43 protein-coding genes (1 of these 43 running past the window's edge) are annotated in these 57,671 nt (G+C 69.4%); 21 read left to right on the forward strand and 22 right to left on the reverse strand.

From position 1 onward, the window contains the following. The first annotated feature begins 305 nt into the window (after positions 1–305). From WC326_13570 to WC326_13590, 5 genes are all read left to right on the forward strand, one after another. On the forward strand, positions 306–1,409 hold the full coding sequence (locus tag WC326_13570; GenBank protein MFA7332093.1) for a hypothetical protein: 1,104 nt from the start codon (positions 306–308) through the stop codon (positions 1,407–1,409). 16 nt (positions 1,410–1,425) lie between these two features. Further along, positions 1,426–1,857, forward strand: coding sequence for a nuclear transport factor 2 family protein (locus WC326_13575; protein MFA7332094.1), 432 nt, complete (start codon positions 1,426–1,428; stop codon positions 1,855–1,857). A 223-nt stretch (positions 1,858–2,080) separates the two neighbouring features. Next, the gene (locus tag WC326_13580; GenBank protein MFA7332095.1) at positions 2,081–6,328 is read left to right on the forward strand and encodes a hypothetical protein; all 4,248 of its coding nucleotides are present in this window, start codon (positions 2,081–2,083) and stop codon (positions 6,326–6,328) included. Between the two features lie 146 nt (positions 6,329–6,474). Continuing rightward, a complete protein-coding gene (locus tag WC326_13585) occupies positions 6,475–6,786 on the forward strand; it encodes a hypothetical protein (protein ID MFA7332096.1) in 312 nt (103 codons plus the stop codon). Further along, the gene (locus WC326_13590) at positions 6,783–7,175 is read left to right on the forward strand and encodes a DUF1232 domain-containing protein (GenBank protein ID MFA7332097.1); all 393 of its coding nucleotides are present in this window, start codon (positions 6,783–6,785) and stop codon (positions 7,173–7,175) included. Before WC326_13585 ends, WC326_13590 begins: the two co-directional genes overlap by 4 nt. A 72-nt stretch (positions 7,176–7,247) precedes the next feature. Here the strand turns inward: WC326_13590 and ndk are convergent, their stop codons facing one another. The 4 genes from ndk to arcC all read right to left on the reverse strand — a co-directional run bounded on the left by ndk (position 7,248) and on the right by arcC (position 10,821). Then, positions 7,248–7,676, reverse strand: a complete 429-nt coding sequence (gene ndk, locus WC326_13595; protein MFA7332098.1) for a nucleoside-diphosphate kinase — start codon at positions 7,674–7,676, stop codon at positions 7,248–7,250. A gap of 70 nt (positions 7,677–7,746) precedes the next feature. Further along, entirely contained in the window at positions 7,747–8,616 is an 870-nt protein-coding gene (gene sucD / locus WC326_13600) for a succinate--CoA ligase subunit alpha (protein ID MFA7332099.1), read from the reverse strand. An 11-nt stretch (positions 8,617–8,627) separates the two neighbouring features. Then, positions 8,628–9,806 (reverse strand): ADP-forming succinate--CoA ligase subunit beta, encoded by a 1,179-nt coding sequence (gene sucC / locus WC326_13605; protein MFA7332100.1) that lies wholly within the window; start codon positions 9,804–9,806, stop codon positions 8,628–8,630. A 73-nt stretch (positions 9,807–9,879) separates the two neighbouring features. Next, positions 9,880–10,821 (reverse strand): carbamate kinase, encoded by a 942-nt coding sequence (arcC, locus tag WC326_13610; GenBank protein ID MFA7332101.1) that lies wholly within the window; start codon positions 10,819–10,821, stop codon positions 9,880–9,882. Between the two features lie 268 nt (positions 10,822–11,089). Between arcC and WC326_13615 the strand changes: the two genes are divergently transcribed. Then, positions 11,090–12,967 (forward strand): PAS domain-containing protein, encoded by a 1,878-nt coding sequence (locus WC326_13615; GenBank protein MFA7332102.1) that lies wholly within the window; start codon positions 11,090–11,092, stop codon positions 12,965–12,967. Positions 12,968–13,010: 43 nt separating this feature from the next. On the opposite strand, the gene WC326_13620 is transcribed toward WC326_13615, so the two are convergent. The 6 genes from WC326_13620 to WC326_13645 form a co-directional block, all read right to left on the reverse strand. Then, positions 13,011–13,682 carry a cbb3-type cytochrome c oxidase subunit I gene (locus WC326_13620; GenBank protein ID MFA7332103.1) on the reverse strand — a complete coding sequence of 224 codons (672 nt, stop codon included), beginning with the start codon at positions 13,680–13,682 and terminating at the stop codon, positions 13,011–13,013. Beyond that, complete coding sequence (locus tag WC326_13625; GenBank protein ID MFA7332104.1) at positions 13,672–14,352, reverse strand: hypothetical protein; 681 nt, start codon at positions 14,350–14,352, stop codon at positions 13,672–13,674. The genes WC326_13620 and WC326_13625 overlap by 11 nt, the downstream gene beginning before the upstream one ends. Before the next feature lie 149 nt (positions 14,353–14,501). Continuing rightward, positions 14,502–16,622: an adenylate/guanylate cyclase domain-containing protein gene (locus WC326_13630; protein MFA7332105.1), complete on the reverse strand. Its 2,121-nt coding sequence runs from the start codon at positions 16,620–16,622 to the stop codon at positions 14,502–14,504. Beyond that, the gene (locus WC326_13635) at positions 16,615–17,370 is read right to left on the reverse strand and encodes a FecR family protein (GenBank protein ID MFA7332106.1); all 756 of its coding nucleotides are present in this window, start codon (positions 17,368–17,370) and stop codon (positions 16,615–16,617) included. The genes WC326_13630 and WC326_13635 overlap by 8 nt, the downstream gene beginning before the upstream one ends. 80 nt (positions 17,371–17,450) lie before the next feature. Further along, positions 17,451–19,148: an N-6 DNA methylase gene (locus WC326_13640; GenBank protein ID MFA7332107.1), complete on the reverse strand. Its 1,698-nt coding sequence runs from the start codon at positions 19,146–19,148 to the stop codon at positions 17,451–17,453. Between the two features lie 113 nt (positions 19,149–19,261). Then, a complete protein-coding gene (locus WC326_13645; protein ID MFA7332108.1) occupies positions 19,262–19,630 on the reverse strand; it encodes a response regulator in 369 nt (122 codons plus the stop codon). Between the two features lie 396 nt (positions 19,631–20,026). On the opposite strand from WC326_13645, the gene WC326_13650 reads away from it, so the two are divergent. The 3 genes from WC326_13650 (at position 20,027) to WC326_13660 (ending at position 25,497) form a co-directional block, all read left to right on the forward strand. Next, the gene (locus WC326_13650) at positions 20,027–21,748 is read left to right on the forward strand and encodes a DEAD/DEAH box helicase (protein MFA7332109.1); all 1,722 of its coding nucleotides are present in this window, start codon (positions 20,027–20,029) and stop codon (positions 21,746–21,748) included. Positions 21,749–21,931: 183 nt separating this feature from the next. Continuing rightward, on the forward strand, positions 21,932–24,391 hold the full coding sequence (locus WC326_13655) for a UvrD-helicase domain-containing protein (protein MFA7332110.1): 2,460 nt from the start codon (positions 21,932–21,934) through the stop codon (positions 24,389–24,391). Beyond that, entirely contained in the window at positions 24,388–25,497 is a 1,110-nt protein-coding gene (locus WC326_13660; GenBank protein MFA7332111.1) for a geranylgeranyl reductase family protein, read from the forward strand. Before WC326_13655 ends, WC326_13660 begins: the two co-directional genes overlap by 4 nt. A gap of 13 nt (positions 25,498–25,510) precedes the next feature. Here WC326_13660 and WC326_13665 read toward each other — a convergent pair whose 3' ends face one another. From WC326_13665 to WC326_13690, 6 genes are all read right to left on the reverse strand, one after another. Further along, positions 25,511–26,434 carry an AraC family transcriptional regulator gene (locus WC326_13665; GenBank protein MFA7332112.1) on the reverse strand — a complete coding sequence of 308 codons (924 nt, stop codon included), beginning with the start codon at positions 26,432–26,434 and terminating at the stop codon, positions 25,511–25,513. 548 nt (positions 26,435–26,982) lie between these two features. Continuing rightward, a complete protein-coding gene (locus WC326_13670) occupies positions 26,983–27,699 on the reverse strand; it encodes a hypothetical protein (protein ID MFA7332113.1) in 717 nt (238 codons plus the stop codon). A gap of 160 nt (positions 27,700–27,859) precedes the next feature. Beyond that, positions 27,860–28,072 (reverse strand): DUF2283 domain-containing protein, encoded by a 213-nt coding sequence (locus tag WC326_13675; protein ID MFA7332114.1) that lies wholly within the window; start codon positions 28,070–28,072, stop codon positions 27,860–27,862. Then, positions 28,069–28,317, reverse strand: a complete 249-nt coding sequence (locus WC326_13680; GenBank protein MFA7332115.1) for a DUF4258 domain-containing protein — start codon at positions 28,315–28,317, stop codon at positions 28,069–28,071. The genes WC326_13675 and WC326_13680 overlap by 4 nt, the downstream gene beginning before the upstream one ends. A gap of 1 nt (position 28,318) precedes the next feature. After that, a complete protein-coding gene (locus WC326_13685) occupies positions 28,319–29,815 on the reverse strand; it encodes an MFS transporter (GenBank protein MFA7332116.1) in 1,497 nt (498 codons plus the stop codon). Positions 29,816–29,848: 33 nt separating this feature from the next. Then, a complete protein-coding gene (locus WC326_13690; protein ID MFA7332117.1) occupies positions 29,849–31,360 on the reverse strand; it encodes a bifunctional UDP-sugar hydrolase/5'-nucleotidase in 1,512 nt (503 codons plus the stop codon). Positions 31,361–31,548: 188 nt separating this feature from the next. On the opposite strand from WC326_13690, the gene WC326_13695 reads away from it, so the two are divergent. Further along, a complete protein-coding gene (locus tag WC326_13695; GenBank protein ID MFA7332118.1) occupies positions 31,549–31,929 on the forward strand; it encodes a GxxExxY protein in 381 nt (126 codons plus the stop codon). 54 nt (positions 31,930–31,983) lie between these two features. Here WC326_13695 and WC326_13700 read toward each other — a convergent pair whose 3' ends face one another. Continuing rightward, a complete protein-coding gene (locus WC326_13700; protein MFA7332119.1) occupies positions 31,984–33,039 on the reverse strand; it encodes a mechanosensitive ion channel family protein in 1,056 nt (351 codons plus the stop codon). Positions 33,040–33,266: 227 nt separating this feature from the next. On the opposite strand from WC326_13700, the gene WC326_13705 reads away from it, so the two are divergent. The 7 genes from WC326_13705 to WC326_13735 all read left to right on the forward strand — a co-directional run bounded on the left by WC326_13705 (position 33,267) and on the right by WC326_13735 (position 43,081). Continuing rightward, entirely contained in the window at positions 33,267–34,481 is a 1,215-nt protein-coding gene (locus tag WC326_13705; GenBank protein MFA7332120.1) for a flagellar assembly protein T N-terminal domain-containing protein, read from the forward strand. Further along, positions 34,478–35,212, forward strand: coding sequence for a hypothetical protein (locus WC326_13710; GenBank protein MFA7332121.1), 735 nt, complete (start codon positions 34,478–34,480; stop codon positions 35,210–35,212). The genes WC326_13705 and WC326_13710 overlap by 4 nt, the downstream gene beginning before the upstream one ends. Before the next feature lie 66 nt (positions 35,213–35,278). After that, a complete protein-coding gene (locus WC326_13715) occupies positions 35,279–37,453 on the forward strand; it encodes a hypothetical protein (GenBank protein MFA7332122.1) in 2,175 nt (724 codons plus the stop codon). Then, positions 37,450–38,241 (forward strand): enoyl-CoA hydratase/isomerase family protein, encoded by a 792-nt coding sequence (locus WC326_13720; GenBank protein ID MFA7332123.1) that lies wholly within the window; start codon positions 37,450–37,452, stop codon positions 38,239–38,241. The genes WC326_13715 and WC326_13720 overlap by 4 nt, the downstream gene beginning before the upstream one ends. A 66-nt stretch (positions 38,242–38,307) precedes the next feature. Then, positions 38,308–38,739 carry a PGPGW domain-containing protein gene (locus tag WC326_13725; protein MFA7332124.1) on the forward strand — a complete coding sequence of 144 codons (432 nt, stop codon included), beginning with the start codon at positions 38,308–38,310 and terminating at the stop codon, positions 38,737–38,739. 14 nt (positions 38,740–38,753) lie between these two features. Next, complete coding sequence (locus tag WC326_13730) at positions 38,754–39,935, forward strand: cellulase family glycosylhydrolase (protein MFA7332125.1); 1,182 nt, start codon at positions 38,754–38,756, stop codon at positions 39,933–39,935. A 305-nt stretch (positions 39,936–40,240) separates the two neighbouring features. Further along, positions 40,241–43,081, forward strand: coding sequence for a S8 family serine peptidase (locus WC326_13735; protein MFA7332126.1), 2,841 nt, complete (start codon positions 40,241–40,243; stop codon positions 43,079–43,081). A gap of 76 nt (positions 43,082–43,157) precedes the next feature. Here WC326_13735 and WC326_13740 read toward each other — a convergent pair whose 3' ends face one another. The 5 genes from WC326_13740 to WC326_13760 form a co-directional block, all read right to left on the reverse strand. Then, on the reverse strand, positions 43,158–44,840 hold the full coding sequence (locus tag WC326_13740) for a right-handed parallel beta-helix repeat-containing protein (protein ID MFA7332127.1): 1,683 nt from the start codon (positions 44,838–44,840) through the stop codon (positions 43,158–43,160). Positions 44,841–44,870: 30 nt separating this feature from the next. Further along, positions 44,871–47,057, reverse strand: a complete 2,187-nt coding sequence (locus WC326_13745) for a T9SS type A sorting domain-containing protein (protein MFA7332128.1) — start codon at positions 47,055–47,057, stop codon at positions 44,871–44,873. 30 nt (positions 47,058–47,087) lie between these two features. Further along, entirely contained in the window at positions 47,088–49,265 is a 2,178-nt protein-coding gene (locus tag WC326_13750) for a T9SS type A sorting domain-containing protein (protein MFA7332129.1), read from the reverse strand. A 22-nt stretch (positions 49,266–49,287) separates the two neighbouring features. Continuing rightward, positions 49,288–51,444 carry a T9SS type A sorting domain-containing protein gene (locus WC326_13755; GenBank protein ID MFA7332130.1) on the reverse strand — a complete coding sequence of 719 codons (2,157 nt, stop codon included), beginning with the start codon at positions 51,442–51,444 and terminating at the stop codon, positions 49,288–49,290. Positions 51,445–51,799: 355 nt separating this feature from the next. Further along, complete coding sequence (locus WC326_13760; GenBank protein MFA7332131.1) at positions 51,800–52,321, reverse strand: SRPBCC family protein; 522 nt, start codon at positions 52,319–52,321, stop codon at positions 51,800–51,802. Between the two features lie 492 nt (positions 52,322–52,813). On the opposite strand from WC326_13760, the gene nuoE reads away from it, so the two are divergent. From nuoE to hydG, 4 genes are all read left to right on the forward strand, one after another. Continuing rightward, entirely contained in the window at positions 52,814–53,389 is a 576-nt protein-coding gene (gene nuoE, locus WC326_13765) for an NADH-quinone oxidoreductase subunit NuoE (GenBank protein MFA7332132.1), read from the forward strand. Next, on the forward strand, positions 53,386–54,570 hold the full coding sequence (locus tag WC326_13770; GenBank protein ID MFA7332133.1) for an NADH-ubiquinone oxidoreductase-F iron-sulfur binding region domain-containing protein: 1,185 nt from the start codon (positions 53,386–53,388) through the stop codon (positions 54,568–54,570). The genes nuoE and WC326_13770 overlap by 4 nt, the downstream gene beginning before the upstream one ends. A gap of 14 nt (positions 54,571–54,584) precedes the next feature. After that, positions 54,585–56,516, forward strand: coding sequence for an NADH-dependent [FeFe] hydrogenase, group A6 (locus tag WC326_13775; protein ID MFA7332134.1), 1,932 nt, complete (start codon positions 54,585–54,587; stop codon positions 56,514–56,516). A 134-nt stretch (positions 56,517–56,650) separates the two neighbouring features. Beyond that, positions 56,651–57,671, forward strand: partial view of a [FeFe] hydrogenase H-cluster radical SAM maturase HydG gene (hydG, locus tag WC326_13780; protein MFA7332135.1) — the 5' portion only. Its footprint extends 458 nt past the window's final position; the window shows 1,021 of its 1,479 coding nt (coding positions 1–1,021); it begins with the start codon at positions 56,651–56,653; its stop codon lies beyond the right edge, outside the window.

Here is a 57,671-nt window from a genome sequence, read left to right on the forward strand (position 1 = left end):
GAGAAGTTAAGCCCGTCCGCGCCCATGGTACTGCAGGGGTAACCCTGTGGGAGAGTAGGTCGTCGCCTGTTCTTTCTTACCAAAAGCCCGCCACAAGCGGGCTTTTGTGTGTCCGGACCATTCCCACTTTTGCTTGGCAAGTGCTAGCCTGTGCCGGACTGACTGATTGCTGCGTGGCCCGATCCCCGCTCGCGGGGCATGGTCAGGAGAGAGGCGGGATCCCGTTGAACCTGCCCTTTTCCGGCGGCTTCCGGGCCGCTTGCCTATCATGGCTGATGACGTGATTCAATCCAGACTGGAATCCCATGCGCATCCATCTACATCACATCATACCGATTCTGGCGCTGCTGGGCCTTGCTTCTACGGCCTCGGCCAATCCCCAGTTGTGGCAGATCGGCGGCTTTCCCCTGCCCATGCTGGACGCCCTGGATGGGGTGGATGGCCCGACGGATGCGGGCAACCCGGCGCGACAATCCGCCGGCCCTTGGGAACTGGGGCTCAATTGGCAGTTCCAGACCGGCGATCCCCGCCACACCACGGTGAAGCCCGTCCCGCGGACGGCAACGTATCTGCCCAAGAGCGCCGGCCTGCGCGGCGGCTGGCACGAGCTGCGCTGGCGCGCGGGTTTCCAGCAGTTGTACAATTCCCATGAAGAGACGCCGGACAGCACCGGGGCCTGGCAGGACTACGACGCCCGTCTCGAAGCGCTGGGGGTTCAGCTGGCCCTGCCCCTCCAGCTGCAAGCCATAGGCTTGCCCAACGTCGTGGTGGGGGCCGGTTGGCAACAGTACCGTCTGGTGGTGGATCAGCTCCAGTCCTGGCAATCCGCCTCCGGCAGCAACGTGACGGATTACCAGTTGGATGTGGAGCGCAAGTTGCTGGCGGATGGGTTGGAGCTGGGCCTGGACATGGTCTATCATGAAGCCCGCCTGGGGCTGGCCTGGCGCCAGGAGACCGTCTGGAATCACTGGGACGCCGAGCCGCTGAACCCGGACTCCACCCAGTTGGTGCAGGTCTGGGGCGTGCTGCCGGAACAGTGGACCCTGCGGCTGGATCTGGCGGCGCGGCCGGGTTGGCGCGTGTCCAGCCAGCTCCAGTGGACCGAGTGGAGCGCCACCCAGCTCTACCTGAAGGACCAGCTGGACGTGGGCGTGGCGGTTCACGGCGAACTGCCCCGCTGGCGCACGCGCACCCACCTGGGGTTCACTACTTCGCGCACGGGCTCCAGCCAGGTGGAAGCCTGGGGCGACAAGCGCAGCACGTGGTTCCTGCTGGCCGGGGTGGAACAGGACTTCCCCCACGGCGTCACGGCTTCGCTCAAACTGGCCGACAGCCACTTGGGCAGCGGCGCCTATCGCAAGCAGACGGTGGTGCAACTGGAGCTCCGGGCGTCCCTTCCCCGGCGCTAAGGTGCGGGAGGCAGACATGGCAAGCGAACCCGGCGCGGAGCGCCATCCCCAGTGGGAGCGGGTGGAGGCGGTGATCCGCGCCAGCATCGCCTGGGCGGACGACAAGGACCTGGCCCTGCTCTACGATTCCCTGGTTCCGGACGCCCGCCTCTTTCTCTTCCACCCCGACGACGAGAGCACCATCGCAGGCTTTCCGGCCTTCCAGGAAATGGCCGAGCGCGTCTTCCTGAACCCGGCCTTCCGGGCCACGGGCTTCTGCATCCGCGAATTGCGCATCGATTTCTCCCCGGCCGGCGACGTGGCTTGGTTCTCCGCCCGGCTGGACGATCACGGCGAGTGGGACGGCCGCCCCATCGGTTGGGAGAACGCGCGCTGGACGGGCGTGCTGGTCCAGCAGGCCGGCCAGTGGAAGATCATCCAGATGCACTTTTCCCTGCCCACCGGCTGAGCCTCCTTCGAGTTTCGCCCGTCTCGCGACATTCCGAACAACAACCGAACAAAGCTGGAAACTCTGTGATGCAGTTCACATCCCGGAGGTGTGCAGCTTTGGCTGGGCGACTTGTTAATTTCTTGCCTTTAGCTTAAGCTGGGCCCCTTCTGAACCGATCTTCAGAATCCGCGCCCTCCGGGGCGTGCCGGGACAGGACGCAGGTACAGCTTCAGGAGCACGCATGCAGGCAGGACGCACGATGTTCACGTGGGCGGCGGCACTGGCCCTGGGATTGACCAGTGGCGCGGCGCGGGGGCAGGAGATCACCGAGCCGTTGACTGCTGGTGAACGCCAGGCGCTGATCGATTTCTACACCGCGCTGGACGGCGACAACTGGGTCAACCATTCGGGCTGGAAGGATGCCCAGGGGGAGTTCAGCCCGCCGGGCACCGAGGATACCTGGTACGGGGTGGACCTGGGCTGGGTGGGCGAAAGCATGCCGGGCGAGCCGCCCTCCGTGACCCACCTGGCCATGAGCGACAACCACCTGAGCGGCCCCATCGACGAACTGCTGGAGCCCTTCACCAACCTGGTTAGCGTCACCTTCCTGCGGGAACCCGGCCTGACGGGGCAGCTCCCCAACCTGCTGGGGCATCCGTACTTGGTCAACCTGGCTTTCGTGGAGTGTGGACTCAGCGGCGGCCTGCCCACCACGGCGGAGGGCCACGTCGCCCTGCCCCTGCACTTGCAGGGGCTGGATCTGCGCGGCTGTGCCCTGTCGCTGGATTGGAGCCAGCTGCTGACCATGGTGTGCCGGGATGACCTGCAAACCCTGGATCTGCAGGACATCCCCCTGGGCGGCACCCTGCCCGACTTGCGGGCGGAGTTCCCCTCCCTGTGGAGGCTGGACCTGCAAAACACGGGCATAGCCGGACCGCTGCCCGCCCAGCTGCCGGAGCACATCACCCAGTTGGATCTGTCCGCAAACGCCCTGCTGGGGCCCATTCCCCCTGCCTGGGGCGAGGCGGAGGACTTGCAGATCCTCTGGCTGCAGGGCAACCGGCTCTCCGGCGAGCTGCCCCTTTCCTTGCTGAACCTGACGAACCTGGCCCCGTCCGGCGGGCTGAACTTCAACTTCAACGCGCTGGAGACGAACGACAACGGGTTGTGGTCCTTCCTCGTGGACAAGTGCGGACCTGTCACCCTGCCCGACGGCACCTTCCTGGGCGACTGGCGCGAACGCCAGACCACGCGGCCCGCGCAGGTGACCGCCTGGCCCACGGGTGACGGCCACTTGCGCGTCAGCTGGACCGACGCCCCCAACGCCTGGCAGGACGGATTCTACCGCATCGAACAGAGCCCTGACGGCGAGAGCTGGACCCCGCTGGCGGAAACCCAGGACCGCTCCCAGACCGAGCTGCTCGTGACCTTCGACGAGCGCCGCCTGCGCCACCACTTCCGGGTCGCCACGGTATCACGGCCCTTCAGCCAGAACGCCAACGAAGTGGCCAGTCTGCCGCGTGCCGGCGTCTACAGCCACGCGCTGTTCTACGACGACTTCGAGGAGCCCCAGGCCTGGAGCCTGAGCGGCGACTTCGCCATCGGCGCGCCGCTGCCGGGCAACGGGGCCGCACAGGCCTGGTCGGGAACGGCCGTGCTGGGAAGCAACCTGGCCGGCGCCCACGCGGACAACCAGGGGCCGGCCGAGGCCGAGGCGATCACGCCGTCCTTCTCCTGCGCGGGGAAGTCCCACGTCAAGCTCGCCTTCCGTTCCTGTTCCCAGTTCGACGGCTTCAGCGGCGACCTGGGCAGCGTGGACGTGTCGGTGGGCGGCGGCCCGTGGCAGAATCTGGAAGTGCTGAATCACTTCGCCGAGGATGGCTGGGACCGCCATTGGGTGGATCTCTCGCCCTACGTGGACAACCAGTCCCAGGTGCGCGTGCGCTTCGCCTACACCAGCGACGGCAGCTTCGGCCTGGACGGCTGGAACCTGGACGAGGTGGCGGTGGTGGCGCGTCCCACCGTGTCCGGCATCTTCACCGTGGATCCCGCCGGCACGCTGGGCTCCAACTTCGCCACGCTGGACGACGCCTTCGCCTACTTCAACTCTGTGGACCTGGCCGGCCCGGTGGTGGTGGAAGTGGTCGCGGGCGCCGAGTTCGAGGAGGACCTGGAACCGCTGTTCGTGAAGGGCAGCCAGGATCGTTCGCTGACCTTCCTGCGCTCCGGGGCGGGGGCCAACCCGCTGCTGCGCTCCGCCGGCGGCGCGGGCTACCACGATGCTGTGCTGAAACTGCGCGGCGCGGACTGGGTGGCCTTCGAGGGAATCGACGTGGAGGCCGGCGAACAGGTGGAGCACGCCGTGCAGCTGCTCAACCGCGCCGGTGACGACGGCTGCGCCCATGTGTCCCTGCGCGACCTCGCTGTCCGCGGCGGACGCCTGGCGGGCGTGTTCAGCGGAACCATGTTCCAGCCGCTGGCCGACAGCGGCGCCAACAGCCACCTCTCCCTGGAGCGGTTGACGGTGGATGGTTCCGCCACCGCCGTGCTGCTGGACAACAACTGGAGCAACGAGCACATGGACGTGGACAACCTCATCCGCGACTGCGTGCTGGGAACCGCGGCGGAAGGCCTGGGCAGTCTGGAGGAGTTGGGCAGCGGTGTGCGCGTCCAGGGGCAAAACGGCCTGCGGGTGGAGGGTTGCGAGGTTGCCCACGTGCGGGGCTTCATGGCCACTGGCCTGGACCTGCTGGGGGCGAATCTCCACGTCGCGGGCAACCGGATCCACAGCCTGGACGGCGGCTGGCGCGTGACGGGCATCCGCGCCCAGGGCGCCAAGCTCTACAACAACATGGTCGCGTTGGCGGACAGCAGCACGGGCGCCGAAATCATCGGCATCGCGCTGGAGGACGGGTACAACTCCTTCTGCGACTTCAACAGCGTGCGCGTTGAAGGCGGCGCGCAATCGACGACGGATTGCCTGCACCTGCCCGAGTCCGCTCCGGCGCGCGTCTCCAACAACATCCTGGTCAACCTGACGCCCGACCAGGAGGCGGGCTGGCACCACGCCGCCATCTCCGTGGTCGGCACGCCCTACTTCACCAGCTCGGGCTCCGTCTGCGACGCCAACCTGTTCCACGTGCCCTCGGCGACGGGGGGCGGCGTGGGCTTCGACCGCTACATCCAGCAGCCGCTGGTCGACCTGGCGGCCTGGCGCTCCACCTCGGGCGAGGACCAGATCAGCCACGTGGGGGATCCGCGCTTCGCCTCGGAGACGGATTTGCACCTGCGCAACGACCAGCCCACGCCGGCGGAGGCCGCGGGTCTGTGGCTGCAGGGAGTGGAAAACTACCCCTGGCTGGCCGCCGACCTGGACGGCGAGCCGCGCAACCCCGCGCAGCCGGACATCGGCGCCGACGAGGGCGACTTCGCAATCCCCTCGGAGCTGCCGTGGGAGCCGTACGCCTTGTCGCCCCAGCCGGGCGAAAGCGCCGTGGACCTGCGTCCCGAACTGAAGATCAGCTGGAGCTGGGACAACACCCACCCCGTCCTGTGGACCGAGTTCTACCTGGGCACCGACTCCAGCGCGGTGGCCGCCTGCAACGCGAGCGTGCGCGTGCTGGCCGACGGCACGGCGCAGTCCCGCTGGACGCCGGCCACGCCGCTCAGCGAGACCACGCGCTACTTCTGGCAGGCGCGCACCGGCAACTGGAGCGGCTCCACGCCGGGCGGAGTCTGGTCCTTCACCACCGCGGGCGTGGTGGCCCAGTTCCCCTTCTGCGAGTCCTTCGACGAGTCGGTACCGCCCGCCGGCTGGACCAGCCGCCTGAACCAGGCCTTCGACGGAGGGCTGAACGGCGCGAACCTGCAGCCCACCTGGGGCATGGGATGGTCCCTGACCACGGATCCCTCCTTTGTGCAGGAAGGAAACGGCGCCGCCTACATCAGCAGCTGGATGATGCCGGCCTACTACTGGCTGCTGACGCCCGCGCTGCGCCTGCCTGAGGGCGGCGAACTGAGCTTCCGCCTGCGCTTCGAGCACAGCGAAGGCCAGCCCACGGCCCTGCACCTGCTCTGCGACGACGGCTCCGGCTGGAGCCTGCTGCGCAGCTGGGACGGCCCGGAGGACGCCTGTGACCTGGCCGTGACACAAACCGTGTCCCTGCCCGGGGGGGCCAATCAGCGGCTGGCCTTCGTCTACGACGCCAGCGCCCAGGGCACGCCCGTGGCCGTGGACGCGCTCTGCGTGACGGCGGGCTCCTTCGCCCACCAGTCGCCCGAGCTGACCATCAAGCTGCTGCCCGACGGCCAGGCGCGGCTGGACTGGACGGCCGTGCCCGGCGCGCTGGGCTACCGCGTCTACACCACGACGGATCTGACGGAGCCCGTGGACTGGAGTCCCCTGTTCGACGTGCCCGCCGCCAGCCCCACGCTGGATGTGCCGACGGTGTCCGCCAAACGCTTCTACCAGGTGCGCGCGCTGGACTGATCTGCCTCAACAGCAGAGCCCATGGCGCCCGGGCGGAATTCCGTCCGGGCGTTTCCTTGGGTCGGCCAGGCGCGGGCGCCGCGCGGGGGATTCGGGCGCAGTCCTATCTTGGCGCCCAGTTCCAGTCAGGCCAGCCGGGAGGAATCATGCTGCGCTGCCCCGCTTGTCACACGACGACCCAGCCCCTGCGCCATCTGCTGGTGACGGCGCGCCGGCCCTACCGCTGCAGCGGCTGCGGAGCCGAGTACATCCACGCGGGACTCGATCTGTCGCGCTTCGCGCTCTTCTTCGTGGTCTGGCTGCTGGTCTACCAGGTGCTGCAGCTGCTGGCCTGGCCGCTGCCCCTGCGGCTGGCGGCGGTGGCCGGGGCCGCCGTGCTGGTGATCTGGCTGCTGCTGCCCCTGCGTCCGCTGCACGCGGAATCCGAGCCCGAGGCGGGGCCGGAGGAGGAGGTGTGAGTCGTGCCGGTCGGCGCAGGCCGCTGCGGGACGCCCTCGCGGCGCGGTTGCGGCGCGAGGCCCTCACCATCTGGTACGTGGCCCGGGATCCGCGCACGCCAAAGATCGCCCGCTGGGTGGCCCTGGCGACGGCTGTTTACGCCCTCAGCCCTCTCGACCTCATCCCCGATTCCATTCCCGTTCTGGGTCTGCTGGACGACCTCCTGCTGTTGCCTTTCGGGCTCTGGCTGGCCCTGCGGCTGACCCCGCCCGAGGTCGTGGCGGATTGCCGGCGCCGCGCGGCGGAGTCCTCTGATCGTCCGACCATCGGGATGGTGAGTCGCTGGATCTTGCTCGGCTGGGCCGTGGGTCTGGCGCTCTTCGTCTGGCTGGCGCTGTCCTTCTTCTGACCTTGCGCCGGCGGCATGAAAAAGGCCCGACTCCTGCGGGAGCCGGGCCTTGGCGTCTCACGGATTCGCAGCCTACTTGCGCAGGCGCAGGAACTCCCGCTCAAAGAAGAAGAAGCCGGTTTCCACCAAGCCGTTCTCCGGGCTGTCGCTGCCGTGCACGGCATTCTCGCCGATGGACTCGGCGTAGAGCTTGCGGATGGTGCCCTCGGCGGCCTCCTTGGGATTGGTGGCGCCGATGATCCCGCGCATGCGGGCCACCGCGTTCTCGCCCTCGATGGCGATCACCACCACCGGCCCGCGGGTCATGTACTCCACCAGCTCGCCGTAGAAGGGGCGCTCCTTGTGGATGGCGTAGAAGTGCTTGGCGTCCTCGGGGCTGAGCTTGACCTTGCGCAGGGCGATCATGTCCAGGCCCGGCTGCTTCTCCAGGATGGAGAGGATGTCGCCGATGTGGCCTTTTTCCACCGCATCGGGCTTGATGATCATCAGGGTGCGTTCCATCTCAATCCTCGCTACTGTGGCGCGCGCTGCGCCGGGTTGTTGGTTATCCGTGTCTCACGCGAACCCGCCGCTACTGCAGTAGCTCGGCCATCATGGCGCCGATGTCCGCCGGGTTTTGGGCCACGTGGATGCCCGCGGCCTTGAGCGCGGCCATCTTCTCGGAAGCCGTGCCCTTGCCGCCGCTGATGATCGCGCCGGCGTGGCCCATCCGCCGGCCGGGCGGGGCCGTCTGCCCGGCGATGAAGCTCACCACCGGAATCTTGATGTGCTCGGCGATGTAGGCCGCGGCCTCTTCCTCCGCGCTGCCGCCGATCTCGCCGATCATCACGATGCCCTTGGTGTCGGGGTCGTTCTTGAAGTGCTTCAGGATGTCCGTGAAGGTGCTGCCGATGATCGGGTCGCCGCCGATGCCCACGCACGTGCTCTGCCCGATGCCCCGCGCGCCCAATTGGCCCACGGCCTCGTAGGTCAGGGTGCCGCTGCGGCTGATCACGCCCACGTGGCCGGGCGAGTGGATGAAGCCCGGCAGGATGCCCAGCTTGGCTTGGCCCGGCGTGATCAGGCCCGGGCAGTTGGGGCCGATCATCACCGTGCCGGAGGCGTTCAGGGCCTCCTTGACGGGGATCATGTCGCGCACGGGAATGCCCTCCGTGATGGTCACCAGCAGGCGGATGCCCGCCTCGACGGCCTCCAGGATGGCGTCCGCCGCGAAGGGCGGCGGCACGAAGATGATGCTGGTGTCGGCGCCCGTCTCGCGCACGGCGTCGCGCACGGTGTCGAAGACCGGCCGGCCCAGGTGCTGCGTGCCGCCCTTGCCCGGAGTCACGCCGCCCACCACGGTGGTGCCGTAGTCGATCATCTGCTCGGCGTGGAAGGAGCCCTCGCCGCCCGTGAAGCCCTGCACGATGACCTTGTTGGCTTTCGTCAGAAGGATGCTCATCTCAGGTCTCCTCAGTTGCCGCGCGCGGCGTTGACCACCTTCACGGCGGCGTCCTGCAGGTCGTGGGCCACGATCAGGTCGATGCCGCTGGTGCGCAGCATCTCGGCGGCCTCCTCGTGGTTGGTGCCGGCCAGCCGGACCACCACGGGCACCTTGAGCCCCACCTTTTTGACGGCTTCGATGACGCCGCCCGCCACGCGGTCGCAGCGCACGATGCCGCCGAAGATGTTCACCAGGATGGCCTTGACGTTGGGGTCGGAGAGGATGATGTGGAAGCCCGCCTCCACTCGCTGGGCGTTGGCGCCTCCGCCCACGTCCAGGAAGTTGGCCGGCTCGCCGCCCACGTGCTTGATGATGTCCATGGTGCCCATGGCCAGCCCGGCCCCGTTCACCATGCAGCCCACCTCGCCGTCAAGCTTGATGTAGTTGAGGTCCCACTTGGCGGCCTCGATCTCGTTGGGATCCTCCTCGGCCAGGTCGCGCAGCTCCTGATAGTCCTTGTGGCGGAAGAGCGCGTTGTCGTCGAAGTTGACCTTGGCGTCCAGGGCCAGCACGCCGCCGTCCTGGGTGGAGACCAGCGGGTTGATCTCGAAGAGGCTGGCGTCCGTGGCCTCGTAGGCCCGGGCCAGGGCCAGGAAGGTCTTCACGGCGGCCTTGTGCGCCTCGCCGGCGAGGCCCAGCCCGAAGGCCAGCCGCCGGGCCTGGAAGGCCTGGAAGCCCGTGCGCGGGTCGATGGCCTCCTTCAGGATCTTCTCCGGCGTGTGTTCGGCCACCTTCTCGATCTCCATCCCGCCCTCGGTGGACACCATGAAGGTCACGCGGCTGGTCTGGCGGTCCAGCACCAGGCCGGCGTAGTACTCGTGCTCGATGGCGCAGCCCTGCTCGATCCACAGGCGCCGCACTTTTTGGCCGGCGGGGCCCGTCTGATGTGTCACCAGCTGCATGCCCATGATCTGGACCGCGTGCTCCTGGCACTCCGCCCGGCTGCGCGCCAGCTTGACGCCGCCGCCCTTGCCGCGCCCGCCGGCGTGGATCTGGGCCTTGACCACCACCACCGGACGCTGGAGCGCGTCCCAGGCGCGGCCTGCGGCCTCGCGCACATCCTCGCCCTCCAGGATGGCCATGCCGCTGGGCACGGGCACGCCGAAGCGCTTGAGGATTTCCTTCCCCTGGTACTCGTGAATCTTCATGTGAACCCCTGTCGATGTATCACCCGGCGCGCGCCGGGTCCCTTGCCGATCCAACGATGCTGTCGATTGTCTCTTAGCGCGTGATGAAGGTGCCGCCGCGGCCGTGCAGCGCGTCCTCCACGCCGCTGAAGTCGGTGATCACGCAGCGCTCGCCGCCGCCCTCGATGAACTGGATCGCCGACTCGATCTTCGGTCCCATGCTGCCGGCCGGAAACTGGCCCTCGGCCAGGCCCCGCCGCGCCTCGGCCACGCTCAGCGTGTCCAGCTCCCGCTGGGTGGGCTGCCCGAAGTCCACGGACACCCGGCGCACGCCGGTCAGGATCATCAGCTCCCGCGCGCCCAGCTGGTTGGCCAGCAGGGCCGAGCAGCGGTCCTTGTCGATCACCGCGTCGACACCCTCCAGGTGGCCCTTCTCGTCCAGGTAGCAGGGGATGCCGCCGCCGCCGCCGGCGATGACGATCACGCCCGCGTCCACGAGCTGCTTCAGCACGCGGATGTTGACGATTTCCAGCGGGCGCGGGCTGCCCACCACGCGGCGCCAGCCGCGGCCGGAATCCTCGCGCAGCGTCCAGCCGTATTCCTGGCGGAATTGCATGGCTTCGGCCACCGTGAAGAACTGCCCCACGTATTTGGTGGGCTCCAGCAGGGCGGGGTCCTTGGGGTCCACCAGCACCTGGGTCAGCAGGGTGGCCACCGGCCGCTCGAGCTGATGATCGTGCAGATAGTTCTGCAGGCTCTGCTCGATCATGTAGCCGATGGAACCCTGGGTGTCCGCCACCAGCACGCCCAGCGGCGTCTCCGGCACGACGCTGAGCGAGAGCTCCACCCGGCGCAGCAGCTTGCCCACCTGCGGACCGTTGCCATGGGTGATCACCAGCCGCACGCCGGCTTCGAAGAGCGGCTTTAGCGCCTGGAGGCTGGCGCGGGTATTGGCGAATTCGTCGTAGATGGTGTCGCTGGAGCGGGTGGAAATGGCATTTCCGCCCAGTGCGATGACCAGGGTGCGTTCGCTCATGGTTTCCTTGGACTTGGTTGGCTTCAATATAGTGCAGGAGCCGTCCGGAATGAAGGGCCAGCCCGGCCCGAACCGTCGCGGAAAGTCTTGTGGAACGGCGATTTCCGCTCAATCTTTGGTCAAGATCCGCCGATGTATTCAGGGCATTGGAAGGGGGGGAAACCTGCCATGCACTGGATCGAAGCCCGAACCCTCATCCGCCTTGAGCGCCGCCGCCGGGTGCGCCCGGGCCGCCCGGAGTCCGTCCCCGCAGCGCGGGAGGCGCGGCATGTGGCGTGAGATACCGCGCCGCTTCCGGCGCCGGCTGGCCTACAAGGTCTTCCTGCCTTCCCTGCTGGCGGCGGGCCTGGCCACCACGCTGGGCGCCACACTGCTCCAGCGCCGGCTGCTCGCGGATCACCGGCAGGACCTGCATCAGCACGGTCAATCCCTGGTGCAGATCCTGGCCAGCGGGGTGGAGAACCTGAGCCGGCGCAGCGATCTCGAGCGTTTCCTGGGCGTGGCCGGCACCGACCGGTTGGTGCAGGGAATCTGGCTGGTGAACGGGGAACCGCCGCAGGTGGTGGCCTCCAGCCATCCCGGGGAGGACGGCCTGTCGCTGGCTGAGCTGATACGGCGCCGGCCGGTCCTGGCGGAAGGCGGCGACCTCTCCGCCGGACGCCCGGTGCAAGGCGGCCTGCTCTTCCGGCGCCCCCTCGGCCTCACCCGGGCCCTCAAGGCGCAGGGTCTGGAATCCAGCCACCTGCTGGTCCTGGTGGACCGGCGCCCGATGGAGCAGCGTCGCACGAGTCTGTCGGGGCAGTTCCTGTTGGCCCGGGGCGGCGTGCTGGTCCTGCTGCTGTTCAGCCTGGGGATCGTGATCCATCGGCAGGTGCTGCGGCCGCTCTCCAGCCTGGAGGACCAGATCCGCGAGGTGGAGAACGGCGCCCCGCCGGAGCAGATCGAGTTGTCCAGCGAGGACGAGGTGGGTCGCTTGGCCCAAACCGTACGCCGGGCGCTGAGCGACGTGCGGGTCGAGCGCTCGCGCTTCCACCTGCTGGCCGAGCGCAATCCCGGGGTGATCTACCGCTGCCGCAACGACGACAGCTGGACCATGGAGTACATGTCCCGGGCGGCCCTGGAACTGACGGGGCACCCGCCCGAGGACTTCATCCGCAATGCCCGCCTGGAGTACGAGTCCGTGATCCACGCGGAGGACCGGGACAAGGTCCGGGAGGGCGTGGCGCGCGGCCTGGCCGGGGATCGCAGCTGGGACATCGAGTACCGCGTGGTCCACGTCGACGGCAGCCACCGGACGGTGCGCGAGCAGGGCCGTGGCCACGTGGATCCCGACACGGGCGAGTGGGTGCTGGACGGGATCATCCTGGACCAGTCCCAGCGTCGCCAGGAGGAGCGGCTCACCCGGCGGCTGACGGAGCTGGAGCAGGTGCGCCAGGCCGGTCTGCTCACCATGGCCGGCAGCGTGGCCCATCACTTCAACAACCTGCTCACCGGGCTGTTGGGCAGCCTGGAACTGGCGCAGTTGAAGCTCGATCCGACCAGCGAAGTCAGCCAGGAACTGCAGCACTGCCAACAGATCGGGCAGCGGGCCGCCGCCCTCAGCCGCCTGATGCTGCTCTACGTGGGCGAGGGTGCGCGCGAGCTGCGGCCCCTGCTGCTGGGCCCCTTCGTTCAGGGCCACTTGGCGGGCCGCCGCCGCGCCGGCCGCTTCTGCCCGGTGCCGGAACACGAGGGAACGCCGGACCACGGCCGCTTGGCGGGACACGAGGAACTGCTGGGCGAGTTGCTGGACCGGCTGCTGGAGAATGCGGAGGAGGCTTCCCCGGACCAGCGGGAACAGATCCGCCTGCGCGTGGGAACCCGGCTCTTCCGCGAGGACGACCTGCCCGGGCCGCGGCTGCCGCTGGAGCCCGATCCGGCCGGGAACCCCTTCCTCGAGATCGTCGATCAGGGCGAGGGCATGGACCCGGAGGTGCTGGAGCGGGCCTTTGATCCCTTCTTCACCACGCGCTTCACCGGACGCGGCCTTGGCCTGGCCGCGGTGACGGGCATCGTCCGCCTGCACCGGGGCGGTCTCTATTGCGTCAGCGCCCCCGGCGCGGGCACGCGCGTCCTCGTGCTCTTCCCGCGTCACACAAGTGGCTAGCCGCTTGGTTTGGGCGCCTTGGAATGGCCGCCTGCGGCAGCTTTTACAGTCGCTTGCGCAGCTCTCCCAGCAGCAATTCCGGATCGATGTCGTGGACGGCCGCGGCCTGGATCACGCTCTCCGTGCTCTGGCCCGGACAGGAGAAACAGCCGTCGCCGAAGAACAGGCGGATGGTCTCCTCGAGCTGCGGATGGCGCGCCAGCACCTCGCCGATGGTCTCATGTCCGGTCAAAGTGGCGTGCGGAGTGCTGACCGTGGATGGGGCGGCCGGCGGCGTTGAAGCCTTGGACGGAAGCGGCGCCTTGGCCAGCGCGGCTTCTTTGGCGGCCAGCCGCTCCCCCAGAGGCGCCGCGCCCAGCAGGGTGGCGCCCAGGTTCAGGACGAAGAGCAGCACGCCCAGGGCTGAGATCACGGCGAAGAGCGGCCGGAACTCCAGCGCGCCGAAGACCAGGCCCAGCAGGCCCAGGTTGGAAATCCAGAAGTGGGCGCCCACCAGGCGCGGCCAGCGCAATGTGGTGCCGTTGAAGCGCGGCAGGATGAAGTAGCCCACGCCGTAGACCATCATGGCCATGAATCCGAGCAACAGCAGGTGCAGGTGGGCGAAGCGCAGCAGGGCGTAGTTGCCCAGCTGGAGCGTCATGGCCACGCCCAGCGAGACCCCCAGCAGCAGCCAGACCAGGCTGGCCAGGATGAAGGACTTTGTGTCACGATCCATGCACGGCCTCCCGGGCCACCAGGCTGAGTCGGTCGTCGAAGAGCCGGCGCCCTCCCTGGCTGACCTCGGCGCGCACCAGCCGCGCGGCGGGCAACGCGGAGACGAGTCCGGCCATCCAGGCCTCGTGCCCGGCCAGGGCCAGCTCCTCCGCCAGCCCGGCCGCGCGCCAGAGTTCCGCGTGGAAGAGCAGGTCCCGGCGCACGATGAAGGCGCGCTCCCCCGCCGCCAGCACCTCGCTCACCCGGTCGCAGGGCAGGCTGGTGAGCAGCACGCGATCCACGGCCTGGAGCAGCCGGCGGGCATCCTCGCCCAGGGCCGGCTCGGCCTCCAGCAGCGCCTCGCCCACCCGCAGACCGTGACCGCGCAGGAAGGCCAGCAGCTGGGCCCGTCGCTCGGGACGGTCGGCCAGCAGCGCCCACAGTTGGCCCTCCGAGCGCAGCAGGCCTTCCAGTTGCTCCTGCAGCCAGCCGTGGATGGGCAGGGCGCCGATCAGCTCGCCCAGTTCGCCCTGGGGCAGGTCGTGGCGCAGGGTCCAGGCGGATTCGAACTCCGCGCGCTGGCCCGGGCTCATCCGCTCCCGGGCGAAGGCCGCCAGCTCCTCCTGCCGCCCGGCCACCCGGCCCAGGCGCTCGTGCATCACGTGATGGATGGGTCCCAGAAACGCGCTCATGCGATGTCCTTCTATCTATTGCTACACGACTGTAGTAGTAAAAAGTGAAATTGGATAAGAATATCCAAATCTAACTCGGCCTCTAGCCCGGAGGAGCCGGGCGCTGGCTGCCCAGCGCGGTGCGATCGCTGTCGTGCGGGGGTGGGAGGCTACTTGCGGTCCATCTGCCAGACTCCGTCCCAGCCGGTCCGCGGGCTGGCCGCCAGCAGGTCGCAGCGTGCCAGCAGGGCCCGGGCGGGGGCGTCGTCGGGGAAGCGCTCCAGGTGGGCGCGCATGGCCGCGGCCCCGGCGCTGAAGTCGCCCGTGGCGTACAAGGCCCGGGCCGCCTCGAAACTGTGACACAACTCCCCGCGCTCCGGGCCGGGCGCGAACAGTTCGTGCAGTTCCACCGGCGTCTGCTTGCCCATCACGCGCACGTGGTCCAGCAGGCGCTGGCCGAAACCCGGACCCGCGGCGGCCAGGATGTCCGGCGAGACCAGGATCCGGCAACCGTAGGATTTGGTGAGGCTCTCCAGCCGGCTGGCCAGGTTCATGGCGTCGCCGATGGCTGTGAAATCGAAGCGCAGATCGGAGCCGAAATTCCCCACCAGCACCGGTCCGCAGTGGACGCCGATCCCGATCTCCAGCTCTTCGAAGGCCGTGCCGGCGAATTCCACGCGCAGCGAGGCCAGGCGCTCCTGCATGGCCAGGGCGGCCAGCAGGGCGCGGCGGGCGTGGTCCTCCTGTTCCACCGGAGCGCCGAACAGCGCCACGATGGCGTCGCCGATGTACTTGTCCAGGGTGCCGCCCTGCTCGAGAATCAGCTGGCTCATGACGGTGAGGTAGCGGTTCAACAGGCCGCCCAGCTCCGCCGGCGGCACGCGCTCGCTCATGCTGGTGAAGGCCCGGATGTCGCAGAACAGCAGGCTGAGGGTGCGTCGTTCGCCGCCCAGGCAGAGGCGCTCCGGATGGCGGAGCAGCTCCTGCAGCACCTCCTCCGAGACGTAGCGCGAGAAGGCGCCAGCCAGCCAACGGCGCTGGCGCTCCTCGCCCAGCAGGCGCTGTACCAGCGCCCCGCCGCCGGCCAGCAGGCCCGCGCTGGCGGGCAGGGCCACGGGCAGCAGGAGTCCCCAGCCGACCAGGGCGACCAGGCTGACGGCCCAGAGCAGGCCGGCGGTGGCCACGAGCAGCAGGAGGCCCAGCCAGGCGCGACGCTGGGTGAAGGCCAGGGCCGAGGGCAGGGCGGCCAGCAGCAGCATGAGGCCGAGGCCCCTCCAACCCGTGGCGCGCAGGGGATCCCCGGCCAGCAGGTTGGAGAGGGCGGTGGCCTGGATCTCCACGCCCGGGTAGGCCGCCTGCAGGGGCACGGGCTTGAGGTCCGCCAGACCCGCCAGCGAGGATCCCACCAGCACGATTTTGTCCTGCAGGAAGCCCGGGGGCAGGCGTCCCTCCAGCACGTCGTAGAAGGAGACGGTGCGGAAGCTGCGCCAGGGCCCGCGGTAGCGCAGGAGCAGGTTGCCCCGCCCGTCGTGGGGCAGGTTGCGGCGGCCGGCGCCGCCGGGGTCGGCGAGCGTGAGGGTGCGCGGCCCGGCCTGGACTTCCAGGCCGCTCCAGCCCAGGGCGGGAATGGCCGCGGCCAGCGCCAGGGAAGGCCAGACCTGGGCGCCGAAGGAGGCCAGCAGCGGAGCGCGCCGGATCACTCCGTCCGGATCCGGCCGGGCGTTGACGAAGCCCCAGCGGGTGACGGCCTGCAGACCTGGCAGCCCGCTTTCCAACCGCTCCTGAGGCCAGAGGACGCAGCTGTCGCCGGCGAAGCTCAGGGCCGTGCCGGCCAGCCCGGCGGGCGCCGTGTGCATGGCATAGAGGAAGGCCGCGCTGTCCGCCACGCTGAAACCCGCGCCGGCCACCACGCGCCCGGAGGCCCGCAGCGCGGCCAGCAACTGGGCGTCAGCGCCGGAGTCCGGGCCCGCGTCCAGCAGCAGATCGAAGACCACGGCCCGCACGCCGCCGGCGTGGAGGCCGGTCACGAGTTCGGCCAGCCGGGCGCGCGACCAGTTGTGGAAGCGTCCCAGCTTGTCGATGCTGCGGGCGTCGATGTCGACGATGAGGATCTGGTCGTCGCCGGCGGCGGGCTTCCAGGGCAGGGAGCGTATCCGCAGGTCGGTCAGGCGGGATTCCAGGCTGTCGAACAGGCCGCGGATCGGTGTCCAGCCGGCCAGCAGCAGGCCCAGCAGGACGGCCGCCAGGCCGGCGGCGCCCGCCTTCAGCAGGCGTGTGCGGAGCTCACTCATGCAGGGCCGCGTCCCGGGCTAGATTCCAGCGCACCCAGTCGTCCAGCCGGTCCTGTTCGGCGTCGAAGCTCTCCAGCGCGTAGCGTCCGTCGGGCCGCAGCACGAAGCGCATGCCTTGTGTCACGCGCACCCACTCGTCCAGCGTGATCTCGTAGGGTCCGGGCACCGGACGCGGCCCGCCGGCGGGTCGGGGTTCGCCCGTGGGCGCCGCCGGCGCGGCCTGGCCCGTGTCGGACCCGACGGCCTGGTCGGCGCCGCCCATATCCACGCGGCCCTCGTAGACCCACATGGCCAGGCTGGAATCCACGCCGGCCTCGGCGCGGAAGATCGTCCCGCGCACGGCCATCACGGCGGTGGGGCTGCGCAGTTCCAGACCCTCGTCGCCCAGGTTGCGCAGGCGGGTCCAGAGTTGGCCGAAGAGCAGCTGCAGGCCGCCCTCGGCCGCCTCGCCCTTGCGCTTCAGGTCCGCCAGCCGCAATTGGCTGCGCTCGCCCAGCCGCACCACGCTGCTGCCCAACTGCAGTTCGGCGCGACTCTCCGGGCCGGTGCGGAGCTCCTGCTCGGCGCGCAGGGACTGGTTCAGCCGGGCCGGTGCCCAAGGCCCCGCGCCCGTGCGGCAACGCACGTCCCCGATGAAGAAGCCCAGCTTGGCCACTTCGGGCGAGGCGGATTTCGCCGGGGCTGCGGCGGCGCTTCCCAACAGAAGGAACAGCAGCAGCGGCCGGAGGAGGAATGGAAGCGTGCGCATGTGTGGTATCCCAGCTGGGGTGTGAGTGCGTGAAAGCTAGCCGAGCACGCCGGAACATGCCAGCATGAACGCGCCCCGGCTCAGCATTCCGGGGCGGCTCCAGCGGCGGCGGGGAGCCAGCGGGCGGCCAGTTCGTCCAGCTGGCGCAGCCCCTCTCCGGCCTGATCCAGACGGCCGGCGTCGGCCAGCTCCGCCAACAGCCGGCCCAGCCGCCGCAGTTGCTCCGCGTCCGCCGCCTGACCGGGTTGATCCAGCCGCGGCGGCCCCGGCAGCGAGCGCACCAGCTCCCGGTTCAGGCTGAGTTGGCCGTTCATGCGCAGGGGGTCGTGCCAGGTGTGGACCCAGGCCTGCACGGGTCCCGAATTGAGCCAGGCCGCCAGGGCCCGCGCCTCCGCCTGATCCCGGCAGAAGACCTGCATCACGTTGACCACGCCCAGGGCCGCGCCGGGCGCCACGGCCAGGGCCTCCAGCCGGCGGCTCAAGTTGGCCAGCAGCACGCGCGGCTGACGGGCCTGGTTCCTCCGCCCGGGCGACAGGTCCGCCAGCCGGACCACGGGCCGCTGCCGGCGCGCGCCGCGAAAGCGCACGGCCGTGTCGGCCCAGGTGTGGCGGAAGGGCTCGAGCGCGCCCGAACTGAGCAGGCGCACTTCCGCGGGTTCCGGCACCAGACCGGGACATTCGCGCACCTCCAGCCGGTAGAATTCGTCCGCACTCAGGCTGGCCCGCACTTCATGCTGTTCTCCCAGCGGCCGGGTCAGGGCGTGCAGACGGCGCAGCCCAGGCGGCTGCAGCAGCGGCCCCCAGCCTTCCGCGGCCAATTCCGTCACCAGGGCCGGCGGGCAGGCGTGCCGCTCCACCACGTCCAGTCGGCGCTCCAGCCGCTCCACCTGCAGGGCCCCGCCCGCCCCGTCCGCGCGCAGCTCCACCACCAGCAGCAGGGCTTCGAAGTCCGCCCGGGGAAAGAGCCGCAGGCCCGGCGCGTGCTGCAGGCGCAAGAGCCGGGTGCGCTGCGCCAGCCAGAGTCGGAGGGCCTGGCCGTAGCGGCTGGCCAGCCAGGTGTTGGGCAACAGCAGGCCCAGCTGACCGCCCGGCCGCAGGAACTCCAGGCCGCGCTCCACGAAGGGCACGTAAAGATCGAAGGGGCCGCGGGTGGTGGCGAAGCGCGCGCGCAGCTCCGCCCGGCGGGCGCTCCAGGCGGGATCGCGGCGCTCCACGCCGTTGCGGAAGGGCGGATTGAGGATCACGCGGTCGAAGCCGCCGCGCCAGTCGGCGGGCAGCGCGCTCCAGTCGGCCAGGGCGTCGCCCACCCGCCAGGCGCAGCCGGGGGTCAGCCGACCGCCCAGCGCGGCCGCGGCGGGATCCAGCTCCAGGGCCTGGCAGGCGGTGGCCCGGACACCCGCAGCCGCGGCGGCCTGCAGGAAGATGCCCGCCCCGGCGGCGGGGTCCAGCCAGCGTTGGTCCGCGGCGGGTTCCAGCAGCTCCACCAGCCGCCGGGCCAGGGGCCAGGGAGTGAACACCTGGCCGTCCCGCGCGGCCAGCGGATTCCGCCGCTTCTGCAGCTCCTGGAAAACCTCTCCTGCCAGCCCGGGCTGCCCGCGCCAGGGCGCCAGTTCCAGCCCGCCGGGCGCTGGCGGCGCGCTCCCGTCCAACTCGGCGGCCAGGGCCTGGTCCAGCAGCTCGTCCAGCTGCCTCGGGTGTGCGGGCGTCGCTCCCGGATCGGGGAGCAGGCGGGCGCAGGCCCGCGTCAGGTAGCTGGGAAGGGAAGGGCGGAGCGGCATGCCCGAAGGTAGGAAGCCGCGCGGGCGGAAAGCACCGAGCCCGGCGTGGGCCGGGCTCGGTTATCGACAGAAAGGGTCCACGTTTGCCTTGCGGCAAAAGAGGATGGGAAGGGTCAGGCGAGGAGCGCGCGGACCTTCTCCTGCAGGACGGCAGGATCCACGGGCTTTTGGACGAAATCGTTCACGGGCAGCAGGTCGTTGTCCGTGCCGAACTGCATGCCGCTCACGCGGCTCACGCTGGTCAGCATGATGATCGGGGTCTTGATTCCCCGTGCGCGCAGGGTCTGGGCCAGGGCGAAGCCGTCGTCGGGCTCGTCCATCATCACGTCCAGGATCATCAACTCCGGCTTGTTCTCCAGGGCGGACTGCAGGCCTTCCTGGTAGTTGTAGGCGGCCAACACGTCGTGGCCATCCAGCTCCAGCATTACGCGGCTGGCCTCGATGATGTCGATATCGTCATCCACGATCAGAATGCGTGCCATGCGGTGTCTCCTTTGCCGGAACGCGCCGGGCGCGTCCCTCTTCCATGCTTGCGGACCAAAGATAGTGCATGTTGAAAAATTCACAACAACCAAAGCCGGAAATTCACTTGCCAAAGCTGAAGAAGTGGCCGCGAGCCCGCTCCGGCCGCTGGGCGGTTCCAGCGCCGGATCGGTCGCCCTGTCAAAGGAAAACCGGCCGTCGGGTTTGACAGCCAAGCAGTTGCTACCTTTTGCCTGCCCTGCCAAAGCCGGCGCGCGGGAACGCGCGGATCCAACACCGGCCAAGCGGAGCGGGGCAGCATCCTGCGATCCCGAACCACGCCGCTCCCGCTCGTCAGCTTCCTGCGGTTGTCCGGATGCGCCTGGGACCCGCAGGACCCTACTAAAGAGAGCCGCATGTCGGATACGACTGACACGGGGAAGACCCCGGAAGCCCTGCCCGAATCATCCCAGACCGTCCATTTCAGCTTCGATGAACTGCCGGAGCAATACCGCCGCAAAGTCACCGCCCTGGGCTGGAGCAAGCCCATGGACGTGCAGGAGAAGGCCATCCCCCTGATTCGCCGGGGCATGGACCTCATCGTTCAGAGCCGCACGGGCAGCGGCAAGACCGGCGCCTTCCTGATTCCCCTCCTGCTGGACATCGACGAGAGCCGCGCGGAGTGCCAGGCCCTGATCCTGGTGCCCACCCGCGAACTGGCCATCCAGGTCCACGCCGAGCTGGAGCGCCTGACCGAAGGCCTCACCATGCGCAACGCGCTGCTCTATGGCGGCGTGGGCTATGGCAAGCAGCTGAAGGACCTCGAGAACAAGGCCCAGATCGTGATCGGCACGCCGGGCCGCGTGCTGGACCACCTGGACCGCGGCACCTTCTCCGCCGCCGCCGTGCGCTACCTGGTGCTGGACGAGGCCGACGAGATGCTCTCCATGGGCTTCTACCCGGCCATGCGCAAGGTGCGCCGCTGGCTGCCCGTCAAGCGCCAGAGCCTGATGTTCAGCGCCACCATGCCCCGCGCCGTGCTCAACCTCTCCAAGGAGTTCCTCCACCACCCGGAGTTCCTCACGCTGAGCGGCGACAACGTGGGCGTGGAGACCCTGACCCACGAGTACTACACCGTGGAGCCGATGGAGAAGGACCGCTCGCTGGTGCGCATCCTGGAGATGGAGAACCCGGCCAACGCGCTGATCTTCTGCAACCGCAAGAGCGACGTGGAATACCTGTTCCAGTTCCTGCAGAACGCCGGCTACGACGTGGACCGCATCAGCGGGGACCTGAGCCAGAGCGCGCGGGAGAAGGTGATGGGCCTGATCCGCCAGCACAAGGTGCGCTTCCTGATCGCCACCGACGTAGCTGCGCGCGGCATCGACATCCAGGACCTGGACATCGTGTTCCAGTACGACGTGCCCCAGGACCTGGAGATCTACGTCCACCGGGCGGGCCGCACGGCGCGCGCGGGCAAGAGCGGGCGTTGTATCACGCTGGTCACCTACCGCGACGAGCTGCCGCTCCGGGAGATTCAGACCAAGTTCCGCATCCTGCTGCAGAAGAAGGATCTGCCCGATCTGGAGCAGGTGAGCCAGCGCGTCTGCGAGCGCACCACCGTGCTGCTGGAGGAGCAGCTGCGCGACGCCGGCAGCGTGATGAACGAGCGCATCGACCGCTTCACGCCGCTGGTCGAGGAGCTGTCCCAGAGCGAGGAGGGTCGGCGCCTGCTGGCCCTGCAGCTGGACGACTTCTACCACCGCAGCCTGCACCTGCCGCCCAAGCTGCCCGAGGAGAAGATCCGCTTCGACGAGATGCAGGACGACCCCAACCGTCCGCGCCGCAGCGAGCGCGAGCGCGAACGCGAACCGCGCCGGGAGCGGGAGCCGCGCCGCGACGACCGTCGGGAACGCGAACCGCGCCGGGACGAGCGTCCCGCCCCCAGCGAGGCCGTGGCCGCCCCCGCCCTGGAGACCGCTGCGCCGCTGGAAGAGGGAGCGGCCAGCCCGGCTGGGCCGGTGAGCGAGGGTCCGCGCAAGCGTCCCCGCCGCCGTCGTCGCGGAGGGGCCGCCGAGGGCGCGGCAGGTGCGGAATCCGCCGCCGGCACGCCGGCCGCACCGGACGACGCGGCCTGAGCGTGTCCAGCCCGCGCGCCGGATCTCCCGGCGACCGCTGAGGGCCGCCCCGGCTGCCGGGGCGGCTGGACGGCCGGCGCGATTCCCCGCCGGTTAGCGCCGGGCCGGCTGGCATCCCGCGCCGCGGGCGCCCATCTTGACGGGTGGCGAAGCAGGCAGCGGTCACGGGACGGGAAGGCAGCCATGAGGCCGGAAGCGGAACAGACCCTCACCGACGAGCAGCAGGCCGTGGTCCAGGCCCTGAAAGGCCCGCTGCTGGTCCTGGCCCCCGTGGGCAGCGGCAAGACGCTGGTAATGGCGCGCCGGCTGGCCGCCGCGCTGGAGTCGGGCCTGGAACCTGAGCGCTGCCTCTGTCTCACCTTCACCAACCGGGCCGCCCGCGAACTGCGCCTGCGCAGCGCCGGCCTCGGCCCGGGCGCCGCCCGCACGGCGGTCTTCACCTTCCATGGATTCTGCTCCCACCTGCTGCGGCGCGAGGCCGCGGCGGCCGGTCTGCCCGGCGAGTTCACCGTGCTGGACGACCTGGACAGCCGCGAGCTGCTGGCGCGCTGCCATCCCCGGCGGGGCGAGCTGCAGGCGGAGGCGGAGCGCGAGGCGGCGGGCCTGTATCACGACTGGGGCCGGCGGCTGAGCGCCCTGGAGCCGGAGCAGTGTCGGCCAGGCTTCGTGGCCGCCGCGGCCCTGGAAGGCCTGGACGCCGGCCGGCGCGCCTGGCTGTCCGCCTATCTGACCCAACTCAAATCCCGCGCCGCGCTGGACTTTCCCCTGCTCGTGCACCAGGCCCGCAGCCTGCTGGCCGGCGACGCCGCGCTGCGCGCGCGTTGGGAGGCCCAGTACGGCTGGATCCAGGTGGACGAGGTGCAGGACACGCACATGTCCGAGTGGAGCCTGCTGGAGGCACTGGCCCGCCCCCACGGCAACCTGGCCTTCTTCGGCGACCTGGACCAGACCATCTACGGCTGGCGCGGCTCGCAGCCCGACCGCCTGCTGGCGGCCTTCGAGCGCGCGTTCGGCCAGCCGCGCGTCTTTCAGCTGGGGCTGAACCACCGCGGCACGCGGGCGATCCTCGAACTGGCCGGCCAGGTGGCCGCCGGACTGCCCGATCGCCACACGCGCCTGCAGCCCGCTCCCCACCTGCCCCAGGGCGAGCCCGTCCGCTGGCTGCTGGCCGACGATCCGGAGGACTGCGCCCGGCGCGTGGCCCGCGAAGTGCTGGCGCGCGGCGGTCCCGGCACGCGGCCCGCGGTGCTGGCCCGCAGCAACGGGGTCTGCCGGCTGGTGGCCCGGGAGATCGAACGGGCGGGCGGCACGGCCCTGCTCGAGGAGGACCTGCGCCTCTCCCGGCGGCCGGAAGTGCGAGCCCTGCTGGCGCCGCTGCGGCTGGTGGCAAACGAGTCCGACCTGGACGCCCTGGGGCGCTGGCTGCGCTGGGGTGGCCTGGAGCCTGAGCTGCGGCAGGCCGTGGAGCGCGTGCAGCCCCATGCCGCGGAGGCCCACCTGGCCCTGACGGACCTCGTGCGCGGCGGCACGCTGGCGGCCGGGGATCCCTTCGCCGACCTGCTGGAGAGCTGGGAGCGGCACCATCACGTGGTCCTGGACGTGGAAACCAGCGGGCTGGATCCGGAGCAGGACGAGGTGCTGGAGATCGCCTGCCAGCGCTGGTCGCGCGACGTGGAGCTGGACCGCTTGCACCTGCTGCTCAAACCCACCCGGCCGCTGGGCGCCTCCGCGGCCGTGCACGGACTGGACGCCGAGCTGCTGCGCCGCGAGGGGCGGGATCCCGCGCGGGCCTTCGCCGAGCTGGTGGAGTTCATCGGCCCCTCGCTGGTGGTGGGCCACAACATCCGCTTCGACATCTCGCTCCTGCAGGGCCACGCCCGCCGATTGGGCATCCAATTGCCGGACTGGCCCACGGCGGACACGCTGGCGCTGGCCCGCCGCGTCCTGCGCACGGGGAGCATGCGGCTGGGCGACCTGGCCGCCCGGCTCCAATTGCGCCACGAGCCCACCCACCGCGCCATGGACGACGTGAGCGCCACGGCGCACCTGCTGGAGGTCCTGGTGGCGCCCGTGCTGGAGAGCCGGGAAGATCGGCGGGACTTGGTGGCCGGCGCGGCGGAGGCCTTCCGTCCCTGGGCCGCGCGGCTGGACAAGCTGCGGGCCCTGGCCCAGACCCTGCGTCCGCCCGAACTGCTGGAGTTCAGCTCCGGCCAGAACTGGTTCCAACGGGGCCTGCCCGGCGGCCAGCCCACACCAGCATTACGCCGGCTGCAGCGTTGGTTCCAGCGCCAGGACACGGAAGAGTGCGCCGGACGACAGCCCCGCTCGGCCCTGGCCCATCTGCTGGAGCAGGCGGCCCTGGCCCGTCCCGCCGACCTGTTGGAGGACGAGGGTGTACCCGTGCTGACCATCCACGCGGCCAAAGGCATGGAGTTCGATTTGATTTGGCTGACCGGGCTCTGCCAGGGCGTGCTGCCGGACTTCCGCAACCAGCGCGGCGCCGGATTGACCGAGGAACGGCGTGTCTGCTACGTGGGGATCACGCGCGCCCGGCGCGAGCTCTGCTGTTGCGCTTGGCGCCTGGACGAGCGCGGCCGGCCCGCGGGCTGGTCGGAGTTCGTCCAGGGGGCGGCCCCCGCGTGAGGCGCGATGTCGACGTGGTGGTGGCCGGCGCCGGTCCGGCGGGAGCCACGGTCGCCCTGCTGCTGGCGCGGGCGGGCGTGGAGACCCTCCTGCTGGAGAAGCGCGAGTTTCCCCGGGACAAACTCTGCGGCGGCTTCCTGGCCGCGCGCACCCTGTGCCTGCTGGAGGAGCTGCACGGCTCCGCCTGGCCGGCCGACCTCATCCACCAAGGCGAGGATCGTTTTCAGATCTGGCACGCCGGCCGCCTGTTGACGGATCGCCGGCTGGGCGACCGGATGGCCTTCGTGCAGCGCCTGGAATTCGACGAATTCCTGGCTCGCCAGGCGGTCCGGGCCGGGGCCGAGTTGTGGGAGCGGGCCGAACTGCGCGACGTGGCCCCCACGGCGGATGGCCGGGCCGTGGAGCTGCGGCTGGCCGACGGCCGGGATTTGAGCGCGCGCTGGCTGGTGGGGGCCGACGGCGTGTTCTCCCGCGTCCGGCAGCACGTGGACCCGGACTGGAGGCCGGGCGTCGCGGCGCTGGAACTGCAGATCCCTTGCGACGCCGAGTTGCCGCCGCGGCTGGATTTCGGACTCTTTCCCTGGGGCTACGGCTGGCGCTTTCCCAAGCGCGGCGTGCAGACCGTGGGCGTCTGCGGCGCCAGCGGGAGGACGGGCTCCCTCGCGCCCGCGTTGCGCGCCTATCTCGCTCAACTGGGGCTCGAGGCCGGTCCGGGGTTGGCAGGCTGGCCGCTGCCGGACCGCCCCGCCCGTCTCTGCCGCGGGCGGATTCTGCTGACGGGCGACGCCGCCGGTCTCTGCGAACCCATCTCGGGCGAAGGGATCTACTTCGCGCTGCGCTCCGGCGAGCGCGCTGCCCGGGCCCTGCTGGCCGCCCGGCTGGTCACGGCCCACCACGCGGAGGAACACCTGCGCGCCGGCTACCAGGCCGGCACCCGGCACCTGCGCCGGCAACTGCTGGCCTCGCGCCTGTTCCGACCGCTCTTCCATCGACCCGGAGTGCAGGAACGCTTGCTCCGGACTTTCGCCAATCTGCCCGAGCTGAACCAGGTGGAGTGGCCGGACATCCTGCGCCACGCCGCCCGCGAGCTGCTCCGCCCGCGCTGAGTCCGGCCCTGGCTCAGGTCCGGTCGGCCACGTCCAGCCGCCGCACCGGACGTCCCTCGATGTAACCCCGCTCGCCGCGCGGCTCCAGCTGGAAGCGCGGCCCGGCCTCGTCGTCCCAGGCGAAGCCGAAGGCCTCCGGCCGATAGGCCTGGATCTCCGCGCTCAGCGCGGCAATCGCTTCCCCGAATTCCTCGTCGGGAAAGGGCGGACCCTGGAAGACCATCCACAAGCTGGCGGGCAGCTCGATGCACTCGAAGCCGTCTGGCAGCGGCCCGGAATAGTCCCGCGGGACCTCCACGCCCTGGACATAGGTGGAGGTGCCGGGCGGGCGCAGGGCCTCGGGCAGCCAGAGCCCCATCGGCTCGTGCAGCGCGTCGGGAAGCGCACCCAGCTGCTCCCACACGCCGCATCCCACCTCGTCGCAATACTGGAAGTAGTGGGTGGCCCGCACGCCGCGCTTGAGGATCAGCCGGCGGGCTGGCCGCTCCACCACCTGGACGAACACGGTCTGGGTACGTCGGGAATCCTGCATCGTTCCTCCTCCCACTGGGGTGATTTCGTAGACGCCGCGCATCCGCTCCGGCATAAAGGTCAGCACGGGGGGCCGCTCCCGCCGGTACTGCCGCGGCGAGAGGCCGAAGTGCCGGGTGAAGGCGCGGGTGAAGCCCTCGTGCGAATCGAAAACGAAGTCGAAGGCCACGTCGATGACCCGGTCGCGCGTGGCCCCCAGGCTGTGCGCGGCGGCGCTGAGCCGGCGCAGCCGCAGATAGGCGAAGGGCGACAGTCCGGTCTGCTCCCGGAACAGCCGCGAGGCGTGCCACGGGGAGCAGCCGGCGCAGCGGGCCAGGGCCTGCAGCGTGACGGGCTCGTTCAGGTGGGCCTCGATGTGGGCCTGCATCCGGCGGACGGCTGCGGGTCTGGCTTCCGGCGTGGACATGGCGCCTCCTCCTGCCCCCAAGATGGAGGATCCAGCGATCCAGGTCTTGACCATGATTGCTCGCTCGGCCGGTGCCAGGCTGGATTGTCCTTGGGCTGGGTTGCGTGCGATACAGCCAAGGATCAGCTCTAGCGCGAAGACTCACAGGCTCAAAGGCGTGCTGACTGTGGGGATGAGCACGCCCTCATCCCATTGCGCCCCGGCCATGGGATCCCCCGGTCAAGCCGGGGATGACGATGAGGGTGCGTGAGGTGAAGCCCGCAGGGCTGAACCAGAAACTGGGTGAAGCGCGAAGCGCGAACCAACTACCAGCGGACCGGGAAGAGCCTGCCTCGGCCGTCTGTCTGACGGCGGCCGTGAGGCCGCCTAGTTACGGCCGCTGAAAAAAGCGCCTCTTTGGCTCCACCTTTCTGGCGCCAGCAGAAAGGTGGAATACATGGCGCCCGGCCAGGCCGGTGCCAGGCCGGTGCCAGAGCACTGTCCATCACCCACGACAACGGCCGGCCCCGGGAGGGACCGGCCGTGGAGAGGTCAGGCTGGTGGGACGCTCAGGCTTTGGGAATGGCCCAGAGGTGCTGCAACGTGCGCTCCAGCTCGGGGCCCAGCAGCGCCGGGTCGCCGGTCTTCTCGGGCATGTTCTCGAAGGCCGTGTAGGGGATCTTGAAGTTGCGCACCTGCACGTACTGCGGATCCGCGGCCTCGATGGCCTCCCAGTCGTTGGTCTTGTAGTAGAACTCCATCTTTTCGTCCGGCAGGCTGTGATACAGGATGGAATCCTCCTGGCCCGGCCGAGCGCGCTTGCGGTTCTTGCGCAGGCTTTCCTCGAAGGGCACCTTGATGTACATGATGCGCGAGCGGCTCAGCAGCTCGTCGGAGAGATAACCGAAGGCTTCGCGGAAGCCGTTCTCCCCGCCGCGGGCGAACTCGATCAGCGCCGTGTGCGTGTCGTGATAGTTCGGGTTGTAGGCCAGCTTCTTGGCGTATTCCAGGTTGATCCGCTCCAGGAACATGTTCCAGACGAAGTGCTCGTTGAAGTAGTACTTCTCGTCGCTGAACTTGCGCGGCATGCCGTGCTTGCTGTAGATGTTGTCAATCTCGAAGCACTCCCAGACGAACACGAAGTCGTCGATCTCCTCGAAAGGGCCGACGTGGAAACGCGCCGCGCGCTCGGCGTCCGGGGTCTTCTTCAGGTAGTCGATCACCTCGCTCTTGCCCGCTGCGGGCCGGCCGATGATGATCAGGTTCTCGAACAGATTCGCGGCCATGTCGGCTCCTATGGATGTGTTTTTTCGAAGCAAACCACAGAGTCACAGAGACACAGAGAGATTAAAGTCTGGTTGAAGAACTCATTTCAGATTGCCTTGGCTGTGTCTCCGTGTCTCTGTGTTACAGATCCCCACGCGGGTGGCCTGGTCTTATAGGCGGCTAGGCCACACGAGGAGTGGATTCAAACAGCAGGCGTCCCACATCAAGCTGGGGAGCCCGCTTTGAAAGCTGCAAGACCTCGATTCCCACCAGCTGGCCTTGATCGTCGTAGTCCACCACAATGCCCGGAGAAATCTCTTCCGAGCGGGTTGCTTTGCCTTCGCTCAAATCGAGATAGAGCGCATCCGCCTGTTGGTCCACGGTAAGTCTCATATCTGTCTCCTTCTGCGATCCAGAAACGCAGTCACCAGTCGGATCGGCTGCGTTGTGTTATTGACGATCACCCGCAACACACGCTCTTCCGCCTCCTGGATGCGGATCAACCGATGCTCCAGTGATGGATCCAGTGCGTCAGGTTCCCGCCAATCCGGCTGGTGAAGGGCGCGTTGGATCCACTCTTCGGGAATTCCGCGCTTGGCGATTGTCAGGCGCGCGTGCTGGGTCCATTCGAAATCCATCTCAATGCCCGCCGCCCTTCTTGGCCTCCGGATAGGCGCTCCAGACCCGGCTGGCCAGATAGAGGCCCAGGGCCGCCACCGGGATCATGGCCAGCGGCCAGGGCCGCCAGTTGACGGGATCCGTGGCCGGGCCGATGAGCGTGCCCGCCTCGTCCAGCTGCTGCTGGGGCAGGATGGCCGCGTAGGTGAAGCTCATCACCGCCGTGCCCAGATAGACGAAGCCGTCGATGATCCCCACCGCCACGCCCACGTTGCGCGTGCCGCCGAAGTCCATGCTGGCCGTGCCCGAGAGCATGCCGTGTACGCCGATCACGGCCATGGACATCACGATTACCAAGAGGCCCACCGCCGGCGAGACGTAGGCGAAGGCCAGCACGGCCGCGCCCAGCAGCATTACGCCGTAGAGCAGCACGGCCACCGGCCCGCGCCGGCTCTTGAAGACGTGGTCGGAGATCACGCCTGCCACCACGCCGCCCAGGATGCCCGCGATGCAGAGCAAGAGGCCCCAGTTCTCGTAGACGAAGCCGTCCTTCAGGTGCAGGACGCTATCCGTCTGCTTGGCGAAGGTGCGGAACCACTGCATGATCGCTTGGCGCAGGAAGCCCGAGCAGAACTCGATCAGCGCGATGGTCATCACCACCGGGTTGCGCAGCATCAGCGCGAAGACCTTGGCCGCGCCCAGGGGCGGCCCCGTGTCGTTGCTGGAGGCGTCGCCCGTGTTGAAGTCGCGCTGGCCGGCCTCGCCGGGGGTATCCCGCACGTAGATCGTATCCAGCACCCAGAAAATGCCCAGCAGGATGGCCGGGACGAAGAAGACCCAGGGCAGGCCGCGGGTGGGATCCAGCTCCGTGGCCAGCCCCTTCAGGATCATCGTGCTCCAGTCGAAGGCGAAGTAGATGCCCAGACTGATCAGGATGCCGAAGATGGCGCCGAAGACGCCGCGCTCGCGCACGTGGAACCAGGCCGCGTTGACCTTGACGATGGCCACGGCGCCGAAGCTCTGGAAGTACATGTTGAGGCCGTAGAGCCCGGCGAAGAGCAGCACGAAATTCCCGGCGATCCACTGGTGGCCCGGGCCCTGGTGCAGCAGGCTGAGCGAGGCCAGACCCATCAGCACGTTGGCCACCAGGGCGCCCGCCGCGCCCATCAGGATGGAGAAGCGGCCGCCCAGCTTGTCCGTCAGCGGCCCGTTGATGATGAAGGAGAAGCCGTAGATGATGGTGCCCACGCCGAAGATCAGCCCGAAGTCCGCGTTGCCCATCATGGCCGAGCCGTCGGAGCCCACGATGTCGCCGAAGGCGCCCTTGCTCACCTCCAGGTTGTAGCGTCCCATGTAGAGGAAGGCGTAGGTGAGACCCAGGGGCAGCCAGTTGAGAACGCGTCGGCGGCGGTAGCCGTCCGTGTGCCCCACGTCGATCTTGGGCAGCCGGCTCAGGACCACCACCACGGCGGCCAGGAGCAGCAGGATCGGCAGCAGGTTGTTCAGCCAGGCAGGCATGGTTCCTCGCTCAGTTGGGGATGGGGTTCGGGTTCAGGGGCGATGGGTGAAGCGGCCGCCCGCCGGCGCCTCCAGCTCGGGATGGGCCGCGATCCACTCCGCCACGGCCGTGAACAGCGTGCCCGAGCGGCTCTCGTGCGCGGCGGGCTCGAAGCCCATGTACTTGGCGCCCAGCCCCAGCACGTAGTCCACCGTCGCCACCGTGTAGACGGCCCCGGGGTCCAGCGGCTGGCCGGCCACCGTGGGCTCCAGGATCTCCACGCCCGCCGCGCCCTCGCGGTAGGCGCAGCGGATCCCGGCCAGCTGCAGGATGCCCTGTTCTTCGTGGAGGCTGGCCTTGGCATTGGTGCGCAGCAGGGTCAGCAGCTCCGCGCCCGTGGCGCGGAAGAGCACGATGGTGTTGGCGAAGGGCAGGATCTGCTTGATGTCCAGCCGTGACACCGGCCCGGACTTCAAGTCCGCGCGCAGGCCGCCCGAGTTCAGCAGCGCCACGTCGGCACCCGTGATCCCCAGCAGCAGGTCGCTCATCAGGTCGCCCAGGGCGCTCTCTTTGTAGTAGTTGCGACCGAAGTCCGTCGCCGCGTGGCCGATCACCACGGCGTACTCGGCGTCGATGCGCTCCTCGTGGGTTTTCACCAGCGCCGCCAGTTCGGGATCGGGGTTCTTCACGTCGCGCTGGAAGAGCGGGATCAGCCGTCCCTCGTGCGCCGTCACCCGGTCGTCCTCCACGGTCAGGTCGAGGCGCCCCAGGTCGCGGGCCGAGCTGCCCGCCTGGGCCACCAGCACGCCGTTCACCAGCTGGGGCGTCTTCAGGCGCGTGTGCGAGTGGCCGCCGATGATCACGTCCGCGCCCGTCAGCTGGGTGGCCAGCAGGCTGTCCTCGCGCCAGCCCTGATGGGTCAGCAGGACGATCAGGTCGGTCTGCGGGTCCAGCTCGGCGATGGCCTCCCGCGCGGTTTCGGCCACCGGCCGCACCTCGATGCCGCGCATCATCTCGCGGCTGACTTCCTGGGCCAGATCGTCCAGGATCAGACCCACCACGCCGATTTTCAGCCCGCCGCGCTCCAGCACGAGCCAGGGTGCCGGGGCCAGCAGCTCGCCGTCGCGGCGCAGATTGGCGGAGACCACCGGGAAGCTGGCCAGCCCGATCAGCTTGGGCAGCGTCTCCACGCCGTTGTCGAAATCGTGGTTGCCGATGGTGGCGGCGTCGAAGCCCACGCGGTTCATCATTTGAATGAAGGCGCCACCCTTCACGCCCTCGGCCTCCACCTCCGAGAGGGGCGTGCCGGTGAGCCAGTCGCCGGCGTCCAGCACCAGCGTGGCGGACGCGCCGGCCTTTTCCCGGGCCACGGCCTCCTGCAGGGCCACCATGCCGCCGGTCAGGGGCTTGGGATCCTCCTTGACCCACTCCGCCGGTTCGGGCAGGTAGTGGGTGTGCATGTCGTTGACGTGGAGGATGGTCAGCTGCCGAGGTTGGGCGCAGGCCGAGAGGGCCGCGCAGGAGCAGAGCAGGACCAGGGTGGATCGCAGGCTGGAAGGGCTCATGTGCGGCTCCGGTTGTTGAAATGGGCTGACAATATAGGGACTCGGTCAGCCCCATGATGTGGGTTCCGTTAGGTCAAGCTCTGTCCAGCCAAGTGGACGAGCGGAGCCAAAGAATCCGAATTCCATCTCAATACAGAGACACGGAGGCACAGTGCTGAGTTGTGGGATCATGGTCCAAAGGGAATGGCATGATCGATTCTGAACTCAACCTCATCTCGGGCCTCATCGTGCGTTCTGCCTTCCAAGTGCATCGGAATCTCGGCCCGGGCTTATTGGAAAAAATCTACGAGGTCTGCCTGCTGCACGAGATCCGCAAACGCGGATTGCAGGTGGAGAGTCAGGTCTGGCTTCCCGTCGAATACGATGGGCTTCGATTGGACGCCGCGCTGCGACTCGATGTCGTGGTCGAGGGCCGGGTGTTGATTGAATTGAAGACGGTTGAGCGAGTGCTACCCGTCCATGAAGCTCAGATCCTCTCTTACCTACGTATCTCCGGATTGAAGATCGGCTTGCTGCTCAACTTCAAGACCCAATTGATGAAGGAAGGGATACGCAGGTTTATCCTCTGAACCAAGTGCATTGATTGAAAGCTGTGTCTCTGCGTCTCTGTGGTCGGTTCCATATCAGCGTGGCTGTTCGAGCTGCACCGTGCGAGTGGGGAAGGCAAACTCCACGCCCCGCGCGGCGGCCAGGCGCAGGATGGCCAGGTTGATCCGCTGGCGCACCACCAGGTGCTCGTCGTAGGGGATGGCGTGGGTGAAGTAGACCACCAGCACGTCCAGGCTGCTGGTGCCGAACTCCGTGAAGGCCACCGTCACGGCCTCCGCGTCCACGCCCGGGTCTGTCACCAGCAACTGCCGGAGATCCTCCACGAAGGCCGTCAGGCGCTCCGGCTCCGTGGCGTAGAGCAGGCCCAGCGACATTTTCACCCGGCGGCAGGTCATGGCCGACCAGTTCTCGATCTGTTTCTCGGTCAGCAGCTTGTTGGGCACCACGATCAGGCTCTTGGAGAAGGTGCGGATCCGCGTGGAGCGGAACCCGATGCCCTCCACCGTGCCCTCCTGGCCGTCCACGCGCACCCAGTCGCCCACCCGGAAGGGCCGGTCGCTGAGCACCACCACCGTGCCCAGGATGTTGGCCAGCGTGTCCTGGGCCGCCAGCGCCACGGCCAGTCCGCCGATGCCCAGCCCCGCCAGCAGGCTGGTGACCTGGTAGCCCAGGTTGTGGGCCACGAACACGGCCGCCAGCGTGATCAGCAGAAAGCGCAGCACGCCCGTCAGGATGGGCGCGAACTGGCGGCGGCCCGTCTCGTCGCCGGAGAAGAGCCGGTCCTCCAGGAAGGCAGCCAGCGGCGTGATCAGCCGGTAGAGCAGCCAGATCACCAGCGCCATGGCCGTGGCGTGCCAGGCCAGCTCGAGGTAGCGTGGCAGGTTCAGCGGCGTGGTGGGGAGTTGCAGCGCCACCAGCGACCAGTAGACACCCAGGCTGAGCAGAAAGGCCGTCATCGGCGGCTGGATGGCCTCCAGCACCAGATCGTCGTGGCGCATGCTGGTCAGCGCCGTGACCCGCATCAAGTGGCGCAGGATGACCTTTTGGAAGATCAGGCGGACGAGGAGCATGCCGAGCAGGATGCCCGCGGCCAGCAGCAGGCGGGCGCCATCGAAGTGCAGCTGATTCAAGACGGTGGTTCTCCCTGATGGTCCGGCCCCGCTGGCCGGGCGTTCAAAATAGCCAACGGGGTGGAAGCTGTCGCGGGCGGCCGGACGACGGGGCTCCGGCACGGCCGTCAGCCTCGCCCCGCCACCGGGGCTCCTTGCGGCTTGCCGGGAGCGGAGGTAGATTCCCAGTGCCGCCCACTCATCCCGGGCGACGAACTCTCCCGATCAACCCAAGCAGGGGAACTCGCATGCGGGCATCACACTCCACCCACCCGGCCGGCCTCCGCTGGCTGCTGACCTTGTTGCTGATCGTCCTTGGCCTGTCCGCCGGCGGCGCGCGGGCCCAGGAGAGCGCCACCGTCACGGTGGAGGGCCTGGCCCAGATCATCGACGGCAACACGCTCTCGGCCCGGGAGGCCGCCCTGCGCGACGCCATGCGCAAGGCCGTCGAGACCGCCCTGGGCACCCTGATGGAGAGCCGCACGATGGTCGAGAACTTCGAGCTGAAGAAGGACGAGATCTACAGCCGGGCCTCGGGCTTTGTCAGCACCTACGAGGTGCTCGAGGAGAAGAAGCAGATCGACATGTATTGGATGAAGGTGCGGGCCGTGGTCAACCAGCAGAAGCTGGGGGACGACGCCCGGGCGCTGGGCCTGCTCCAGGAGCTGGTGGGCAAGCCCAAGATGATGATCATGGTGGACGAGTACTGGTGGGACGGCAGCCTGGCCAAGGACCAGCAGGAGGCCGTGGACGACCCGGCCAGCGCCGCGCGCATCGCCGAGCGCTTCCTGGGCCGCGGCTTCGCCCTGGTGGACGCGGAGACCGTCAAGAAGCTGCGCTCCAGCGAAATGCAGACCATGGACGACCTGATGAACAACGGCGAGGCGATCATCCGCCTGGCCCAGCAGGCCGCCGCCGAGTACGGCGCCGAGGTGCTGATCCTGGGCACCTGCAAGGCCGAGCCCGCCAACCTGGTGGGCGGCAAGTACACGGCCACGGCCACCTTCACGGCCAAGATCGTCGACGCCTCCACGGGCGCGCTGCTGGGCACCAAGCAGTACTCGCAGAGCGGCGTGGGGATCAGCCCCGAACAGGCCCGCAGCGAGAGCGGCGCCCGGGCCGGCGACGGCGTCAGCCAGACCCTGATCGATCAGGTGCTGCAGTACTGGCAGGACAAGGCCAACAACGGCATGGACTACGTCATCAAGCTCTACAACGTGGACTCCTTCGTCCAGCAGGGCATGAAGTTCATCACCGGCTTGAAAGGGATCGGCGGCGTGACCCACGCCAAGAAGCGCAGCTGGGACGAAAAGCTCCACCGGCTGGAGATCGACCTGACCTACAAGGGCAACGACGTGGACGAGCTGACCTACGCCATCGTCGAGGCGCTCAGCCCGGCCTTCCCGCAGCTGGATCTGCGCGAGGCCAAGGGCAACAACCTCAACTTCTATCTGAAGAAGTGAGAACCGCGCGCCTGTTCTTGCGCGGCGGCCTGCTGTTGACGCTGGCCCTCGCGGCCCTGGCCGGGCTGCCCAAGCTGCCCGCCGTGCCCAAGGCCCCGGCCGCTCCCCAACTGGCCGCCTCCGGCGCCGGCGCCGCGGATCCCAAGCTCTGGTTGGGGCGGGCCGACGAACTGGTGGCCCAGCTGGACGGGGCCACGGCCTGCCTGGAGTCCGGGCGCGCCGCGCTTTTCTCCCTGGCCGCCACGGCGGAGGAGAAGAAGCTGCTGGCCGATTTGCAGGTCGGCGGCGACGCCGCGGCGGGCGACGTGGTCGTCAAGTCGCGCCAGTACCAAGCGGAGGTGGTGGAGCGGGCCCGCCAGGAGCGGCGCTTCGCCGCGAAGCAGTTGAACGCGGAGCAGGCCCGCAACATGGGCCGGCTGGGCAGCAACCTGCTGCTGGCGATCCGCCGCGACCAGGTGGCGCTGGAGGCCGGGAAGAAACTGGTGGGCGACGCGGACGACGTGCTCAAGGCCGCCCGGGAACCCCGGCAGGCCCTGCGCCTGGGCAAGGACGCGGGGCGCGTGGCGGCCATGCCCGCCCGGCTGCAGGAATCCCTGGGCCGCGTGCCCGGGCAGCTGGACGCGCTGGGCGCCCTGCTCCAGGCCGTGGAGCAGACCCGCGCCAACAACCAGCTGGAGCTGACGCCGGCCCCGGCCAGCGGCGGTTCGTACGAAACAATCGAGGACTTCTAGGGCATGCCAGTCACGGGCACAACCAGTTCAACGACTTGGGGAGGCCGCCCGCGCGCGGCCTTTCTCTTGCCGTTCCTGCTGCTGGCGTGCTTCGCCGGCCTGCTGTCCGGGCCGCTGGGCGCGGCGGAACCCGCCGGGCCGGAACTCGTCGTGACAGACATTTTCGTGGACGCGCGCGCCGACGTGGACGCGGCCTTCCTGGCCGACGGCGGCCGGGAACTGGCGGCCCGGGCGGCCGGACGCCTGCCCCAGCTGCTGGCCCGCAACTCCGGCTGGCGCGTGCACGCCGACTTCCTGGCCGATCCCGCCCGGGACGTGGGCGCCCTGGCCCAGGCCGGCGAGCGCGTCTATGTGCGCGGCGTGGTCACCCGCGCCGACATCCGCAAGACCGTGTTCTACGGCGGCCTGCAGGTCTGGACCTTCAGCCTGGGCCTGCGGTTGGAGTTCTTCGACATCCGCAGCGGCCAGGTCTGGTTCGGCCAGGACGCCACCGTGCGCATCCCGCTGGAGACCGCCGCGGAGCCCGACCGGGCCACCCGCCTGCAGCAGTTCAGCGACGCGCTGGACCTGGCGCTGGAGACCGCCGCCACCCGCAGCGGGAGCCATTACCGGCCCGGCAGCCTGGAGGCCGTGGGCACGGCGCTGGGGACCGACGGCCTGCTGGTGCTGGATCGCGGCACACGCCAGGGTCTGACCGTGGGCGCGGCGGGCGAGCTGATCCAGGGGGAATCGCGCTGGCTGCTGCGCGTGCAGGAGGCCGAGGGCGACTGGTGCGCGGCGCGCGTGCTGGCGGGCAACACCGCCGAGGCGCCGCCCCTGCGGCAGCCCGTGCGCTTCAGCGGCATCAACGGCCTGCTGGCCGCCGAGGGTCCGCCCCTGGCCGTGGCTGGCGCCGCGCTGCCCGCCGCGGGACAATTGGACGAGTGGTTCGACGTGGATCCGGCCACGCTGGGCCAGTGGCTGCACGACGCGCTGGTGGACAGCCGGGCCTTTCCCATGCTGCCGCCGCTCTTGGTGGGTTCTTCCTCCGGCGCGGAGCTGGCTGCGGCCTTCTTCCGCGCCCAGAGCGTGTTCTCCGCCGCCGGCGACGTGCGCCAGGACGAGATCGTCGGGCATCGCAGCCTGCCCCAGGCCCTGGCCCGGCTGGTGGTGACCCACGCCGGAATCACCCAGTCCCGGCGGCTGGGCTACGAGGCCCGCACCCTGCGGCTGGGCCTGCTGCTGGAGATCTACGACCGCCGCACGCACGAGGTCCTGCTCAGCCTGCCCCACCAGGCCAGCCGGGTGGAGAAGCACAACGAGACCTACCGCCAGGCGGATCTGGGCGCGGCCTGGCGCGAACTGGCGCGCAGCGCGCTGGGCGAGCTGGCCCTCAAGGCGGCCGCGGCCTGGCGACCCGCGGGCCGCGACCTGCCGGTGAGCGGCGTCGCGGGGGAGACCGTCGTCCTGGACGGCACGGCCGCGGTGGGCGAGCGGGGCCTGCTGCTGCGGCCCGGGGAGCCTGTGCTGGACCGCCAGGGTCGCGCCCTGGCGCGCCGCATGCGCCAGATCGGCCTCTGCGAGGTGCGGGCCGCGCGGCCCCGGCTGGAAGCCGAGCTCACCGTGGGCGACGGCGTCACGACCCCGGCCGCGGGCGACCTGCTGCGCCTGCCGGCCTGGAGCGCCCGGCCCAACACGCGCATCCGGCACGTGCAGGCGGGCGGCCCCAAGGTGGACCCCGCCTGGACGCCGGACACGCTCCAGATCGCGCTCTGGGCCCACCAGGCCATGGGCGCGGGCCGTTTCAACATGCTGGCGCCGGCAGCGCTGGCCGCGGAAGTGGCCGCGGCGGAAGTGGCCCTGGCCGGCGGCGAGTTCGTCGCCCGTCCGCTGGGGGAGATCCTGCTGAACGATTCGCCCCAGCCGCAGATCCTGGTGGACGTGCGGGTGGGACTGGCGCGCACGGAGCGCGAGGCCACGCAGTACAAGGCCACGCTGGGCTTCACCACGGGCGTGGAACTCTCCTTCTTCAGCCCGGCGGGCGAACCCCTGCTGCTCTTCGTGGACGCGGCGGGGAATCCCACTCATCAACGCAAGAAGGCCTGGACCCTGACGGAGAATCAGGTGCTGGCGGAGGGCCAGGTGGTGCAGGGCGTGCCGGAGGCCGAGTACCCGGAGCTGCTGGACGCCTGCCTGCGCACCTGCCTGGAGGAATTGGGCAAGGAACTGGGCGGCGGCCCGGCCAAGGGAGGCGGTTCATGACGACTCTGACGGTTCATCAGGACGAGCAGGTGGCGCTGGTCACCCTGAATCGGCCCCTGCTGCGCAACGCCATCGACGACCGGATGGTGCGCGAGCTGCACGACCTGACCGGCACGCTGGAGGCGGACCCCGGCCTGCGGGCCGTGGTTCTCACCGGGGCCGGCAAGGCCTTCTGCTCGGGCATGGACCTGGCCTACCTGGAGCGCAGCGTCGAGGCGCCGGAGGCGGAGATCCGCCTGGATACGGAGCGCCTGCGCGAGCTGCTGGTGTCCATCCGTTCCAGCCGCCTGCCCTGGATCGCCGCGATCAATGGCCCGGCCGTGGCCGGCGGCTGCGGGCTGGCCACCGCCTGCGACCTGATCCTGGCGGACCGTGTCCATGCGCGCTTCGGCTATCCCGAGGTGCGCATCGGCTTCATCCCGGCGCTGGTGGCCGTCTTCCTGGCCGAGCGCGTCGGCGAGACCGCGGCCCGCGACCTGCTGCTCACCGGCCGGCTGGTCAAGGCCGACGCCGCGCTGCGCATGGGCCTGATCAACGAGCTGGCCGAGGAAGGCCAGGTGCTGGCGCTGGCCGGCCAACGCGCCCGCGCCATGGCCCGGACCTGCTCGGGCGAGGCCGTGGCGGCCACCAAGCTTCTGCTGGAGCGCCTGCGCGGCTTGTCCGACGCCGAGGCCCTGGACCTGGCCCTGGAGGCCAACATCAAGCAGCGCTTCAGCGTCTCCTGCCGCAAGGGCGTGCGGGCCTTCCTGGACAAGGAAGACCTGGACTGGCGCCGGCTGGAGGGCTGAGCGCGTTCCCGGCCGCGGGATCCGCCGGCGGCCCGGCAGGTGGGATCCCAAGGCTGGGGAGGGGCGGTGGAGCACGGGTTTGAATCCCTCGCGACCTTTTTGCACACCTACGCAGCCCCGCTTTTCTGGCTGGCGGGCTTCTCCCTGCTGCTCACCCTGGCCTCCCTGCTGCTAGTGCCCTGGCTGATTCTGCGCCTGCCCGCCGACTACTTTGCCGGCGAGAAGCGCCGGCGCGCGGCCTGGGCCCTGCGCCACCCGCTGATCCGCGCGCTGGTGCTGACGGGCCGGACCGTCGTGGGCCTGCTGCTGATCCTGACGGGCCTGGTCCTGCTGGCGCTGCCGGGCCAGGGCCTGCTGACCATCCTGATGGGCCTGATGATCGCGGTCTACCCGGGCAAGTACCGGCTGGAGCGCTGGCTGGTGACCCGTCCGGCGCTGCTGAAGTCCATCAACTGGCTGCGCCGCCGCGCCCATCGCCCGCCGTTGGACCTGGATTGAAGCTGGAGCCTGGCATGATGCCTGACACTACTGCCGGGATTTGTCCAGCCCGTCTGACCATCCGCCGGCCCAGCCAGCTCGACGGGCTCAGAAACGCCTTGCTGCTCCTCTTCCTGCTGGCTGCCGGCCGGCTGGGGATGGCGCAGGAGCCGCTCCACGAGAGGTTGGGATTCAGCACCGGGTCGCTGACGAATCAATCCGCAGAGCACATCCGGCGGACGTTTACGGAGGCTGGGAGGGTCGGGCGCTGGATTCGGGCCGACTGCGACTGGTCGGTGGTGGAACGCGTGCCGGGAACCCTGGAGTGGGAACCGGTGGACCGTTGGGTGGACATCGCCCGGGAGTTGGGCCTGAACGTGGTCATGGTGGTGGCCTACACCCCGACCTGGGCGCGGCCCGCCTGCCTGTCGGACAAGCTGCACTCCGCCCCGGATCGCCGTCACCTGGACGAGTGGCGGGCCTTTTGTGATTCGGTCGCGACCCGGTATGGGCGGGGCAAGGGCATCCATCACTTTGAGATCTGGAATGAGCCCAACGCGCAGGAGTTCTACTCGACCCTGAACAAGGACCACACTTGCCGCAGCGCAGCCACCTATCGCGAGGTTCTGGCTGGTGCGGCGGAACGGATTCGGGCGCGGGATGAACGTGCGCAGATCCTGGTGGGCGGGATCTGGCCGAAGGCGGAGGACAACGAGTGGAACCGGGTGGTCGGAAGCCGACTCTGGCTGCAGCGGCAGTATGGATCCACCCCGGATTCCGCGCGGGCCTTCTCCGCCAGTTTCGATCTGCTTGGATATCATCCATATGCCGTGTACGAAGACCGCGCCGGCGGGAGCACCGGCGGACCGCTCTCGGAACCTGAGGCGTTGAATCCCTTCCTGTTGACCGCCGAGCTGCACGCCATCATGGTCGCCCACGGCGACGGCGACAAACAGATCTGGGCCACTGAACTGGGGGCGCGGACGGGCGGCGCACATCTGCCCCGCGTGGACGAGGCGACGCAGGCCCGCTGGGTGGGTGAGTACCTGAACCAATGGGGGCGCTGGGACTTCGCCGGCAAGCTCTTCTGGTACAACATCCAGGATGAATGCCCACCACAGGATCCGGCGGGTTGGTGCCACTACGGCGTGCTGCGCTTCGACGGCTCTCGGAAGCCGGCCTATCATGAACTGCTGCGGTGGGCGCAGGGGCGGTAGCCTGGCATGATGCCGGACACTACTGCCGGGGTTTGTCCAGCCCGCCTGACCATCCGCCGGAATTGACACTCTGGCAAACTCAGCGGCCCCCGGCAGGAATCTGCAGACGGGCAGCGTGGAAGAAGCGACTCGTGGCGGCCCGTCGGAGTGCCTGGCCCCGGATCGGCGGCGTTCTGCTGCGGGGGGCGGCGCGCGCGCGGCGGGCCGGCTCCATTCTCCGGTTCACCCCCCGCGGCCCAATTTTTGCATCATGAAACTGGATCCGGAACGTCAACCACCCCGCTCGCGGGAGGCAAGGAGGAGACATGAAGTTGGAATGGCTGCGCGGCCTGGGCGTCGCGGGAGTTTGCTGCCTGGCCGGGTTCGCCCACGCCGGGACCGTGAGTCCGGGTCTGGGGCGGCTCTTGGCCACCCAGGCGGCCGACGCCGAGTTGCGCGTGCTGCTGGCCCTGGATTCCCGGGCCGACGTCGCCTCCCTCGACCAGCGCCTGCATGCGGAGCGCGCCGGTCTGGCCCGCCGGCATCGCGAGGTGCTGGAGCTGCTGCAGTCCACCGCCCGCACCAGCCAGGGCCCCGTCCTGGCCGCCCTTGGGGAGCTGCACGAGGCCGGCAAGGTGGAAGGCTACACGCCGCACTGGCTGATCAATGCCGTCGTGGTGCGGACCACCGCCGCCGTCGTGCCCGAACTGGCCCAGCTGCCCGGCGTGGAGCGCGTGGAGGCCGACCTGGTGCCCGAGCTGATCCAGCCGGCGGGCGCCGGTTCCGGCGAGCGCACGGAGCGCGAGATCGGGATCACGCCGGGCCTGCAGGCCATCCAGGCCGACCGCGTCTGGTACGAGCTGGGCATCCGCGGCGAAGGCGCCATTGTGGCCAACATGGACACGGGCGTGCGGCGCACCCACGAGGCCTTGGTGGACCGCTGGCGCGGCAACTTCGCCCCCGCCTCCGAGTGCTGGTGGGACGCCTGGGGCAACACCACCATGCCGTCGGACAACAACGGGCACGGCAGCCACGTGATGGGGACCATTACGGGCCTGGCCCCCAACGACAGCATCGGCGTCTGTCCCGGCGCGCATTGGATCGCCACCAACGTGATTGACAGCGGCGTCGGCACCGCCTTCGACAACGCCGTGCTCGCCGGCCTGGAGTGGCTGGCCGATCCCGACGGCGACCCCACCACCGTGGACGAGGTGCCGGACGTGGTCCAGCACAGCTGGGGCATCAACGAGGGCTTCGGCTACCTGGATTGCGACAGCCGCTGGTGGGAGGCCATCGACCACTGCGAGGCCGCCGGCGTGGCCAACACCTGGTCCGCGGGCAACGAAGGCCCCAGCGGCACCAGCCTGCGCAGCCCGGGCGACCGCGCCACCACGGCCACCAACTGCTTCAGCGTGGGCAGTGTCGCCTACACGGCGCCCTACGCCATCAGCTCCTTCTCCAGCCGCGGACCCTCGGGCTGCGGCGGCACTTTCAGCATCAAGCCCGAAGTGGTGGCGCCCGGTTCCAACATCTACTCCGTGAACGCCTCGGGCGACACGGGCTACACCACCATGGACGGCACCTCCATGGCCGGTCCGCACGTGGCGGGCGTGGTGGGTCTGATGCGCAGCGCCAACCCGGATCTGGACGTGGTCACCATCAAGACCATTTTGATGGAGACGGCCCTGCCCCTGGGCACGGCGGGCGAGGACAACACCTACGGCTGGGGACTGGTGAATGCCTACGAGGCCGTGCTGCAGTCCATGACGGGCTACGGCACCGTCAGCGGAACCGTGAGCGGGGCCGGCGGCCAGCCGCTGGCCGGCGTGCTGGTGCAGGACAGCGCCGGCGATCGCCACGACACCAGCGACGAGCTGGGCCAGTTCTCCATCATGTTCCCCGCCGGCGAGGTGACCCTCGAGGCCGCCTTCTTCGGCTACCAGACGGGCCAGCAGACCCTGACGGTGGAATCCGGCGTGGTCCACACGCTGGACTTTCAGCTCCAGCTGGTGCCCAGCGCCGAGGTCTACGGCGTGGTGCTGGACGGCTTCGGCCAGCCCCTGGCGGGCGCCCAGGTCTCCATCAGCGGCCCCGACATGCCGGCTTTCCCCGTGCAGACCACTTCCGCCGGCGGCGCCTTCTCCTTCACGCTGCCTCTGGGCCAGCAGGTGCTGGTGAGTTGCGCGGGCAGCGCCGATCCCGTCAGCCGCCCCCTGGGACCGGACGCCCACGGCTACCGGGCCTTCGACCTGGCCGACGGCAACACGGATTGGGCTGAGGTGAGCGTGGCCGCCGGCGGCAACCAGCTGACTCTGCAGGGCCGGAACCGCGCCGAGTACGACTGGTCGCTTATCGATCCCGAAGCCGGCGGACCGGGCAGCGCGCTGCCCTTCGACGCGGGCGAGCAGTCCTTCGTGCTGGACCTGCCCTTCCCCTTCCAGTACTACGGCCAGAGCTTCACCCAGTGCACGGTGTGCTCCAACGGCTGGGTCGCCCTGGGCGCGACCACGGCCACGGACCGCCAGAACGGCTCCATCCCCAGCGCCGGCGGCCCCGCCGCCATGCTGGCTCCGGCCTGGGAGGACTACAGCCCGCACCTCGAGGAAAGCGGCACGATCTCGCACTGGTACGACGTCCAGGGCGGGCGCTTCGTGGTCGAGTACCACCACATCCGCCAGGCCAGCCCCGCCTCGGCCTTCGAGAGCTTCCAGGTGATCCTGCTGGATCCCGAGCGCCACCCCACCCTGAGCGGCGACGGCGCCATTCTCTTCCAATACGGCGAGGTGACGAACATCGCCAGCTGCACTGTGGGCATCGAGAGCCCGGACGAGACCACCGGGCTGCTGTACTACATGGCCACGGGCTCCAACGGTGTCTACGGCGCCGGCTGCCAGCCCATCGCGCAGGGACTGGCCGTGCTTTTCACCACGGGCCTGGTTCCCCAGGCTGGACTGGATCCCGTCCACGACCTGGTCATCGACATGCTGCCCACCCTGCAGGCGCGCTTGAGCTGGTCGCCGGCGCAGGGCGCGCTGGGCTACCGCGTGGAGCGCGCCACCCAGATGGGCCAGTGGGAGACTCTGGCCGTCACGACGGGCACCAGCTGGGTGGACGGCGCGGCCTACGGCACGCGGCTCTACCGGGTGGTCACCCTCGGCCAGGACTGAGTCGGTTTCACCATCGAACAAGCAGAGGGCACGCCGCGGCGTGCCCTCTTTTCATGTTGATGGATTGCGGGAGGGCTCAGCGCGCCGGCGCCAGGGCCCGGACCCGGTAGAAGGACTTGGGCCGGAGCAGCGCATTGGCATCGATGAACTCAAGCTCCGGGCCCTCGTGGAGGATCTCCACCCCGCCGTCCGGGAAGTCCGCCTGCAGCGCGCGCTCCAGCCGGTAGGCCGTGGCGCCGGGCACGGCGTTCCAGCTCAGGTGCATGTCCGCGCCCAGCTCCACCACCTGCAGCACCGGCGCTCCCAGTCCGGCGCGGCGCAGCCAGACCACCAGCGTGTCACAGGCGCCGGGGCCCTGGGGCGGCGTCGCACGCAGCAGCAGGGACAGCAGGCTGTCGCCCGCAGCGGGCGGGGTCCAGACCAGGCTGTCGCCGGCCGCGCTGACGCTGCCCGGGCCTTCCAGCTGATAGACGGTGCCCGGCACATGGCGGAAGTGCTCCGCCGGCCGCAGCCCCAGCACGGCCCCCGCGGCCAGGGCGTGGAAGCCCAGATCCGGCGAGAGCAGCGGGGCCAGCAGCGAATCGGTGCGGATGGGATCCGTCTGCACGGCCCCGAAGGCACCGTCGCCGTCGTCGTGGATGTGCAATTCGATGGCGGCGGGGTCCGTGCTTCCCCACCAGTTGCCCCGGGCCTGCAGCGTGCTCGTGGTGTTGTTGTAGAAGTCCCAGACGTTGCCGCCGTTGCCGTTGTCGTGGAGGCGGTTGTCCCCGGGCTCCGCGCTGCCGCCGAAGTCCGGCGCGCAGGCGGAGGTGATGGTCACGCCCCAGTCGTTGTCCTCCAGGCAGCAGCCGCGGAAGACCGGCGTGGCGCTGGTGTTGACGTTCACGCCGCTGCCGCCCTGGATGGGATTCGTGTAGCGGCTGGAGTGGATCCAGCAGCGCTCCAGCCGGCCCTGGGCGCCGGCGCCCTGGATCACCACGCCGCTGCGGAAGCCCGTGATCTCGCAGTCCCGCACCAGCGGCGCGCCGGACATCCAGAGGGAGAAGCCGCTGGCCGGGTTGGCCGGGCCGCGCCCCTCCAGCAGGCAGGACGTGAAGCGCGGGCTGTTGGTGCCCTGGATGCCGATGCTCACCGCGTTGCGCGGGCTGGCGGCTTCCACGTTGTTGCCGCGGATTACGCAGTGCTCCAGCACGGGGCTGCTGCCCCCGGTGATCTCCACCCCGTAGCGCGAATTGTTCTCGATCAGGCAGTGGCGCAGGACGGGGTTGCCCGCCAGGAAGCAGGACAGCCCGCTGCTGTAGTTGCCGGAGAACTCGCAGTACTCGAACACGGGCGAGCTGCCCAGGCAGTTGAGTCCGTCGTCGCCGCCGCGCACCGTGACACAGCGCAGCCGGCTGGCGGGGTCCGCTTCGTCCAGGATCAGGCCGGACCAGCTGTTGGGCTGGCCGCTCAGGGCCTCCAGCCGGATGGGCTCCCAGGGCGTGCCCAGGGCCGTGCAGAGACCCTGGACGCGCAGCTCCACGCTGGCGGCCACGGTCCAGTGCGTGCCCGCCGGCAGGCGCAGCTCGTCGCCCGTGCTGATCAGCAACGCCTGCTGCTGTGTGTAGTCGGGCCAGCTGCCCACCAGCGCGCCGCCCGAGGCCGCCACCAGCGCGGCGGGATCATAGACCTGGCCCATTCCCGGACTGGTCCAGGCCAGGGCCGGGCCCACACCCAGCAGGGCGGTCAGCAGCTGAAGTGAGAATCGTGTCATGGTCATGGTGGACTCCCGCAAGAATTTGCCCCGGCCTCAGCGCACGAGGGCCAGTTTCAGGCTGTGGCTGGCGCCGGCCGTCTCCAGCCGTGCCAGGTAGAGGCCGCTGGGCAGCCCGGCGGCCTCGAAGTTCAGGCGTCGGATCCCCGCCGGCTGCGGGCCATCCAGCAGCACGGCCACCTCGCGCCCCAGCAGATCGAACACGGCCAGCCGCGCCGGCCCGGCCTGTTCCAGGTTGAATTCCAATTGTGTCACGGGATTGAAGGGATTGGGCCATGCGGCCAGGACCGTCGTGGCCGGACGTAGCGGTGCATCCACCTCTGCCAGCCCCTCGTCGCGGACCACCTGGAGACCGCGGCCGCTTTCGTGCAGGCAGACGAGATCCGCGCTGGCCGCCGCGCCGGAGAGTCGGACGCGCCCGATTTCCCGGCCCTCCAGCACCAGGCGCCCCGTGCGCACCAGGCCCGAGTCCTCCCGCAGGTCGAAGAGATCCAGGACGGCGATCCCGCCGGAAACTCCGCTGGACCATTTCAGGCCCAGCCGTTCGCGGCCGCCCTCCAGCTGGAAGTTCCTGCCTGCGCCCAGATTCAGGTTCTGCAGCAGCACGGGGGGGCCCGCCTCCGCCGGCGAGTAGACGTGGAGGTGCAGATTGGCCAGGTCGCCCTCGAGGACCGTGGTGACGAGATGGCCACCCACGAAGGCGAACTGGCTGCCCGGGTCCGTCAGCCAGTGGGCCGTGCCGAAGCCCGTCGCGCTGAGCTGGAGGAGCAGGATGGAGTTTTCGCCGGCGCCCACCGCCAGCCAGCCCTCCGCCGCGGCCAGCCGCGTGATGACGGGCAGCTCCAGCCGCTCGCGCACCTGCGGGGCGGCGGGTTGGGCCAGATCCAGCAGGACCAGCTCGCCCCCTTCCTGGTAGACGGCCAGCCCCGGCACCAGCACCAGCCGGCGCGGATTCACGGCCGGGACCGTGGCCGCCACGACGGGCGCCGCCGGGTCGCCCAGGTCGATCACCGCCAGTCCGCCCGGCACGTCGGCCAGGGCCAGCGTACCGGCGGCCACCAGCTGGCTGCCGGCGGGCAGCTCCAGCCGCCCCTCCCGCCGCAGGCCGTCCTCCGTCACTTGCAGGACCTCCAGCCCGCGGCCGCGCAGCAGCAGCCGCTCCCCGGCCCAGGCCAGTTCCACGGGGGTGCCGGCGGCGGGCAGTTCGCGCAGCAGCTGCGGACCCCCGTCCGCCAGGCGGATCCAGCTGCAGCCGGCCGGCTGGGTCACCAGCGCCGTGTCGCCTGGAAACTCCAGCTCCGTGCCGCCGGGCAGCGCCAGCCGGCCCAGCTCCAGCACGGGGGGACTGGCCTGCAGGTCCACGTGATACGCGTGCAAGGTGTCGGGGTCGCTCAGCAGCACGTCGGAGCCCCGCACGGCCAGGCGCATCTGGCTGCGGTGCCCGTGGGACTGGCTCCAGACGGTTTCCCAGCTCTCGGGCCGCCGCACCTGCAGGTCGAACTCGTCGTCGGTGATCACGGCGTCGGCCGTGGCGGCGATGTCGATCCCCAGCGGCGACAGGGGCCAGTTCGACCACCCCAGGAAGCCGCCCTCGTGCTGGTCGCCCTCCGGGCCGAAGCGGTGCCAGCGCGCGCCGCTGACGGCGTCCCACCAACCCGGACACCAACTGAGGTAGTCCCCGATCAGCAGGTCGCCCAGGAAGGCCGCCCGCGTTCCCTGGAACTGGTCGCCCACGCCCCACAGGCCTTCCAGGCTCTGCACCGGGTGCAGCGGATCGCCGAGGTCCACAGGCTGGATCTGCAGCAGGCCGATGGGCAGCAGCCAGTCGCCCTGGCGCAGCAGCTGACTGACCTGGCAGGAGCCGGTCTCCAGCGTCCAGAGCGGCGTGCTCCAGTCGCCCTGGGGATCGCGGGCGCAGAGGAGATTGTCGCGGTCCAGGCTCAGCAGCAGGCCGTCCCAGTCCAGCAGGTCCACCAGCGGCGCGTCCAGCCGCAGGCTGTCCAGCAGGACGGGCGGGTCCGGGGTCAGGTCCCAGCGCTCCAGCACGAGGCCGCAGGCGCGGAAGAGCTGGCCGTCCCGCTGCGTGGCCGTCGTGACGGCGTCCAGGGGCCAGTCGCCGGCGGGAACCAGCGCGGCCGCCAGCGGCGTGGCGATCAGCAGGGAAAGCCAGTACCCGCAGGCTCCGCGCAGGCGGATCTGGAGAGGAGTGCGAATGGAACCCACGAGGACCTCCGGGAGCTGTGTGCCCCCAGTCTACCTCAGGAGAGCCAATTTCACCACGGTGGAGTGCCCCGCCGCTTCCAGCCGGGCGAAGTAGACGCCGCTGGCCAGCGCCCCCGCATCCAAGGTGACGCTCCGCGCGCCGGCCGCGCAGTCCCCGTCCACTAGCACGGCCACCTCGCGCCCCAGCAGGTCGAACACGGCCAGCCGCACGGCCCCCGGCCGCTCCAGCGTGAAGGAGAGGCGCGTGACGGGGTTGAAGGGATTGGGCGCGGCGGAAAGGGTCAGGCTGGCAGGTCGGGTGGGCGACGCCGCCACGGACAGGATGCTGTCGTCCAAAAACAACTCGATGCCCGAAGCTTCGAAGTGACGGACCAGCCAGCCACCATCCAGCAGCGCGTAGTCGGGGATGGGGTTGCCGGCGTCAATCTCCCAGTGAGCGGTTTGCACCAGGGGGCTTTCCTCGATCAGGTCAAAGAGGAAGAGCTCTGTGCCATACCCCCAGATCGGCGTGAAGTGCGCACCGATCAGCAAGCGATCTGGTCCTGCCCAGAGGCCGCGAAAGGTGTAATACTCTATGACGCGCTCAGTCTCCACCTGTGGCGCGAATGGATCCGCGAGAGTGTGCACCGTCAGATGAGTGTGCTCATAACCACCGCTGTACGCTCCCCACGCCGACACCAGCCGGTCCCCACAGAACGCGGTCCGCATGTTCCAGGAGAGGAATGGCAGGGACGCCCCCTCATGAACATGCTCCAGGTCGCGGGCATCGATCAAGCGGATCGCCTCGAGGTACTCGGAGCAGGCGACGATGCCGCCACCGATGGCCAGGTCCGAGACTTCACCTACCGGCAGGCGCAGGCGTTCCTGTGGAAGGCCAGGATCCTCCAGCGAGAGGAGCACCAACTCACCTGCGGCCACATAGGCGGCGCGCAGGCCGTCCAGGCACATCCGTTCAAGACCGGGGGCCGGAATCGAGCAGAGGACAGTCGGGGCACTGGGGTTGGCCAGGTCGATCACCAGCAGACTGGAGTCCGCGCCCGCCAAGGCAAGGCTGCCGCTGACCGTTACACCAACGCCATCCGGTAGCGGGAGCGCGGCCACAGGCTCCAGGCGGGCGTCCGCCTGCCTGAACACGCGCAGCTCGCGCTGCCGCACCAGCAAGTGGTCGCCGCTGCGGCCGACACCGCGGATGGCACCCGATGCTGGAAGAGAGGAAGTCACGACCAGCTCACTGGGGTTGGCGAGATCGATCCAGTGGACGGTGTCGTTGGCGACGAACAAGGCCTGTCCATTCCCGATCCTCAATTGACGACAGCCCGCCACTTGGAGCGTGTCCAGCACCTGCATGTGGGGAGTGGTCTGGGCGGAGACATGCAGGGATAAGGTGCCCGACGGCCCGGAGGCCAGCACCAGTGGGCCGTCCGCCTGACTGGCCAGGGTGATCTCCTCCGGCGGGTCCGGCATGGAAAGGGTCTGGTCCAGGGTCCAAGTGGCGGGATCCAGCACCTGCAGACCAAACCACGTGCTAATGAGCAGGTGGTGATCCACGGCGACCAGCGGATTGTGCAAGTCCCAGGCAAACCCATCGATCCATCCCAACGACTGCGCGGGTTCCTGCGGAATCCCCTCGCCCAGCGCCAGCCAGCGCTGGTCCACCCACACATCCCAGCAAGCGCCACAGCAGTCGCTGTAGTCACCCACCAGGGTGTCGCCCACAAAGGCGGCACAGTAGCCCCCGAAGTTGTCTCCCCACCCACCCAGGGGATACTGGGCCACAACGGGCTGCTGCGGATCCTCGAGGTCCAGCAACGGCATCCATGGCGAGACCGGCAGGAGCCAGCGTCCATGCCGTAGCAGCTGCGTGGCGCAGTCAGAGCCTTGCCAGGTCCAAACAGGCGGATCCCAGCCGTTCTGCGGGCGGCGCATCTCCAGCAGGCCATCCGCCCTCAACACCAGCAGCAGGCCGTCCCAGTCCAGCAGATCCACAGGGGGCGACTCCAGCACCAGGCTGTCCAGCAGGACCGGCGGGTTCACGGCCACGTCCCAGCGCTCCAGCACGCGTCCGCAGTTGCGGAAGAGTTCGCCCTCCACCTGCAAGGCCGTGCGGGTGGCATCCACGGGCCAGTCGCCCAGCGGAACCAGTTCGGCGGCGGCGGGGAGGACCAGCTGCGTGACACATCCCAGGACCAACAGCTGTCGCGGAATCATGGAGCTCTCCTTGCGGCCCGCCCTACTTCACCAGGGCCAGTTTCGTCAGCGCCGTGCGGCCCTCGGCCTCCAGGCGCGCGAAGTAAATGCCGCTGGCCAGGGCGGACCCGTCGAAAGTGATCTCATGGTGGCCGGCGGCGAAGTCCCCGGCGGCGGGCAGCGCCACCTCGCGCCCCAGCAGATCGAACACCGCCAACCGCACGGCACCCGGCCGCTCCAGAGTGAAGGAGAGGCGTGTGACCGGATTGAAGGGATTGGGCGCGGCGGCGAGGGTCAGGGCACGGGGCCGCACGGGCGCGGGCTCCACGGGCAGGACGCTGTCGTCCAGCCACACCCGGGCGCCGGCGCCGGGCAGGGACACGGCCAGGCGCCCGGCCACCTCGTCGTCGGAGAGGGCCAGCAACCCCGCACCCCAGCCCAGCTGCTGCCCGGTGCGCAGCCAGCCCTGCTGCGGATCGAACCGGTAGGTGTGGAGGAAGGTGGTGCCGGGGGTCTCCATGTCCCAGGACTCCAGCATGAACAGGGCGAGGCGTTCCGTTCCCCCGCGCACCACCGCGATCCAGACATCCTCCGGCAGGGTTTGATTCAGCAGGAGAACCGGCTGCGTGGGGTCGGTGGCGTCGTAGGTCTTCAGCTGCAGGATGGCATTCCGGAACACGGCGACAACGAGCCGGTGGCCCACGAAATCAAAGGACCAGCTGTCGTCGGGCAGCAGGGCTCCCAGTTCCAACTGGTCCGCGCTCAACCGGAACAGCTGGATGCCTCCGCTGGCCAGATTTGCGGCCGCCACGTTGCCGTTGCCGCGCGCATCCAGGAAGGTCAGACCCGGAATCACGAGGTGATCCACGAAGCGCGGTTCCGTCGGCGTGCTCAGGTCCCACAGGGCGAGGGTGTCGTTGTCGTAGGTGAGGGCCCAGGGCTCGCACAGGGTGAGTCCCAGATGGGACGAAGTGGGCAGCGTGGCCACCACTTGCCCTTCCTCGCCTACCGGCCAGCGGATGACGGCGGTTCCCTGTGGAACCTGGGCCAGGATCAGCTCGCTGCCCGCGTCCAGGAACGAGCCGGCACCCAGTTCCAGGCTGCCCACCTGTTCCAGGCCTTCCTCCGTGGAGCGCAGCATGTACAACTTGTCCTGGCGGACCATGAGGCGTTCCCCGGCCCAGGCCAGCGCCAGGATCGGACCCGGCGCGGCCAGGCTGCGCACGGGGACGAGATCTCCTGTGGTGTCCAGCCACGTGCTGCGGGACCGACCCGTCACCAGCAGCTGGCCCGGCAGGACCTGGGCGTCCTGGCCGCCCGGCACGCCCAGGCGCTGGGTCACCTCCAGCATGGGATCCGCCTGGGGATCCACCCGGACCTGAAAGAGGCTGTCGACCTGGCTCACCCAACCGAGCTGGCCTGCCGCCGCCAGGGTGGAGGCCCGAACGCGGAAGGGCAGGGACGCCACGCGCTGCCAACTGGGTGGGCCCACCCAATCCAGCGTGCCGCCTCCGCCCCCGATCAGCACGCCGCCCGCCACGCCGGCCGCACCGCCGCTTAGCCAATCCCAGCCGATGTCGTCGATTGGATAGATGTCCGTGGACTGGCCCAGGGAATCCAACTGCATGTGGAAACCTCCTGGGCTGAGTTCCCCGGCTTGTTCACAGCTGGGGTTGAGCTCCCCCACCAGATGCCCGTCCACACTGGCGGCGAAGTTTCCGCCCCAGATGGAGGCCGGAGGCAGGCCCTCCCCGAGGACGTGCGGCAACAACACGGGGGAGCGGGGCTCCGTCATGTCCACCAGCCGCACCTCGCCCTGACCCATGGGCAGGAGCAGGTTGCCGTGCCGGAGCAATTGGGTGGCGCAGTTGCCGGCGTCCAGGTCCCAGATGGGCGAACGCCAGTCCTCGGCAAGATCGCGCGCCTCCAGCACGCCGTCTTCCCGCAGCACGAGCAGCAGGCCGTCCCACTCCAGCAGATCCACGGGCGGACTGTCCAGGACCTGACCGTCCACCGGCAAGGGCGGATCACTGGTCAGATCCCAGCGCTCCAGCACGCGACCATAGTTGCGGATGAGTTCGTCATCCACCTGCAGGGCGGCGCGGGTGGCGTCCACGGGCCAGTCGCCCAGGGGAACCAGCTCGGCGGCGACGGGGAGCGCAGTCAGCACTCCGAACAGAATGGCAGGAAATCGGAACATGGCACGACCTCCGCTGTCAGAAATGGAGAGAGGTTCATCTTTGGGGGGGGAGTGACGAGGGGAAGAACCGCACGAGCCGTGCCAGATGAGAACAAGACCGTCATCCTGACGCGGCCGGAATCCTGTGGACAGGCGAGGCGAAGCCAACTCCCTTCCCCCACGCCCCGTGGGGGAAGGCGTCGCGCAGCGACGGGGGATGGGGGCAATGGGACGTGAGTTCCCCCATCCCTTCGCGCCCGACATCCGTCGGTCGCGCCTTCCCCCACGGGGCGTGGGGGAAGGGAGTGGCTTCGCCTCGTCCAGACGAACACCACTGGGATGCGAATTGGATGCGATCCTGCCAAGGAGAAGGGGCTCAGGGCCGTTCGGCGGCGTCCTTCAGGGACTCCAACCCCTGCTCGAACATCGGCCCGATCATCTTCCCCGCCAGCAGGGCGAAGTAGGGGCCCACCCCGGGCATGTCCATCTCGCCGTCCATGCTCCAGCTCAGCACCAGCGTGCCGTTCGGGCCGGGCTCGGCGCTCATGACGGAGTGGTTGGGCGTGGGGCTGTCGGCGAAGAACACGTCGTACTCCACCCGGCCGGGCTGCACGCGGGTCAGCTCCAGCCGACCGCCGCCGTTCTTGTCCGTCCAGCTCTGGCTGGCGCCCGGGCCGGAGGTGACGGCTCCCAGCGTGGTGACGATGGTGCTGTCCGCCTTCTCCCAGGGCGACCATTCGGGCCAGCGCGTCAGGTCATCCAAGAGCGGCTGAACGCGCTCCAGCGACGCCGTAGTGCCCAGGCTGCGCTCGATGTAGTAGCGGTCTGGCAGCACGAAGCCGCCCAGCACCAGCAGGCCGATCAGGACGGCCAAGGCAAGGAGAATCTTCTTTCCCATCCGGGTCTTCCTTTCATCGCAATTGTGCGTGGCTGGTTTTGATTCTCCCGCATGTTCGCCAATCCGCGGCAGTGGGGGAAGGGAATTCATCAACAGCCGAGTGCCCCCTTTCCCGGCGCAGCATGAGGTCCCGAGGAAGTGCGAGGCGAAGCCAATTCCCTTCCCCCACGCCCCGTGGGGGAAGGCGCGACCGACGGATGTCGGGCGCGATGGGATAGGGGAACTCAGCACTTGCGGCCCCCATCCCCTGCCGCTGCGCGGCACCTTCCCCCGCCGGGGGCGAGGGAAGGGAATCAGGCGCCGCCACCGAACCAATCCCTCCGCCTCCGGCTTGCTTTTCGAGGTTTTACTGTTAATATTTCAACATGAATTGAGCGTCGGGGAGCCCAGCGGGCTGACCGGCCTTTCGGGCTCCGGGCCGTGGCACGGTCGCCCCCATGAACCGAACCATCCGTTCCGGCGCTGCCGGGGCGACGACAACAGGAGTGCGTCATGCTGGTATTGGAGCGCGAGGGCCTGGGCCGGCTGATCCGCGAGCTCTGCGACCGTCACGGCCGCAGCCGCCCGGCTCTGCTGCCCATCCTGCAAGAGCTGCAGGAGACCCAGGGCTGGATCTCGGACTACGCCATGCAGGAGGTGGCCCGGCACCTGGACATCCACCCGGTGGAAGTCTATTCGGTCATCACCTTCTATGCCTTCCTCAACAGCGAGAAGAAGGGCCGCTTCGTGATCCGGCTCTGCCGCACCATCTCCTGCGACATGCGAGACAAGGATCGCGTGGCCCGGCAGCTGGAGCAGGAGTTGGGCATCAAGTTCGGCCAGACCACGGCCGACGGCCGCTTCACGCTGGAGTGGACCAATTGCATGGGCATGTGCGACCAGGGTCCGGCGCTGATGGTCAACAAGCAGATCTTCACGCAGATCAGCCCGCAGCGGGCCCACGAGATCATCGAGTCCTGCCGGCGGATCTACGCGCTCTATCCGGAGCGCAGCGAGGACACGGCCCTGGAGGCGGCGGGCGCCGTCCGGGTTCAGGCGGGCCAGGCGGCCCTGGAGGCGCGCTCATGAGCAGCAAGAACCATCCCTCCATCCTCTTCCGCGAGAGCCAGCCGGACGAGGGGCTGAAGAAGGCCCTGGGCCTCAAGCGCGTGGACGTGATCAGCATGGTGCGCGAGTCCGGCCTGCGCGGCCGCGGCGGCGCCGGCTTCCCCACGGGCGTCAAGTGGAACTTCGCCGCCCTGGCCCAGGACGAGACCAAGTACGTGGTCTGCAACGCCGACGAGGGCGAGCCCGGCACCTTCAAGGACCGCGTGCTGCTCACGGAGCGCGCCGACCTGGTGCTGGAGGGCATGACCATTGCCGGGCGCACCATCGGCGCTCAGGAAGGCATCATCTACCTGCGCGGGGAGTACGACTACCTGCGCCGCCACCTGGAAGCGGTCATCGCCCGCCGCGAGCAGGCCAACCTGCTGGGCGACGACATTCTGGGCACCGCCGGCTTCAGTTTCCGCATCCACGTGCACATGGGCGCCGGCGCCTACATTTGCGGCGAGGAGACGGCGCTGATCGAGTCGATGGAAGGCCACCGCGGCGAGCCGCGCAACCGACCGCCCTTCCCGGTGAACACGGGCTACATGGGCCATCCCACCGTGGTGAACAACGTCGAGACCTTCGCCCTGGCCGCCCGCGTGCTGGCATTGGGCGCCGAGACCTTCGCCAAGGTCGGCCCCGCCAGTTCCACCGGCACCAAGCTGTTCAGCGTGAGCGGCGACTGCACGCGGCCGGGCGTCTACGAACTGCCCATGGGCCTGACCATCGAGGAGTTGCTGCGCGAGGTGGGCGGCGAGGATGCCAAGGCCGTCCAGGTGGGCGGCGCCTCGGGCACCTGCGTGCCGCGAAAGGCCTTCACCCGGCGTCTGGCCTTCGACGACGCTTCGACGGGCGGCTCGATCATCGTCTTCGGCCCGCAGCGCGACATGCTGCGCGTGGCCCGGAACTTCATGGAGTTCTTCGACGAGGAATCCTGCGGACAATGCACGCCTTGTCGCCGCGGCAATCGCGTGCTGCTGGAAGGCATCGAGAAACTCGAACAGGGCGTGTGCACGCTGACCTACATGTCCGAGCTGAAGGCCCTGGGGGAGAGCATGCAGCTCGCCTCCAAGTGCGGACTGGGACAATCCAGCCCCAACGCCTTCCTGTCGATCGTGGAGCATTTCAAGGACGAGATCCTGGCCCGGCAGACGGCCTGAGGACCGGAGGAAGCATGAACACCGAAAGCAGAATGAATCCCGATACCAGCCGGGCGCCTGTCTCACAGAAGCCCCAGGTGATCCACCCCCACTCCAACGAGGGGGACGTGGGCGCGCTGGTGCGCGTGAACATCGACGACCAGGAGATCAAGGTGCCGCTGGGCACCACCATCCTGGAAGCGGCCAAGCGGCTGGGCATCCACATCCCCACGCTGTGTCACCACGCCGACCTGTGCAGCGCGGGCCTCTGCCGCGTCTGCGTGGTGGAGGTGGAGGGCATGCGCACGCTGCAGGCCAGCTGCGCCTACCCCATCAGCAGCCCCATGACCATCAAGACCCACACCCGCAAGGTGCGCAACGCCCGGCGGCACATCGTCGACCTGCTGCTCTCCGAACACGTGGGCGAGTGCTACACATGCTTCCGCAACAACAATTGCGAGCTGCAGTCGCTCTCCAAGGAAATGGGCGTGACCCACTTCCGCTTCGGTCAGCGCACGGAGCACCACCACAAGCCGGACAACAGCAGCTACAGCGTGGTGCGCGACATGGACAAGTGCGTGCTGTGCCGCCGCTGCGTGCGCACGTGCATCGACCTGCAGGAGGTGGGCGTGCTGGAGGCCTGCCACCGCGGCAGCGAGACGGCCATCGAGACCTTCCACGACAAGCCGCTGGGCGAGGTGGTTTGCATCAACTGCGGGCAGTGCATCAACCGCTGCCCCACCGGCGCCCTGCGCGCCAATGATCCCACCGAGCAGATCTGGCACCTGATCGACGATCCCACCAAGCACGTGGTGATCCAGACCGCCCCGGCGCCGCGCGCGGCCATCGGCGAGTGTTTCGGCTGCGCGCCGGGCACGCCGCTGACCTTCGAGATGAACACGGCCCTGCGGCTCTGCGGCTTCGACAAGGCCTTCGACACGAACTTCACAGCCGACCTGACCATCATCGAAGAGGGCACGGAGCTGCTGCTGCGCCTCCATCGGGCGCTGGTCCAGGGCGACAAGGAGGCCGCGCTGCCGCAGTTCACCAGCTGCTCGCCGGGCTGGGTCAAGTACCTCGAGCACTTCTATCCCGAGTACATCCCGAACCTCTCCAGCGCCAAGAGCCCGCAGCAGATGTTCGGCGCGGTGATCAAGACCTACTACGCCCAGCTGCACGGCATCGACCCCAAGGACATCGTCACCGTGGCCCTGATGCCCTGCAGCGCCAAGAAGTACGAATGCAACCGGCCGGAGATGGTGGACAGCGGGCACAAGGACGTGGACTTCGGCCTGACCACCCGCGAGCTGGCGCAGATGTTCCAGGAGGCGGGAATCGACCTGCCCAACCTGCCCAAGTCCGAATTCGACGATCCTTTCGGCACGGCCACGGGCTCGGGCGTGATCTTCGGCGCCACGGGCGGCGTGATGGAGGCGGCCCTGCGCACGGTGATCGAGGTGGTCTGCGGCATCCAGGTGGAGAACCTCTTCGATCACGCGGACATCATCCCCCTGCGCGGCTTCGACGGCATCCGCTACGTCGAGCTGCCCATCAAGGACGTGGGTCCGGTGATCCCGATGTTCAAGCCCCTGGTGGACAGCTGGAGCTGGCTCAAGGGCGCCACGCTGAAGGTGGCCGTGGCCCACGGCACCGCCAACGCCAAGAAGGTGATGGACGACATCAAGGCCGGCGGCCGGCTCAGCGAGTGCCACTTCATCGAGTTCATGGGTTGCCCGGGCGGCTGTATCGGCGGCGGCGGCCAACCCATCCCCACCTCCCCGGAGATCCGCGCGGCGCGCGCCAAGGCCATCTACGGCGAGGATTCGTCCTACAAGATTCGCAAGTCGCACGAGAACCCGGCCGTGCTGGAGCTCTACACCAAGTTCCTCACGGACGGTCCCTGCGGCCATCTCAGCCACAAACTGCTGCACACCCACTACCAGGCGCGCGGCCGCTTCATGGCCTGAATTTCCCGACCCGGAGTCCAGCAGGGCTCCGGGTTTTTTTGCCTGAATCACCGATCCGGATGTGGGAGTTGCCCCGCATCCTCGCAGCGCCTACGTTGCAGGCGTCAATTGGCCCGCGGGCCGGGAGCATGAACATGTCGGGGACTTCTCTGCGCATCGACGCGGAACACATCGGGAAGACGCTGCGCGAGGCCGGTCGGGCGGACGCGGCGCGGGTGCGCGAGGTGCTGGCCAAGGCCTCGGCGCACAACGGCCTGGACGACGAAGAGATGGCTGTTCTGATGGGCGTCAGCGACCCCGAACTGCTGCACGAGCTGTTCGCCACGGCGGCCCGCGTCAAGCGCGAGATCTACGGCAACCGGCTGGTGATCTTCGCGCCGCTCTACATCTCCAACCTCTGCGCCAACGACTGCGCCTACTGCGCCTTCAGCGTCGGCAACAAGGGCCTCAAGCGCCGCGCCCTGAACCAGGACGAGATCGCCCAGGAAGTGCTGCACCTGATCCGCACGGGCCACAAGCGCGTGCTGCTGGTGGCCGGCGAGGCCTACCCGCGCCAGGGCTTCCGCTACGTGCTGGACTCCATCGAGACCATCTACAAGACCAAGGAAGGTCCGGGCGAGGTGCGGCGGGTCAACGTCAACGTGGCGCCCCTGACCGTGGAGGAGTTCCGCGAGCTGGCCGGCGCGCGCCTGGGCACCTACCAGATCTTCCAGGAGACCTACCACCCCGAGACCTACCACGCCGTGCACACCCGCGGCCCCAAGGCCGACTACGACTGGCGCATCTCGGCCATGGACCGCGCCATGACGGCGGGCATCCACGACGTGGGCGTGGGCGTGTTGTTCGGGCTCTTCGACTGGCGCTGGGAGCTGCTGGCCCTGATGCAGCACGTGCGGCATCTGGAGCAGGCCTTCGGCTGCGGGCCGCACACGGTGAGCGTGCCGCGCCTGGAGCCCGCCTCGGGCTCGCGGATCAGCGAGCAGCCGCCCAAGCCGGTCAGCGACGTGGAGTTCCGCAAGCTGGTGGCCATCCTGCGGCTGGCCGTGCCGTACACGGGAATCATCATGTCCACGCGTGAGACGGCCGAGATGCGGCGCGAGTCCTTCGCTCTGGGCGTGTCACAAATCTCCGCTGGCAGCCGCACCAATCCCGGCG

It is taken from the genome of Candidatus Delongbacteria bacterium, from assembly GCA_041675285.1.
In the GTDB taxonomy this organism is placed as follows: domain Bacteria; phylum CAIWAD01; class CAIWAD01; order CAIWAD01; family CAIWAD01; genus CAIWAD01.

What these genes read in the sequence shown, in the direction of transcription:
- WC326_13570 (MFA7332093.1), top strand. Translation starts at nt 306, where the DNA reads ATGCGCATCCATCTACATCACATCATACCGATTCTGGCGCTGCTGGGC.
- WC326_13575 (MFA7332094.1), top strand. Translation starts at nt 1,426, where the DNA reads ATGGCAAGCGAACCCGGCGCGGAGCGCCATCCCCAGTGGGAGCGGGTG.
- WC326_13580 (MFA7332095.1), top strand. Translation starts at nt 2,081, where the DNA reads ATGCAGGCAGGACGCACGATGTTCACGTGGGCGGCGGCACTGGCCCTG.
- WC326_13585 (MFA7332096.1), top strand. Translation starts at nt 6,475, where the DNA reads ATGCTGCGCTGCCCCGCTTGTCACACGACGACCCAGCCCCTGCGCCAT.
- ndk (MFA7332098.1), bottom strand. Translation starts at nt 7,676, where the DNA reads ATGGAACGCACCCTGATGATCATCAAGCCCGATGCGGTGGAAAAAGGC.
- sucD (MFA7332099.1), bottom strand. Translation starts at nt 8,616, where the DNA reads ATGAGCATCCTTCTGACGAAAGCCAACAAGGTCATCGTGCAGGGCTTC.
- sucC (MFA7332100.1), bottom strand. Translation starts at nt 9,806, where the DNA reads ATGAAGATTCACGAGTACCAGGGGAAGGAAATCCTCAAGCGCTTCGGC.
- arcC (MFA7332101.1), bottom strand. Translation starts at nt 10,821, where the DNA reads ATGAGCGAACGCACCCTGGTCATCGCACTGGGCGGAAATGCCATTTCC.
- WC326_13615 (MFA7332102.1), top strand. Translation starts at nt 11,090, where the DNA reads ATGTGGCGTGAGATACCGCGCCGCTTCCGGCGCCGGCTGGCCTACAAG.
- WC326_13620 (MFA7332103.1), bottom strand. Translation starts at nt 13,682, where the DNA reads ATGGATCGTGACACAAAGTCCTTCATCCTGGCCAGCCTGGTCTGGCTG.
- WC326_13625 (MFA7332104.1), bottom strand. Translation starts at nt 14,352, where the DNA reads ATGAGCGCGTTTCTGGGACCCATCCATCACGTGATGCACGAGCGCCTG.
- WC326_13630 (MFA7332105.1), bottom strand. Translation starts at nt 16,622, where the DNA reads ATGAGTGAGCTCCGCACACGCCTGCTGAAGGCGGGCGCCGCCGGCCTG.
- WC326_13635 (MFA7332106.1), bottom strand. Translation starts at nt 17,370, where the DNA reads ATGCGCACGCTTCCATTCCTCCTCCGGCCGCTGCTGCTGTTCCTTCTG.
- WC326_13640 (MFA7332107.1), bottom strand. Translation starts at nt 19,148, where the DNA reads ATGCCGCTCCGCCCTTCCCTTCCCAGCTACCTGACGCGGGCCTGCGCC.
- WC326_13645 (MFA7332108.1), bottom strand. Translation starts at nt 19,630, where the DNA reads ATGGCACGCATTCTGATCGTGGATGACGATATCGACATCATCGAGGCC.
- WC326_13650 (MFA7332109.1), top strand. Translation starts at nt 20,027, where the DNA reads ATGTCGGATACGACTGACACGGGGAAGACCCCGGAAGCCCTGCCCGAA.
- WC326_13655 (MFA7332110.1), top strand. Translation starts at nt 21,932, where the DNA reads ATGAGGCCGGAAGCGGAACAGACCCTCACCGACGAGCAGCAGGCCGTG.
- WC326_13665 (MFA7332112.1), bottom strand. Translation starts at nt 26,434, where the DNA reads ATGTCCACGCCGGAAGCCAGACCCGCAGCCGTCCGCCGGATGCAGGCC.
- WC326_13670 (MFA7332113.1), bottom strand. Translation starts at nt 27,699, where the DNA reads ATGGCCGCGAATCTGTTCGAGAACCTGATCATCATCGGCCGGCCCGCA.
- WC326_13675 (MFA7332114.1), bottom strand. Translation starts at nt 28,072, where the DNA reads ATGAGACTTACCGTGGACCAACAGGCGGATGCGCTCTATCTCGATTTG.
- WC326_13680 (MFA7332115.1), bottom strand. Translation starts at nt 28,317, where the DNA reads ATGGATTTCGAATGGACCCAGCACGCGCGCCTGACAATCGCCAAGCGC.
- WC326_13685 (MFA7332116.1), bottom strand. Translation starts at nt 29,815, where the DNA reads ATGCCTGCCTGGCTGAACAACCTGCTGCCGATCCTGCTGCTCCTGGCC.
- WC326_13690 (MFA7332117.1), bottom strand. Translation starts at nt 31,360, where the DNA reads ATGAGCCCTTCCAGCCTGCGATCCACCCTGGTCCTGCTCTGCTCCTGC.
- WC326_13695 (MFA7332118.1), top strand. Translation starts at nt 31,549, where the DNA reads ATGATCGATTCTGAACTCAACCTCATCTCGGGCCTCATCGTGCGTTCT.
- WC326_13705 (MFA7332120.1), top strand. Translation starts at nt 33,267, where the DNA reads ATGCGGGCATCACACTCCACCCACCCGGCCGGCCTCCGCTGGCTGCTG.
- WC326_13720 (MFA7332123.1), top strand. Translation starts at nt 37,450, where the DNA reads ATGACGACTCTGACGGTTCATCAGGACGAGCAGGTGGCGCTGGTCACC.
- WC326_13730 (MFA7332125.1), top strand. Translation starts at nt 38,754, where the DNA reads ATGATGCCTGACACTACTGCCGGGATTTGTCCAGCCCGTCTGACCATC.
- WC326_13735 (MFA7332126.1), top strand. Translation starts at nt 40,241, where the DNA reads ATGAAGTTGGAATGGCTGCGCGGCCTGGGCGTCGCGGGAGTTTGCTGC.
- WC326_13740 (MFA7332127.1), bottom strand. Translation starts at nt 44,840, where the DNA reads ATGACCATGACACGATTCTCACTTCAGCTGCTGACCGCCCTGCTGGGT.
- WC326_13750 (MFA7332129.1), bottom strand. Translation starts at nt 49,265, where the DNA reads ATGATTCCGCGACAGCTGTTGGTCCTGGGATGTGTCACGCAGCTGGTC.
- WC326_13755 (MFA7332130.1), bottom strand. Translation starts at nt 51,444, where the DNA reads ATGTTCCGATTTCCTGCCATTCTGTTCGGAGTGCTGACTGCGCTCCCC.
- WC326_13760 (MFA7332131.1), bottom strand. Translation starts at nt 52,321, where the DNA reads ATGGGAAAGAAGATTCTCCTTGCCTTGGCCGTCCTGATCGGCCTGCTG.
- nuoE (MFA7332132.1), top strand. Translation starts at nt 52,814, where the DNA reads ATGCTGGTATTGGAGCGCGAGGGCCTGGGCCGGCTGATCCGCGAGCTC.
- WC326_13770 (MFA7332133.1), top strand. Translation starts at nt 53,386, where the DNA reads ATGAGCAGCAAGAACCATCCCTCCATCCTCTTCCGCGAGAGCCAGCCG.
- WC326_13775 (MFA7332134.1), top strand. Translation starts at nt 54,585, where the DNA reads ATGAACACCGAAAGCAGAATGAATCCCGATACCAGCCGGGCGCCTGTC.